The 57,671-nt window shown below is 44.0% G+C and carries 43 protein-coding genes and 1 riboswitch (1 of these 44 running past the window's edge); of the genes, 36 read left to right on the forward strand and 7 right to left on the reverse strand.

Features of this window, described 5'->3' with window-relative positions; translation table 11 throughout:
* Positions 1–534: 534 nt before the first annotated feature.
* A complete protein-coding gene (locus AB4161_RS03010) occupies positions 535–1,815 on the reverse strand; it encodes a sodium:proton antiporter (protein ID WP_017061334.1) in 1,281 nt (426 codons plus the stop codon).
* Positions 1,816–1,984: 169 nt separating this feature from the next.
* Here AB4161_RS03010 and metH point away from each other — a divergent pair, with 169 nt between their 5' ends.
* Positions 1,985–5,662 (forward strand): methionine synthase, encoded by a 3,678-nt coding sequence (gene metH, locus AB4161_RS03015; protein WP_371722098.1) that lies wholly within the window; start codon positions 1,985–1,987, stop codon positions 5,660–5,662.
* Positions 5,663–5,776: 114 nt separating this feature from the next.
* Here the strand turns inward: metH and lysC are convergent, their stop codons facing one another.
* Positions 5,777–7,144 carry a lysine-sensitive aspartokinase 3 gene (lysC, locus tag AB4161_RS03020; protein WP_372082756.1) on the reverse strand — a complete coding sequence of 456 codons (1,368 nt, stop codon included), beginning with the start codon at positions 7,142–7,144 and terminating at the stop codon, positions 5,777–5,779.
* 108 nt (positions 7,145–7,252) lie between these two features.
* Positions 7,253–7,430, reverse strand: a riboswitch (Lysine riboswitch).
* Positions 7,431–7,606: 176 nt separating this feature from the next.
* Here lysC and AB4161_RS03025 point away from each other — a divergent pair.
* Entirely contained in the window at positions 7,607–8,746 is a 1,140-nt protein-coding gene (locus tag AB4161_RS03025; RefSeq protein ID WP_102332733.1) for an alanine--glyoxylate aminotransferase family protein, read from the forward strand.
* Positions 8,747–8,858: 112 nt separating this feature from the next.
* On the opposite strand, the gene AB4161_RS03030 is transcribed toward AB4161_RS03025, so the two are convergent.
* The 4 genes from AB4161_RS03030 to AB4161_RS03045 form a co-directional block, all read right to left on the reverse strand.
* Positions 8,859–10,622 carry a PglL family O-oligosaccharyltransferase gene (locus AB4161_RS03030; RefSeq protein ID WP_372082758.1) on the reverse strand — a complete coding sequence of 588 codons (1,764 nt, stop codon included), beginning with the start codon at positions 10,620–10,622 and terminating at the stop codon, positions 8,859–8,861.
* Positions 10,623–10,718: 96 nt separating this feature from the next.
* Positions 10,719–13,550, reverse strand: a complete 2,832-nt coding sequence (uvrA, locus tag AB4161_RS03035) for an excinuclease ABC subunit UvrA (protein WP_102393518.1) — start codon at positions 13,548–13,550, stop codon at positions 10,719–10,721.
* Between the two features lie 149 nt (positions 13,551–13,699).
* Positions 13,700–14,572 (reverse strand): UTP--glucose-1-phosphate uridylyltransferase GalU, encoded by an 873-nt coding sequence (galU, locus tag AB4161_RS03040; RefSeq protein ID WP_017061340.1) that lies wholly within the window; start codon positions 14,570–14,572, stop codon positions 13,700–13,702.
* Positions 14,573–14,729: 157 nt separating this feature from the next.
* Entirely contained in the window at positions 14,730–15,377 is a 648-nt protein-coding gene (locus tag AB4161_RS03045) for a LuxR C-terminal-related transcriptional regulator (protein ID WP_029235092.1), read from the reverse strand.
* A 278-nt stretch (positions 15,378–15,655) separates the two neighbouring features.
* Between AB4161_RS03045 and AB4161_RS03050 the strand changes: the two genes are divergently transcribed.
* From AB4161_RS03050 to tldD, 34 genes are all read left to right on the forward strand, one after another.
* A complete protein-coding gene (locus AB4161_RS03050) occupies positions 15,656–16,213 on the forward strand; it encodes a single-stranded DNA-binding protein (RefSeq protein ID WP_017061342.1) in 558 nt (185 codons plus the stop codon).
* Between the two features lie 152 nt (positions 16,214–16,365).
* A complete protein-coding gene (locus tag AB4161_RS03055; RefSeq protein WP_372082760.1) occupies positions 16,366–17,847 on the forward strand; it encodes a tyrosine-type recombinase/integrase in 1,482 nt (493 codons plus the stop codon).
* Positions 17,847–19,415 (forward strand): site-specific integrase, encoded by a 1,569-nt coding sequence (locus tag AB4161_RS03060; RefSeq protein ID WP_372082762.1) that lies wholly within the window; start codon positions 17,847–17,849, stop codon positions 19,413–19,415. Before AB4161_RS03055 ends, AB4161_RS03060 begins: the two co-directional genes overlap by 1 nt.
* On the forward strand, positions 19,412–21,580 hold the full coding sequence (locus tag AB4161_RS03065; protein ID WP_372082763.1) for a hypothetical protein: 2,169 nt from the start codon (positions 19,412–19,414) through the stop codon (positions 21,578–21,580). Before AB4161_RS03060 ends, AB4161_RS03065 begins: the two co-directional genes overlap by 4 nt.
* Positions 21,577–22,014, forward strand: a complete 438-nt coding sequence (locus AB4161_RS03070; protein WP_025621024.1) for a hypothetical protein — start codon at positions 21,577–21,579, stop codon at positions 22,012–22,014. Before AB4161_RS03065 ends, AB4161_RS03070 begins: the two co-directional genes overlap by 4 nt.
* Positions 22,015–22,025: 11 nt before the next feature.
* Positions 22,026–22,493, forward strand: a complete 468-nt coding sequence (locus AB4161_RS03075) for a hypothetical protein (protein WP_372082765.1) — start codon at positions 22,026–22,028, stop codon at positions 22,491–22,493.
* Positions 22,484–24,703, forward strand: a complete 2,220-nt coding sequence (locus AB4161_RS03080) for an AAA family ATPase (RefSeq protein WP_372082767.1) — start codon at positions 22,484–22,486, stop codon at positions 24,701–24,703. The genes AB4161_RS03075 and AB4161_RS03080 overlap by 10 nt, the downstream gene beginning before the upstream one ends.
* A 152-nt stretch (positions 24,704–24,855) precedes the next feature.
* Positions 24,856–25,650 (forward strand): toll/interleukin-1 receptor domain-containing protein, encoded by a 795-nt coding sequence (locus AB4161_RS03085; RefSeq protein ID WP_372082769.1) that lies wholly within the window; start codon positions 24,856–24,858, stop codon positions 25,648–25,650.
* Between the two features lie 85 nt (positions 25,651–25,735).
* A complete protein-coding gene (locus AB4161_RS03090) occupies positions 25,736–26,146 on the forward strand; it encodes a hypothetical protein (RefSeq protein ID WP_372082770.1) in 411 nt (136 codons plus the stop codon).
* A gap of 461 nt (positions 26,147–26,607) precedes the next feature.
* The gene (gene csrD / locus AB4161_RS03095) at positions 26,608–28,623 is read left to right on the forward strand and encodes an RNase E specificity factor CsrD (protein ID WP_171732396.1); all 2,016 of its coding nucleotides are present in this window, start codon (positions 26,608–26,610) and stop codon (positions 28,621–28,623) included.
* Between the two features lie 2 nt (positions 28,624–28,625).
* Positions 28,626–30,068 (forward strand): MSHA biogenesis protein MshI, encoded by a 1,443-nt coding sequence (locus AB4161_RS03100; protein ID WP_136979366.1) that lies wholly within the window; start codon positions 28,626–28,628, stop codon positions 30,066–30,068.
* A complete protein-coding gene (gene pilO / locus AB4161_RS03105; protein ID WP_017061345.1) occupies positions 30,068–30,715 on the forward strand; it encodes a type 4a pilus biogenesis protein PilO in 648 nt (215 codons plus the stop codon). The genes AB4161_RS03100 and pilO overlap by 1 nt, the downstream gene beginning before the upstream one ends.
* The gene (locus tag AB4161_RS03110) at positions 30,708–31,040 is read left to right on the forward strand and encodes a hypothetical protein (protein WP_017061346.1); all 333 of its coding nucleotides are present in this window, start codon (positions 30,708–30,710) and stop codon (positions 31,038–31,040) included. The genes pilO and AB4161_RS03110 overlap by 8 nt, the downstream gene beginning before the upstream one ends.
* 15 nt (positions 31,041–31,055) lie before the next feature.
* Positions 31,056–32,693 carry a pilus (MSHA type) biogenesis protein MshL gene (gene mshL / locus AB4161_RS03115; protein WP_102393514.1) on the forward strand — a complete coding sequence of 546 codons (1,638 nt, stop codon included), beginning with the start codon at positions 31,056–31,058 and terminating at the stop codon, positions 32,691–32,693.
* A 53-nt stretch (positions 32,694–32,746) separates the two neighbouring features.
* Positions 32,747–33,586, forward strand: a complete 840-nt coding sequence (locus AB4161_RS03120) for an ExeA family protein (RefSeq protein ID WP_017061348.1) — start codon at positions 32,747–32,749, stop codon at positions 33,584–33,586.
* 2 nt (positions 33,587–33,588) lie between these two features.
* The gene (locus tag AB4161_RS03125; protein WP_372082772.1) at positions 33,589–34,764 is read left to right on the forward strand and encodes a tetratricopeptide repeat protein; all 1,176 of its coding nucleotides are present in this window, start codon (positions 33,589–33,591) and stop codon (positions 34,762–34,764) included.
* On the forward strand, positions 34,754–36,478 hold the full coding sequence (locus AB4161_RS03130) for a GspE/PulE family protein (protein WP_372082773.1): 1,725 nt from the start codon (positions 34,754–34,756) through the stop codon (positions 36,476–36,478). The genes AB4161_RS03125 and AB4161_RS03130 overlap by 11 nt, the downstream gene beginning before the upstream one ends.
* A 12-nt stretch (positions 36,479–36,490) precedes the next feature.
* Entirely contained in the window at positions 36,491–37,714 is a 1,224-nt protein-coding gene (locus tag AB4161_RS03135; RefSeq protein ID WP_017061351.1) for a type II secretion system F family protein, read from the forward strand.
* 3 nt (positions 37,715–37,717) lie between these two features.
* On the forward strand, positions 37,718–38,173 hold the full coding sequence (locus tag AB4161_RS03140) for an MSHA biogenesis protein MshF (RefSeq protein ID WP_372082775.1): 456 nt from the start codon (positions 37,718–37,720) through the stop codon (positions 38,171–38,173).
* Between the two features lie 79 nt (positions 38,174–38,252).
* Positions 38,253–38,828: a prepilin-type N-terminal cleavage/methylation domain-containing protein gene (locus AB4161_RS03145; protein WP_372082777.1), complete on the forward strand. Its 576-nt coding sequence runs from the start codon at positions 38,253–38,255 to the stop codon at positions 38,826–38,828.
* Positions 38,829–38,863: 35 nt separating this feature from the next.
* The gene (locus tag AB4161_RS03150; RefSeq protein ID WP_102393510.1) at positions 38,864–39,316 is read left to right on the forward strand and encodes a type II secretion system protein; all 453 of its coding nucleotides are present in this window, start codon (positions 38,864–38,866) and stop codon (positions 39,314–39,316) included.
* 145 nt (positions 39,317–39,461) lie between these two features.
* Positions 39,462–39,968 carry a prepilin-type N-terminal cleavage/methylation domain-containing protein gene (locus AB4161_RS03155; protein ID WP_372082779.1) on the forward strand — a complete coding sequence of 169 codons (507 nt, stop codon included), beginning with the start codon at positions 39,462–39,464 and terminating at the stop codon, positions 39,966–39,968.
* Entirely contained in the window at positions 39,968–40,357 is a 390-nt protein-coding gene (locus AB4161_RS03160) for a prepilin-type N-terminal cleavage/methylation domain-containing protein (RefSeq protein WP_016790948.1), read from the forward strand. The genes AB4161_RS03155 and AB4161_RS03160 overlap by 1 nt, the downstream gene beginning before the upstream one ends.
* Complete coding sequence (locus tag AB4161_RS03165) at positions 40,357–41,100, forward strand: PilW family protein (protein WP_017066956.1); 744 nt, start codon at positions 40,357–40,359, stop codon at positions 41,098–41,100. The genes AB4161_RS03160 and AB4161_RS03165 overlap by 1 nt, the downstream gene beginning before the upstream one ends.
* On the forward strand, positions 41,090–41,533 hold the full coding sequence (locus AB4161_RS03170) for a hypothetical protein (protein WP_029235849.1): 444 nt from the start codon (positions 41,090–41,092) through the stop codon (positions 41,531–41,533). Before AB4161_RS03165 ends, AB4161_RS03170 begins: the two co-directional genes overlap by 11 nt.
* Positions 41,534–41,536: 3 nt before the next feature.
* Positions 41,537–45,451, forward strand: coding sequence for a DUF6701 domain-containing protein (locus tag AB4161_RS03175; RefSeq protein ID WP_372082781.1), 3,915 nt, complete (start codon positions 41,537–41,539; stop codon positions 45,449–45,451).
* 150 nt (positions 45,452–45,601) lie between these two features.
* The gene (locus AB4161_RS03180) at positions 45,602–46,645 is read left to right on the forward strand and encodes a rod shape-determining protein (protein WP_017062957.1); all 1,044 of its coding nucleotides are present in this window, start codon (positions 45,602–45,604) and stop codon (positions 46,643–46,645) included.
* Between the two features lie 94 nt (positions 46,646–46,739).
* The gene (mreC, locus tag AB4161_RS03185) at positions 46,740–47,627 is read left to right on the forward strand and encodes a rod shape-determining protein MreC (protein ID WP_004735927.1); all 888 of its coding nucleotides are present in this window, start codon (positions 46,740–46,742) and stop codon (positions 47,625–47,627) included.
* Entirely contained in the window at positions 47,617–48,105 is a 489-nt protein-coding gene (gene mreD, locus AB4161_RS03190; RefSeq protein WP_017061361.1) for a rod shape-determining protein MreD, read from the forward strand. The genes mreC and mreD overlap by 11 nt, the downstream gene beginning before the upstream one ends.
* Positions 48,106–48,112: 7 nt before the next feature.
* Positions 48,113–48,736 (forward strand): nucleoside triphosphate pyrophosphatase, encoded by a 624-nt coding sequence (locus tag AB4161_RS03195; RefSeq protein ID WP_372082783.1) that lies wholly within the window; start codon positions 48,113–48,115, stop codon positions 48,734–48,736.
* Positions 48,737–48,756: 20 nt separating this feature from the next.
* Positions 48,757–50,226, forward strand: a complete 1,470-nt coding sequence (gene rng, locus AB4161_RS03200) for a ribonuclease G (protein WP_017061363.1) — start codon at positions 48,757–48,759, stop codon at positions 50,224–50,226.
* A 10-nt stretch (positions 50,227–50,236) separates the two neighbouring features.
* Positions 50,237–54,112 (forward strand): YhdP family protein, encoded by a 3,876-nt coding sequence (locus tag AB4161_RS03205; protein WP_372082784.1) that lies wholly within the window; start codon positions 50,237–50,239, stop codon positions 54,110–54,112.
* A 94-nt stretch (positions 54,113–54,206) separates the two neighbouring features.
* The gene (locus AB4161_RS03210) at positions 54,207–55,019 is read left to right on the forward strand and encodes a carbon-nitrogen hydrolase family protein (RefSeq protein WP_372082785.1); all 813 of its coding nucleotides are present in this window, start codon (positions 54,207–54,209) and stop codon (positions 55,017–55,019) included.
* Between the two features lie 19 nt (positions 55,020–55,038).
* A complete protein-coding gene (gene tldD / locus AB4161_RS03215; protein ID WP_017061366.1) occupies positions 55,039–56,484 on the forward strand; it encodes a metalloprotease TldD in 1,446 nt (481 codons plus the stop codon).
* Between the two features lie 108 nt (positions 56,485–56,592).
* Here tldD and AB4161_RS03220 read toward each other — a convergent pair whose 3' ends face one another.
* A protein-coding gene (locus AB4161_RS03220) for a PhoH family protein (protein WP_017062953.1) crosses the window boundary here: on the reverse strand, positions 56,593–57,671 show its 3' portion. It continues 301 nt past the right edge of the window; only the last 1,079 of its 1,380 coding nucleotides appear in the window; its start codon lies off the right edge, out of view — the gene reads right to left on this strand; it ends in the stop codon at positions 56,593–56,595.

Genomic DNA, 57,671 nt, shown 5'->3' on the forward strand with positions numbered 1-57,671 from the left:
TTCACAATAATTCATCAATCTTAATTAGATCACATTTTTACTTTAATTGGTATTACAAGTATCACTAGAAGTACTAAGTGTTCCTTTAGCTATCTCTATCGAACACCGATTTAGTGCTGCCTTGCGGTATTTAATGACTTAGTTCAAACCGTTCACCACTCATCTAGCTCCACAGTCCTGTTAATAACTAACGCTATTCTAGCGAGACGTTGAGTCCCGTTATTTTTGTTTCCAGGTGAAAGGTGAAGCCTTTCGATTGAAGCTTATATAACTTGAGAGTGGGTTATTGGGTAGACTAGCGAGTGCGCACAAGAACGAGTTCTCTGTATGACTTAAGCTCCTTAAAGAGTTCTGTCCACCCACATTAAGGCTTTCGATTACTCAAATATTAGCGGTATCAAATATCGATATGAGCTCTATGTTCCACGCACCCCTTTCAACGATAACTTCAGTGAGGGAATTGGCGAGTTTGACTTTCATTAGGTATAAAAAAGGCCACCTAAAGTAGGCGGCCTTGGTTGATCTATTTAGATATTAATCTAGCTCTTTCTCTGCTTGTTTTGCTTTCTCTATCATAGGAGTGATAGTTGAGCCTTGAACCAGAATAGAAAACACAACAACGGCGTATGTCATGACAAGGATTATCTCTTTAACATCGATTGCTTTGTCTTCAATTACCCAGATACCTGAAGGGATTGAAAGTGCCATGGCTAGTGCTAAGCCACCGCGTAAACCACCCCAAGTTAGAATCTTAATCGACCACGGGTTGTAAGTTCTAAAGCGTTTAAATCCGATGTAAGACAAGAAAACACTCAAGTAACGTGCACTCAATACTAGAGGGACTGCGAAAGCCATTAAGATCCAATCTTCTTGGTGGAATTTGAATAACAGCATCGACATACCAATTAGTAGGAATAATACGCCGTTTAAGAATTCATCTATCAATTCCCAGAAATGATCTAAGTGATCTTCACTCTCTTTTGAGAATCCGATAAAGCGAGTCCAGTTACCAATCATGATACCTGAGACCACCATCGCTAATGGTCCTGATACATGTAGAACTTCAGCAAACGCATAACCAGCAGTTGGAATGCCGATGGTTAATAGCAACTCCATCGAGTGGTCGTCGGTGTTGCTGATTAGGTAATGGAATACAAGACCTAAAACAAAACCGTAGACGATGCCGCCAATTGCCTCTTGAACGAATAGCATGGTCACACTACCGACGGTTGGCGCTTCTGTGCCGAATGCGATAGTAAATAGGGTTACGAAGATAACTAAGCCAAAACCATCGTTGAATAGAGATTCTCCCTCGATTTGAGTAGAGATTCTTCTGGGAGCGTCGAGTTTCTTTACTATTGCTAGCACGGCGATGGGATCGGTTGGAGAGATTAGCGAGCCAAAGAGTAGGCAGTAAATCAGATCAAATTGAATACCGATGAACTGGCAAAACCCGTACAGCACAAAACCGATAAAGAATGTTGAAAACAGCGTAGCACCTAACGCGAGTACTGTTATTTCCCATTTCTGGTCTTTTAGGTTTGGTAATTTGATTCCCAAACCGCCTGCAAATAGTAAGAATCCTAATATCCCTTTTAGAAGGAAATCTTCAAAATTGATACTGGCAACGGTCTCTGAGGCAATGTCTGCCAATTGGAACCAATTATTTTGTCCCGCAATGATAATCAATAGAGATAACATCATTGAGCCAGCTGTGATGGCGATGGTTGTCTGCATTTTACCAATTTTTGTATTCACGAAAGCAATAAGCATGGCTGCAGCGGACAAGAAGCATAAGGTGTAATAGACCGACATTGGGATTCCAACATGTAACAAAGTATGAATATGAATTTTCGTTGTCTCATGCTCAAATAGCAAACATTTTTTTGTCATGACTCAGTAATCAATTTCCTTTTTTAGACGTCTAGACTCCTTTTTAATGTGTGATAGGATGGAGGGATAATTAAAGGAATGAGGTTGTACCGTGGGAAGTAATGTAAGGCAAAAGATTGACGCTCTGTTGAAGCAACGAATTTTACTGATTGATGGTGGCATGGGCACCATGATTCAGGATTATAAATTGGAAGAGCAAGACTATCGTGGTGAACGCTTTGCTGATTGGCACAGTGACTTGAAGGGCAACAATGACCTTTTAGTTCTTACACAGCCTAAGCTTATCAAAGATATCCATATGGAGTATTTGGAAGCTGGGGCTGACATCCTCGAAACCAATACCTTTAACGCTACAACCATCGCTATGGCCGACTATGATATGGAAAGCCTTAGTGAAGAGATTAACTTTGCTGCTGCCAAGCTTGCTCGTGAAGCAGCTGATGAATGGACTGCAAAGACCCCAGATAAACCTCGCTTCGTCGCGGGTGTATTAGGTCCAACCAACCGAACTTGTTCTATCTCGCCTGATGTAAACGATCCAGGTTACCGTAATGTTAGCTTTGACGAACTGGTTGAAGCCTATTCTGAATCGACTCGCGCGCTCATTAAGGGCGGTTCAGATTTAATTCTTATTGAAACTATCTTTGATACGTTAAACGCGAAAGCGTGTGCCTTTGCCGTTGAATCTGTTTTTGAAGAGGTGGGTATTGCTCTTCCAGTGATGATTTCCGGTACCATCACTGACGCATCAGGTCGTACCCTTTCAGGACAGACGACAGAAGCATTCTACAACGCCCTTCGTCATGTAAAACCAATCTCATTTGGATTGAACTGTGCATTGGGCCCTGATGAACTGCGTGAGTATGTCGGTGAGATGTCTCGTATCTCAGAGTGCAATGTTTCTGCTCACCCTAATGCGGGTTTGCCTAATGCATTTGGCGAGTATGACCTTTCTCCTGAGGATATGGCTGAACATGTTAAAGAGTGGGCTGAAAGTGGCTTCTTGAACCTAATTGGTGGGTGTTGTGGTACTACTCCAGAGCATATCCGTGAAATGGCTGAGGCCGTTGAAGGTGTAACGCCGCGTCAATTGCCAGACTTACCAGTTTCTTGTCGTCTTTCGGGACTAGAGCCACTGACGATAGCTAAAGAATCTTTGTTCGTGAATGTAGGTGAGCGGACCAATGTTACCGGCTCTGCACGCTTTAAGCGCCTTATCAAAGAAGAGCTCTACGACGAAGCCTTGAGTGTAGCTCGAGAGCAAGTCGAGAATGGTGCTCAAATTATCGATATCAACATGGATGAAGGGATGCTAGACGCCGAGGCGTGTATGGTTAAATTCCTGAATCTATGTGCTTCAGAACCTGAAATCTCGAAAGTACCTGTTATGGTCGATTCTTCTAAGTGGGAAGTTATCGAAGCTGGCCTAAAGTGTATTCAAGGCAAAGGCATCGTTAACTCAATCTCTCTAAAAGAAGGCAAAGAGAAGTTTGTTGAGCAAGCCAAATTAGTTCGTCGTTATGGTGCTGCTGTCATCGTGATGGCGTTTGATGAAGTCGGGCAGGCTGATACTCGAGAGCGTAAAGTCGAAATCTGTACCAATGCCTACAACATTCTTGTTGATGAAGTCGGTTTCCCACCAGAAGATATTATTTTTGACCCGAATATTTTCGCAGTGGCTACTGGTATCGATGAGCATAATAACTATGCGGTTGATTTCATTGAAGCAGTAGGAGACATCAAACGCGATCTCCCGCATGCGATGATCTCTGGCGGTGTGTCGAATGTTTCATTCTCATTCCGTGGTAATAACTACGTCCGTGAGGCTATTCACGCGGTATTCCTATATCACTGTTTTAAAAACGGTATGGATATGGGCATTGTAAACGCTGGTCAGTTGGAAATTTACGATAATGTTCCAGAAGATCTGCGTGATGCTGTTGAAGATGTCGTACTAAACCGTCGTGATGATTCGACTGAAAGATTGCTGGATATGGCGACCGAATACCTAGAGCGTGCTGTTGGTAAGGTTGAAGATAAATCTGCATTAGAGTGGCGAACTTGGCCTGTAGAGAAGCGTTTGGAGCACTCTTTGGTAAAAGGTATCACCGACTTTATTGTTGAAGATACCGAAGAAGCTCGTGTTAATGCCTCTCGTCCTATTGAAGTGATTGAAGGTCCTCTAATGGACGGAATGAACGTTGTTGGTGACCTGTTTGGTGAAGGTAAGATGTTCTTACCACAGGTTGTAAAGTCTGCGCGTGTGATGAAACAGGCGGTTGCCCATTTAGAACCATTCATTAATGCATCCAAAGAAGTGGGCGCAACTAACGGTAAGATTTTGTTAGCGACCGTTAAAGGTGACGTTCACGATATCGGTAAAAATATCGTTGGTGTGGTTTTACAGTGTAATAACTACGAAATTATCGACTTAGGTGTGATGGTTTCTTGCGAGAAGATTCTCAAGGTAGCGAAAGAAGAGAATGTCGACATTATTGGCCTGTCTGGGCTGATTACACCGTCTCTTGATGAAATGGTACATGTTGCTAAAGAAATGGAGAGACAGGGTTTCAAGCTGCCTCTTCTGATTGGCGGCGCAACCACATCTAAAGCTCACACAGCAGTTAAGATTGAGCAGAATTATTCAGAACCTGTTGTATACGTAAATAATGCCTCGCGTGCAGTGGGTGTTTGTACTTCACTACTTTCTGATGAATTGAAACCCGCTTTCGTTGAGAAGCTGGATATCGATTACGATCGCGTTCGAGATCAGCACAATCGTAAGAAACCTCGTACCAAGCCTGTCACGCTTGAAAGAGCTCGTGCCAATAAAGTTGCTATCGATTGGGATGCGTATACGCCACCTGCACCCGCTAAGCCGGGAGTTCACATCTTCAATGATTTTGATGTGGCGACTTTGCGTCAGTACATCGATTGGACTCCATTCTTTATGACATGGTCATTGGTTGGTAAATACCCTGCAATCCTTGATCATGAAGAAGTGGGTGAAGAGGCAAAACGTTTATTCAAAGATGCTAATGATTTACTGGATCGCGTAGAGAAAGAGAAATTACTTGAAGCGCGTGGCATGTGTGCCATGTTCCCAGCGAACAGTGTTGGTGATGATATTGAGGTGTATACCGATGAATCTCGTACCGAAGTTCTAAAGGTTCTACACAATCTTCGTCAACAAACAGAGAAACCAAAAGGCTTTAACTACTGTTTGTCTGATTACATTGCGCCAAAAGAAAGCGGTAAAGCGGATTGGATTGGTGGCTTTGCGGTTACGGGTGGTATTGGTGAGCGAGAGCTGGCTGATGAATACAAAGCGAAAGGCGATGACTACAACGCGATTATGATTCAGGCGGTTGCTGACCGATTGGCTGAGGCGTTCGCGGAATATCTGCATAAAGAAGTGAGAAAGGATATTTGGGGTTACTCGCCAGATGAGAATTTGTCTAACGACGATTTGATTCGAGAGAAATACCAAGGTATTCGTCCAGCTCCAGGTTATCCTGCTTGCCCTGAGCATACAGAGAAAGGCACGTTGTGGGAGCTGATGGATGTTGAAAAGGCAATCGATATGTCATTAACGACAAGCTACGCGATGTGGCCTGGTGCCTCAGTGTCTGGTATGTACTTCTCACACCCTGATGCTAGATACTTTGCTATTGCACAGATTCAACAGGATCAAGTGGATAGCTATGCTGACCGCAAAGGTTGGGATATGTTAGAAGCCGAGAAGTGGTTAGGTCCAAACATTAACTAGTTTGAACCTATGAAGAGATTTGATTCGTAAAGTAAAAAGAGAAAGGGTTGCTGAATAGCAACCCTTTTTGTACCTGTGATTTAGTTATTTATCTGTCGATGATAAACGGACTTTCTATTCAAATAACTCTTGGTGAAGTTTTTGAATCGCCAGCTTAGAAACAGATTCATCTAGCAAGAAACACAGGTTGTGTGGGCTTGCTCCGTAACAAATCATGCGCAGGTTGAAATCTTCAAGAGTGCCGAATACCTGCTTCGCATAGCCTTTGCTTTCACTCATGTTGTTACCAATAAGTGCAACAAGGCATAGGTCGTGCTCAATATCAACGGAACACAGCTCTTCAAGCTCAAGGCGAGCGGCTTCAGGTAACTCCGGAGCACCACCTGATGTATCTGTTTGATCCAGAGTAAGTGACACACTGATCTCTGAGGTAGTGATAAGATCGACCGAGATCTTATGCTTAGCAAGGATCTCGAACACCTTTGCCAAGAAGCCATATGCATGGAACATGTTAGCACTGCGTAGCGTAACCATAGTTTGGTTGCAGCGTAGGGCAAGCGCTCTAAATAGAGGAGAGCTCTCAACTTCTTGACGAATCCAAGTACCACCGAGCTCTGGTGCTTTAGAAGAGCCGACAAATACCGGGATTTGGTGGCGTAATGCAGGTACTAGAGTCGATGGATGCAAGATCTTCGCACCAAAGTTTGCCATTTCCGATGCTTCACTAAAGCTGATCTCTGGGATAGGAGAAGCTTTAGGTGCAATACGAGGGTCAGTGGTGTAAATACCCGGAACATCCGTCCAGATTTCTAGACCAATCGCCTTTACAGATTCGGCAATCAATGCTGCTGAGTAATCACTGCCACCGCGGCCTAAAGTCGTGGTGTTGCCTTTGCTATCAGCACCGATAAAACCTTGTGTAACGACAACTTGTTGTTGGCAAAGTGGAATCAGTTTCTGTTGCGCTAGAGCGGCAATATCTTCTAGTTGAGGTTCGGCTTTACCAAAATCATCATTAGTGCGCATCACATCTCTGATATCAAAGCGAACAGCAGGAGTGCCTCGTTCACGGATGATCTGAGCCAAGATGTGTGTCGACATCAACTCGCCACATGCGACAAGGTGATCCGTCAGTTTAGTGCTTGTTTGGAATGATGCAGCCTCGGCAGCGCTCGCAATGTCATCAAGAATGCTGTGAACTTCTTTTTCGATGCTGATTGGATCTGCGAGTTGGTCAAGAATTGCGTTATGAATCTCCGCTAATTGCGCCATTAATTCCTGACGACGTGCTTTATCTTGAACACCATTTGCCAGTTCAACCAGCAAGTTAGTGACACCAGAGCATGCACTACTCACGACCAGTTTCGTGTTTGAGTTGTTTTCAATAATGGCAGCACAACGGCTCATTGCTTCAAAGTTGGCAACACTTGTTCCACCAAACTTAGCGACATTAAAAGAACCAGCTACATTAGATGCACTCACGATATATCTCCCACGACTTCCTAAAATAAAATTACGGTTGGGTAATCCAACGTCCGATGTTTTTCGAAGAGAGTTTTAGAGCAAAAAGAGAGGAATTATTAGAATAGTAACCTCAGAAGCTCTTCACCATATAGAAATGGCGACAGTTGACGGGATTCAGCCCGCTCAACCGATAATAAAGGTCCTGCATCCTTTTATTATCTCGGCACTGCTCCCCATAAATGTTTTGTATTGGAAATGCGGTTCCACAAAACATCTGCCTGGGCAGTGCTCCTCTTCTGCTAGATAGCCGTTTCATTGAACGTTTTTGTGGTAACAATGTCAATCCGTAACTTGAGATAATTGAAAAATAATTTTAACAATGATGTGACAGTGGTTTGACCTCAATACTTATGGCTAATTGCTGAGGTAATCAATTTGCTTTAGGGTGGATTGTTCACAACATTAACGTAAGGGATGTACATGTCTAATTTCACACTCACTACTGCTATCGATAGCTTTTATCCACCACACCGAACGTTAATGGGACCTGGTCCTTCAGATATCTCACCTCAAGTGTTACAGGCTTTGAGCCGTCCAACCATAGGTCACTTAGATCCGCTGTTTATTGCGATGATGGACGAGCTTAAACAGCTTCTTAAATACGCTTTTCAGACTGAAAACGAATTTACGATTGCCGTTTCTGCACCGGGCAGTGCGGGTATGGAGACCTGTTTTGTTAACTTGATTGAGCCTGGTGAAAAGGTGATTGTTTGTCGTAACGGTGTCTTCGGTGAGCGTATGCGAGAAAACGTGGTGCGTTGTGGTGGCGAAGCCATCCTTGTTGATGACGAATGGGGCAAGCCCGTTTCAGTTGAAAAGGTAGAACAAGCATTGGCAGAAAACCCCGATGCCGTTGCTGTTGCATTTGTGCATGCAGAGACATCAACCGGAGCGTTATCTGATGCTCAAGCTATCTCTGCTGTCGCTCGTCAGTTTGATGCGTTAACGATTGTTGATGCAGTGACATCATTAGGTGGTGTGCCATTGCTGGTTGATGAGTGGCAGCTTGATGCGGTTTATTCTGGCAGCCAAAAGTGTCTGTCTTGTGTGCCAGGGCTATCTCCAGTGACTTTCTCTCAGCGTGCGGTTGATAAAATGAAAGCCCGTAAAGCACCAGTGCAAAGCTGGTTTTTGGATCAAAGTTTAGTATTAGGTTACTGGAGTGGAGAAGGTAAGCGTAGCTACCACCATACCGCACCCGTGAACAGCCTTTATGCTCTGCATGAGTCGCTGGTTTTGTTGAAAAATGAAGGCTTAGATAATGCGTGGTCTCGTCATCATGCGATGCACCAAGAGCTTAAAGAAGGCGTAGAAGCTCTAGGGTTAAAGTTTGTGGTTGATGAAGAGAGCCGCCTGCCGCAGCTTAATGCACTTTATTTCCCAGAAGGAATTGATGAGGCTAAGATCAGAACGCAGCTTTTAGAAGAATATAATCTTGAAATCGGTGCTGGGCTTGGCTCTTTGGCTGGTAAGGCATGGCGTATCGGCCTAATGGGTTACGGTGCTCGTAAAGAGAATGTCGCGTTGTGCCTAAAAGCGCTAAAAGATGTTTTGAAGTAGCTGCATGAACTGAAATTAAAAAGAAAAGCGCACGAGAGATCGTGCGCTTTTTTGTATCTACCCCAAGCTCCTACTGCCTACTAAGTGAAGCTTGCGTTGCGAATTCTTAACATTATTCTGCAGACGAAACGTTATCTTCTGCTTGTGACACTTTCTTATACTGAACCTTTGAAAAGTCTCTGTTAGGGAATAAAAAGTTCGCTTCGCTACGAATTTGCTCTGCTTTACTTTCTTCTCCTAGGCCTTGATACGCCAGAATCAGATTGCTGTAGAAAGCCGGTCTTGGTTTGCTCTTAATGATCTCCAGTGACCAATCGATGTAAGGCTGTATAAGGCTCGGGTCGGCTTTGTAGAGGCCGATATTAAGGTAAGTGCTGTATATATCCCAATCGTAGCGATCTTTCCACACCACTGGGTTCGTTACCTGCTTAAGAATGTCCGGATTTTTCGGCTTAGACAGTTCAAACTTAGTCAGTACATAGTTGGTGTGCAGGGCGCTCAACATATAAAAACTGACCAAAATAGGGAGCACTAAGCTCAACACTCTAAATAGGGTCTTGCTGATGATACTGAACGACTGTTGATAATGTCGGGAAGAGCGCTGATCTACCCAGTAAATCAATATAATGAATGTTATCCAGTGAATCGCCGAGTGGTAAAAAGGATACTCAAGTTGAGAGTGCAAAAGGATTGGGATAAATAACGCGAGCAGGGCTAGACGTGTTCCCTTTGCTGAACTTGTTATGCGTGACATCACCAATATTGCAGCAATCAAGATTCCGATGATTGGTACAATCCCCCCTTCAACTCCCCAAAACAGGAACTCATTGTGCGGGTGATCCATTGAAGGAAGACCTGGATGATAGTTCGAGTTGAGTTGATGTTGGCGAGCTGTATATAGCGTGTATTCAGACTCAAATTTCCCGTAACCATAACCTGTAAATGGCTTTTCGATCATCATATCTAAAGCTTGCGGGAACGTATAAGCGCGCGGGCTTTCTAGGTTTGCTCTCTTGCTAGCGATACTATCTGTCGCACTTAGGCTGATCACCGTAAAAGCGACGACGACACCGACGAGCACTGATGCGCACCATCCGTAGAAGCGTTTCTTGGTCGAGAACTTGTATAGATAGGGCAGAATGCAGATAAACCCAATGACAGCGGCCAACCATCCGGTACGTGATGCGATGATGATCAGCAAGGGCACGGTTAAGGTTGGAGTTAAATACAGTAGGAATGATTCGCTGATCTTATGGTTATATTTAGCCGGCTGCCTTGCTAAAAGGTAAGCGGACAGCACAAAACCAGTAGCAAGAAAGCTTGCCATTACATTCGGTTGTTGAAATATCCCATATGGTCGGTTTGCAGCAGTGTTGTAGCCAAATAGGTTGCCAGGTTCTAATAAGAAATATTGCACATAGCCAAATAGTGCTTGTATAACAACAGCAAGTACAATGAACCACAACATACGTTGCTTGTGTTTATTGCTGAACTTAAATTGCTGCAGCACCACAAATAAGGCAAAGCCCGTCCACAATCCAAGCAAGCGTCCTGACGCTCCTTGAGGTGCAGCATTGCTGTATAAAATGGGTAGCGTGAGTATGATGCAGCTAATCAACAAGCCAATTGTTAATTTGGAATACTTGAGTACTCGATTGGTCGCGAGTTGGTAAAAGCCAATCGCTAGCGTGAAGCTTAGCGCTAGCCAAGTGGTAGGGTTAAAGGATAGAGCAAGGCCCGAACCACCAGGATTCGGCATGAAAAAATGCATAGCTAACAAGAATACAACAGCTAAAGAAGCCAGAAATGCTTTGTTGAGTGGTAGCTGAGTGACCTGATTTTCTAGCTGAGTACCGCTAGTGTGTATTGTTGCCATAAATCCCTAACCTTATAAAAACAGAGCTTGTTCCTTCTGAAACAAGCTCTGTTACTTTAACATTTTTCTGTCTGCCCGCAGGGCGCTATTTTACACCTACTTCAAATTTAACATAGGCTTAAGGAAGCGAGCAGTGTGTGAACCTTCGACTAACGCCACATCTTCAGGTGTACCCTCTGCAACAATCTCACCACCACCTTGCCCACCTTCTGGGCCAAGATCTAGGATCCAGTCTGCTGTTTTAACGACATCTAGGTTGTGCTCAATCACGACAACTGTATTACCGTGATCACGCAGTCTATGTAATACCGTCAGTAGCTGCTGGATATCGTGGAAATGAAGGCCTGTTGTTGGCTCATCGAGAATGTATAAGGTTTTTCCCGTGTCTCGTTTAGACAGTTCACGCGCTAATTTAACACGCTGAGCTTCACCACCAGATAAGGTTGTAGCTGCTTGCCCTAAGCGAATGTAAGAGAGGCCAACGTCCATTAAAGTTTGCAGTTTACGAGCGATAACAGGTACCGGGTTGAAGTATTCACGAGCATCTTCCACAGTCATCTCTAGAACTTCGTCAATGGTTTTACCTTTGTAGCGGACCTCTAGAGTCTCACGGTTATAGCGCTTACCTTTACACACATCACAAGGCACATACACATCGGGTAAGAAGTGCATCTCTACCTTGATTACGCCGTCTCCCTGACAAGCCTCACAACGACCACCACGAACGTTAAAGCTGAATCGACCTGGCTTGTAACCACGAGAACGTGATTCCTGAGTGCCCGCGAATAGTTCACGAATAGGGGTGAAAATCCCTGTGTAGGTCGCAGGGTTTGATCTTGGTGTACGACCGATAGGGCTTTGATCTATGTCGATTACCTTATCAAAATGTTCTAACCCTTTAATCTTTTTGTGCTTTGCTGGAACTGCAGTCGTGGCACCGTTTAATTGAGTGTGGGCGACTTTAAAGAAGGTATCGTTGATAAGCGTTGATTTACCCGAACCTGATACGCCCGTAATACAACTGAACAAGCCAACAGGAATTGTCGCGGTCACATTCTTTAGGTTGTTCCCCGTTGCGCCAACGATCTCGACGACCTTCTTCTTGTCGATAGGCGTTCTCTTTTCAGGCACTGCAATTTCTTTAGCACCGCTCAGGTATTGGCCTGTCAAAGAGTTCGGGTTTTCGATGATGTCTTGCATGGTACCTTCTGCCACCACGTGACCACCGTGCACCCCTGCTCCTGGACCGATATCGATAACATGGTCAGCACAACGAATTGCATCTTCGTCATGTTCCACAACAAGTACCGTATTACCTAAGTCTCTCAGGTGAATTAAGGTTTGCAATAGACGTTCATTATCGCGCTGGTGGAGACCAATTGATGGCTCATCAAGTACATACATAACGCCAACTAAACCGGCACCGATTTGGCTCGCCAAACGAATACGTTGCGCCTCACCACCAGACAGCGTTTCAGCACTGCGTGATAGGTTAAGGTAGTTCAAACCAACGTTGACTAAGAAATGCAGACGATCATTGATCTCTTTCATCACTTTATCTGCGATCTGCCCACGTTGACCGTCTAGCTTCAATTCTTGGAAAAATTGTAGTGCGTCAGCAATGCTAAGTTCAACGATTTCCGGAAGTGTTGTATCACCAATGAAAACATTACGAGCTTCTAATCTCAGGCGAGTGCCATCACAGCTAGAGCACGATTTGGTTGAGATGTATTTAGCAAGATCTTCACGCACTGCGCTCGATTCAGTATCACGGTAACGGCGCTCCAAGGTATTTAAAATGCCCTCAAATGGATGACGCTTAACCCGAATATCACCTCGGTCATTGATGTACTTGAATTCCACTTCAGTACGACCTGATCCTTTTAGAATGATCTCTTGAGTCTTTTTCGGTAGAGAATTAAATGGCGCATACAGATCAAAACCATAATGTTCTGACAGCGACGTTAGCATTTGGAAATAGTAGTAGTTCTTTTGATCCCAACCTTTTATCGCACCTTCAGCAATGCTTAGGTTCTCATCTAAAATCACTCGGCTTGGATCAAAATACTGTTGAACACCAAGACCATCACACGTACCACATGCTCCTGCCGGGTTATTAAATGAGAACAGGCGAGGCTCAAGCTCTTGCATGCTGTAACCACATTTAGGACAAGCGAAGTTAGCAGAGAATACGATCTCTTCTTGATCCGTTTCGTCCATCCAGCCGACGACAGCGATACCGCCAGAGAGCTCTAATGTGGTCTCGAATGACTCGGCTAAACGCTGTTGAAGATCAGGACGAACCTTGAATCTGTCTACCACAACTTCAATGGTGTGCTTCTTATGAAGTTCAAGTGCTGGTGGATCGGATAGATCACAGGTTTCACCATCAATTCGGGCTCGGATAAAGCCTTGCGCAGCTAAGTTTTCCAGTGTTTTAACATGCTCACCTTTGCGCTCTTTGATAATCGGTGCCATCAACATCATCTTTGAGCCTTCAGGCAGTTCTAAGACCTTATCCACCATTTGACTGATGGTTTGTGCTGCTAGAGGGATGTTGTGGTCTGGACAGCGAGGTTCGCCTACTCGCGCATACAATAATCTGAGGTAATCATAGACTTCGGTAATGGTACCGACGGTTGAGCGAGGGTTATGTGAAGTCGATTTTTGTTCTATTGAGATAGCTGGAGACAGACCTTCAATATGGTCGACATCAGGCTTTTCCATAAGAGATAGAAATTGACGAGCGTAAGCAGACAGAGATTCAACATAACGACGCTGACCTTCTGCGTAGAGTGTGTCAAACGCAAGTGACGACTTTCCTGAACCCGATAATCCGGTGATGACAGTCAGTTTGTCACGTGGAATGGTTAGGTTGACGTCTTTGAGGTTATGCGTACGAGCGCCTCTAATTTCTATTTTATCCATCTCAATAGACCATGTAATTTTAAGTGGCTAAAGTATTACATAGAGTGAGATTTGTGCAAAGTTTTACTGGATAAAAAAACAGTAAACAAAAAGGGCGACTCAAAGAGTCGCCCTTTCTAAAATCAGTAACGTTAGTGATTAACCAGTCGTTATGCTTCTTTCTTGGTCGAGTGTTTACCTAGCTCGATTTGCTGCTGGTCTTTCTTGTATAGGTTTTCGAAGCAGTAGTTTGTTGCTTCGATATAGCCTTCAACACTACCACAGTCAAAACGTTGGCCTTTAAATTTGTAAGCCAATACACAGCCTGCTTTTGCCTGTTTTAGCAATGCATCAGTGATCTGGATTTCGCCGCCTTTACCTGGTTCTGTCTGCTCGATTAATTCAAAGATATCTGGAGTCAGAATATAACGACCAATGATCGCTAGGTTGCTTGGTGCTGTACCTTGCTCTGGCTTCTCTACCATGTCATCAACTCGGAAAAGGTCATCTTTGATCATTTCGCCAGAGATAACACCGTACTTGTGAGTCTCTTCTTCTGGAACTTCTTGTACAGCAACAATAGAACAGCGGAACTGTTTGTATAGCGCAACCATCTGAGCTAGCACGCCTTGTTGCTCGTTCACACAAAGGTCATCAGCAAGTACTACTGCGAACGGTTCATCGCCTACAAGTTCGCGACCCGTTAAAATAGCATGGCCAAGGCCTTTCATCTCACGTTGACGAATGTAGGTGAAGTTTGCCGCTTCAATCGTTTCACGGATATTAACCAATAGGTCTTCTTTATTGGTGCCGCTAATCTGGTGCTCAAGCTCGTAGTTTTTATCAAAGTGATCCATGATCGAGTGCTTACCACGTCCAGTAACGATGCACATTCCATCCATACCAGCTTCGATAGCTTCCTCTACACCGTATTCAATCAGAGGTTTGTTTACTACAGGCATCATTTCTTTAGGCATTGACTTGGTTGCAGGTAAAAAACGTGTACCGTAGCCAGCTGCCGGGAAAAGGCACTTTTTGATCATGATAAGACCCTTTATCTATAATAATTATTGATTCAACCTGAGTGGTTGATATTTCTGAGGGCAACTCTAGCATAAGTTATGTCGAAAATTCAGCAATAATAGCCATGGTTTACTAGAGCTTCCCTCAAAATTATCGTCAGACTAAGAGGTGGGTCGATTATGCAAGCAGGTTCTGGTTTGCCCATGCTATCGCTTGAACTCTATTTTTTACCGCAAGCTTACGGAATATTTGATAGAGGTGAGATTTAACCGTGAACTCACTAATAAACAAGTCATCGGCGATTTGTGTGTTTGAAGACCCGGATTGAAGACAGCGAATCACCTGGATCTCACGAATGGTTAAATCAACATTGGTTGGTGTGGTGTTGGTATTGACCATATTGCGATAATAAAACAACAGTTGATTGGTTACCTTCCTTGGCAGCCAGTTATCGCCATCAATGACTTCTTGAAGACCACGAGCAATCTTGTCCTTTTGTTCAGTGTTGTAAAAGAGTCCTTTTAGTACCCCATAGGTAAGAAGCTCTGAGGTTGGAAGTTGCTGGGGGACATTGAATAAAATGATTTCGTGATTTTTCCACATAACAGTCAGGTTAGGACAAATAATCAGTAGTTGTGGTACCTCTCTGTAATCGACGAGCAAGATCCGGTTACTCCGCTTTCTATCAACTAGCATTAATTCGTCGGGTGTCATTTTGTAGAGAACAATAGATAAATGCTTTTCTATCTCTTTTACATGTAGATAGGTATCGTTTGGGTCGATGCACAGAAAGTGTAAAGTGCGAGCGTATCTTGATTTTCTCATTGAAACGTCCTGTTTGAGTGGGATTAGATTCCACGTTGTCATGCAGGCTTTAGCTTCTCTAGCGCCTTGATAGTGACTTGCGTTGAATATCAATTATCAAAGTAAATGAGTGGTTTGTAAGTGGAGAAAAAAGCAACATCGCTCTGAATATCATGATTTGTTACGTTTTTATTCTTTGTAGTGAGGAGAGAATAGGAATGCGATTTATCACTGCAGAAAAGCATGCTATTCTTGTGCGCTAAAATTTTCTGAGACTATGAATTTAGACGGAGCAAATCATGGCTAGCCGTGGAGTTAACAAAGTTATATTAGTGGGTAACCTAGGTAATGACCCTGAAATTCGTTACATGCCAAATGGCGGCGCAGTAGCGAACATTACCATTGCAACGTCAGAGTCATGGCGTGATAAAGCAACTGGCGAGCAGCGTGAAAAAACAGAATGGCACCGTGTTGCTCTGTTTGGCAAGCTTGCGGAAGTTGCTGGTGAGTACCTACGTAAAGGTTCTCAAGTTTACATTGAAGGTCAACTTCAAACACGTAAATGGCAAGATCAAAGCGGTCAAGATCGCTACACAACTGAAGTGGTTGTTCAAGGCTTCAATGGTGTAATGCAAATGCTTGGCGGCCGTGCTCAAGGTGGTGCTCCTGCTCAAGGTGGCATGGGTAACAACCAACAGCAAGGTGGTTGGGGTCAGCCACAGCAGCCACAACAACAGCAACAACAATACAGTGCTCCCGCTCAACAGCAGCCAAAAGCACCTCAACAAGCACCTCAGCAGGCTCAACCTCAATATAATGAGCCGCCAATGGATTTTGATGATGACATCCCATTTTGACACCTCCAATAATGGAAAAACTTGATTTATTATTGAGTGAATAGTTTAAAGCCCCGTTTTTACGGGGCTTTTTTGTTTTCTGCTTAAAAAATAAACTTGATTTAAAGTTGCCACCTTACTACAATAAATTAAACTTGATTTATGGTGATGATATGGAACTTCATCGAGAACAACTCATTTTTCAAAACGGAGAGCGTTTCTCCTGTTTATCGGATGCTAATGGTGTGCCTGATTTCTGGACGACTTTGTTCCTTACAACGCACTATAGAGGGTCAACCCAAGAGACAATGAGGAACATTTCGAATGTTCTCGTTCATTTTCTACTTTGGGATGAAATGCAGGAACAACCTTTCTTTGAAAAGGTTATTGGTATTGCGGATGCAGATGAAGCGGCTCCAGCGAGCCAATTTTCACTACCAGAATTCCTTTCAACGCTTGAAGCTAGATCTCTAGCTCACCATTGCAAACTTCAGACGAAAGCTGTACGGCGTAAGCACACGCAGAAAACTGAAAGCAACGTAATTTCTATGAGAGCACAGTTACCTTCATCTGTGGTTCCAGATGAGGTAGTAGGAGTGAAGCTACACCGTCATCGCCTGAAGGTCGTAGCTGAGTTTCTTCACTTTATGGTAGATGTAGGTCTACGCCATTACTCCCATTACGCTTATTACTTAGATGCTGCTGAAAAAGTTAAGCAAGTGATAATTAAACAGCGACCAAAACGACAAGGCGCTCGTGCAAAACGAAATGATCCTGACAAGAAGGCACCACCACCCGAAGTTTTTGAAGAAATTATGCGAATTGCTGAGCCTGAATGTATAGATAACCCCTTTACAGCTTTGGTTCGCGAAAGGAATTATCTAATTATCAGAGTGCTTTATGACACAGGTATGCGTGTAGGGGAACTACTTCAGTTAAAAGTCGCTGATGTAAATTTCGCGGCGCAAACCATTTCAATCGTGCGTCGGCATGATGATCCTGAGGACATCTGGAGGGGGCTTGAACCAAATGCTAAAACACTGGAGCGCGATCTACCAATATCCCTTGAGCTGACAGATGTGTTGCGCGATTACGTGATAGGAGAAAGGAGGCATATAGTACAAGTACTTCCTGCAAGCCAAAGCCATGGTTTCTTGTTTGTTTCCAGTAAGAATACTGTCGGGCAACCGTTGAGTATCAAGCAATGTTCCAAGCTCCTATTGAAGATTGCTCGTGATAAAGGGCTGGCTTCGTTTATTGAAGCGGAAGGTATTAAGGTGGATAAGTTGGCAGGCGCTCACGCATATCGACATAACCGAAACAATTTAATTTCCAGAATTATCGATATAAATAACCGTTTAGCGCGTGAGGAAGGGCGAATGGATGACATTATATCTGAAAAGAAAGAGATACAAATACGCATGTACATCATGGGACATAGTGATGAGAAGTCTGCTGAAGTTTACAACCTTCGCCATACAAAGGAATCGGCTGAAAAAATCAGTATGACACTTATGAAGGAAGAGTCAGAGAAGATGCGCAAATTCAATGGCAAAGTTAATGAGGTTGCAGAAGAAGAGCTTAAGAAGCTTATTCCTAGCGTATTGGGAGTTGCCTATGAGCTTTCTGATAATGCTGAAAAGGAGAATAAATAGTGAATGCAGCAGTTGAATTTAAGCTCCCTAAATGTGAACCACTTCATCGAACCTCCAAGGCTGGTTATAAGTTCGATGTACATTCTGAATTTTGGAAACTTGGTCATGATTATACCCTCAATTGGGGGCTGTTAAACTATCAGAAGGCTGACTCAGAGCTTTGCCAAGGCTTGAGGTTAACCTTGGCGAGAATGGCTGAGGAAGTATCTGAATCTCATATAAAGGGTTGTTATACCTACATTAGGCGTTATTTTCTTGATACTCCCCATTACACGGGGGGAGAAATTACTGATACACAAATTTTAAATTTGAAAGCGAGTCTAGATAAGGAAAATGAGTATAAGCTAGGTACTATTCGTGCGCTTTTACGCAACTGGATTGACTGGGAATATTCAGGCGTCCAAAAAGGCATGACGCCATTCTTAGATAGTCTCAAGCTTCATGGGAATGTTAAAGGGAAGGCTGTCTTACATAGCTGTCCCCACTCTGGGCCTTGGACTGTTACGGAGCAGCAATTACTTATGAGTTGGGCAGCTAATGCATTCTTAACTGAGCAGCTAACTCTACGTGAATATGCATGGTTCATGATTTGCTATCAGACGGCACGACGTCCGATTCAACTTCGCCAGCTACGGATCTGTGATCTTAATGTTGAAGTAGTCAAAGGAAAACAAATCTACTCAGTTTCTGTGCCTAGAGCCAAAAAACGTGGTGAAGATGGTGGCTTTCGTAAGAGTTTTCGCTCACTCAATATTACTGAAGATTTGTTTCTAATTTTGATTAACTTAGCAGAGCAAGTTCAGAAACTGGCGAAGAAAAAATTGCCCAAATTGACGAAAGCAGATCTTACAGAATTGCCTCTTTTTGTTGGTAAAGAAGAGCAATTCGATGAGATTTGTACTGTAGATGAGTTTCGTAGCTCCCTAAAAGATGAGCCTGCGAAACTTCACATGAATGTACAGGGTTCATCAGATTTAACTAGAGTTGTTAGCAGAAAATGCAGTGCAATCTCAGAGCGAACTGGTGAAACTATTCACTTCACACCCACTCGTTGTCGCCGCACGCGTGCAACCAATTTAGTTCGTCATGGTATAAGTGGGGTTCAGCTTGCTTACCTGTTAGATCACGAAGATACCCAGAATATAGGTGTTTATACAGGGTATACCCCAGAACTAGCTCTTCGAATTTTTGCCAAAATGAATGAAGCTATGAGCTTTTTAGCTGCAATGTTTGAAGACCGTCTGATAACTGATGAGTCAGAAGCAGTTCGTTCAGGGGATCCCGCGAGCAGAAGACACATTAGTGGAATGAAGCATGTCGGAAACTGTGCTGGTAGTGCTTGTGATAGTGGCGTCAAAATTTGTGTGTCATGTGCTCGTTTTCAGCCGCTTCTACATGCACCATGGGATGAGCTTTTGGTTGATTTAACTGAGGAAATGGAAGACCGCCGAGAGAATGGTGCTAGTGATTTAGTTCTTCAGTCTTATGACCTAGCGATTGTTCATGTCGCTGCAATTATGAAAGCTTGTGATTATAAAATTCAAGCACTTAATGAGGGGGCTGCATGAGTGTGATTCCTTTTAAATCCAGAAAAGAACTTACCTGTGAACAGAACCTCAAAGCTTTTACAGACCGAGCTAAATTCGAGCTAACACTGTATGAAGATCAAGGTGGTTTCAAGTCAGTTAACTGGAAAACAGCTAAGAACCTTGGCATGCAGTTTACAGAATATGAGTCTTCTGCTGGAAAAGCTGATGGCAAACCATTTGAACAGCCTTTCTTAGATTTTGCTCGTGCTTATGTTCGAGAGCAACAGAGTATAAAGGAAATTGCCCCTAGTCATATGATGCGGGCGCTTAAAGCAACATATTGTGGATTGAAGGAAGTTCATGGCATTGCTGACATATTGTTACTTGATGAACCTACAATTACTAAGGCTAGAGAGTCTGTAGAAGATCGACTGACACCACAGGCTCGTTATGGCACTGGCGGTCATATGAAAAAGCTCTTTAAATGGCTAAAAGATAATAGAATATGTTTGCGTCACACCCCTTGGAAGAAAAGTCCGTGGCCTAGGCAAAAAGATCGCGCTGAAGGAACATCAAAAGATGATCGGGATTGGCAAGAAGAGCGCTTACTCGAAAGTCATGAATTGGCTGCTTTAGCTGATGCGTTTACCAAGGCAAAGAAGCCTTATGAAGTTTATTGGTCGAGCTGTGCTGTTTTACTTATGTTTGCGCCAAACCGCGCTGGTGAGCTGTATTTTCTGACCACGGATTGCCTATTCGAGACCACTGCTATTGAGACTACTCAAAATCCAGATACGGGTGAAGTCGAAGAGAAGGAAACTGTAGTTTTAAATCTACGATGGAAAGCAGCTAAGGGTGGAGGGACAATCCTAAAACCAGTTCATCCTAAGTTAGAGCAGACCGTGAGAGAGGCCGTCGCTCGACTCACAGAGCTTGGTAAGCCAGCGCGAGAGGCGGCAGCTTGGGCAACTGAGCATCCCAATAATTTCTTTCGTCACTCAGAGTGTATTACTAGTTTGAATCATGGAGAAAACGAAGCTCTAACCTATGCCGAAATGTGTGCTGCTATGAGGCTTACTCCAAAGAGTAAAGTTTCTGCTGATACTATGGATGTACAGCAAATGGCTCTTGCATTGAGTAGTCCCAAATGGTTCTTGAACTTGATAAAAGACAAGAACCAGATCTCCTATCGTGATCTAGCTGAATACACAGTGATGAAATACTCTAAGCAGTATCCTAGTTGGCCGAACATAGAAGAAGTTGGAGCGCCTGTTAGTAAAGCTTTATGTCTTGTGAGAGACAATGAATTTCATAAAGATTTCTTGGCTAAAGAGTATAGCTGGGTTACTCCGAGCGTAAATGAGTTCAATACTGCTTTGGGATCTTCAGATAGCCGAACAGAAGTTAAAGATTCAATGTTTGAACAATTGAATATCCGTAATGAAGATGAATCTCCAATCGCTATTTCTACTCACCAAATTCGAACATGGCTATCTACAATGGCTGAGCGCGGAGAAATGGACTCTCTGGATCTCGCGATGTTTGCAGGTCGCACACGAATTCAAGACAACAAAGCATATGATTTGCGTACACCTGAAGAGAGGGAGGCGACAGCTCGTGCTGTTCTCAATATCCCTAAAGCTAGTGTTCTTAGCTTACCCAAAGATAATGGACTTAGAGCCATTGAAGCAGTGAAAGTAGGTGTGCCAATTACTTATGAAATGTTAGGGAATCAGAATCGTGTTGGAGCAGCGCAGCCTACTGGATGGGGAGTATGCGAGCATGATTGGACGATGGCTCCATGTACAAAAGCGGGTGATTGCGTGGCTTGTAAAGATCATGCCTGCATCAAAGGTTTGCCCAAAAGCTTGGAACGACTTCGAAATCTGGAACTGGCTCAAACCAAAGAGTTTGAAATATCGGTAGACGCTTGCCGTCGCGGTGAATATGGAGCTGAAGCTTGGCTGAAATTCAATGGTAGACGATTAGCGATCACACGCACTGTGATCAAAATGTATGAAGACGGAAATATTCCAGAAGGAACAGTAATTCGAATTCCGAAAGAGTTAGATCCCACTGAGACACAAATAGCTCTCATCGAAAACGGTTTGAAAGTCGATATTAATGTTCAGGATTCCGTTAGCCAAAGTGTGATTGATCGTACTCAGAACGAACTACTAGCACTGTTTGGAGGTGAGGCATGAAAAAGAAGATTATTACAGACAAAGAGCTTCCAATCGTAGAGGACGTGCTAGCAAAATGGTCGGGTAAACTCACTTGGCCTGCGTTTGCAGATGCGCTTGCCAAGCGCCTAAATCGCGACTCAATATCGACATTTACTCTTATGGGAGACGATGGGATCAAGCAGGCTTTTAAGCGTCGAAAGCAGACGCTGAAAGATAAACCTCAAGTGATGACTGAGACTGGGGACGTCACCATTGATGCTCTTCTTAAGGAAAATGCTGAACTCAAGGGGCAAATTGAGCACCTAAAAGCAGAGCATTCCGTGAAAGAAAAAATCTGGAAAGAGACATTTATTCGTTGGCAATACAACCTATCTCAAATGCCCAATGTAGATATGTCCAAGCTACAGCAAAAGATTAATGAACCCCTTCCCCAAACAGACAGGGATGCTTGAGGGAGGCCGCTATGAGTCAATTGAAAGCACAAGAAACGATTAACCGCCTTATGAACTGGATTGCTGAACGGGACGAGTTGAATGACTTCGGAGAGTACCGCAATGGAGACAAGGTTAACCGAGCAAATCTTATTGATGAAGGTGTGTTGAAGCGGTCTCAACTAAGTGTCAATGGAAACCCTAAGCTCAGAGAGCTTCTAGTTGAGGCAGAGAGGCGTTGGTATGGAGAGTCTAATGAATCCATTGCTTCTCATAAAGATGCGCGAGAGAGAGCCGAGCGGCGATCTAATCAGAATTCAGCAGAAGTGAGTAGACTGAGGAAAGAGTTGGCTGAAGTTAAAGCTGAATTAAGTCCACTTAAATCTGAACTTGCTTCGCTCAGGTCTGAGAACCAAGAGTTACGTCAAGAGCTGGGTATTCAGAAGTCGCGAGAAGCTGCGGTGGTTCGTAATTATGGGGAGTTGTCTGGATGGGATTGATGACAGTCCAAGTAACGAACATTCGTCAATTTCATCAGGCGACAGCGATAGCTGTTTCGCATGATGGCTCCCAAGTGCCGAGAACTAGAACTTTAGCCATTAGTTTTCCCCAAAACGTTTTTTCTGAGGTGAAAGTTGGCACTCTTTGGGAGGTTCAAGGAGAGTTGACCAGTCAGACGTATGAAATTGAAGGATGGCGTCATACAGAAGATTTGCTAGTAGCTAAAAGTGCTGTGTTTAAAAGGCTTTCTGGAGAAGTGTTGGCTTTCTATTTGGCTAAGAATGTCGAAGGCGTAGGTAGTGTCATAGCAAGTAGAGTCGCTCGTACCGAGAATATTGAGCAAATTATCCTCGACAAAGACATCGAGCGGCTTTGTTTGATAAAAGGCGTGGATAAACAACGTGCCTATTCACTTGTCCACTACTGGCCTGATGGGCAAATGATGGAAGCGATTGAATGGGTGCAGAAGGAAAATATGAATCCGCACCTTGGCCGAAGAATGATTGAAGTGTTTGGGCCTAAAGCTATTCAAACCGTCAAACAAAACCCTTTTCTACTATTGGCGCTGGGCGCAACATGGAAAGAAGCCCTGGCTCTGGCTGAGTCGTTAGATATGAGTCTCGATAGCCCCCAAGTGCTTTGTGCTGTAGCTGAACAGGCTGCTGCAAATTTGACTCTTAAAACGGGTGATATTGTCGTTCACGAAGAAGCCTTGTGTGCTGCTGCTTTTAAGCTCATAAGACGCAAGAAAGCGTTGAAGTCCATGGTTGATGTTGCCATAGCACACAACATATTAGTCAGAGTTGGCGATAAAGGGTTAGTTCCGATAGGAAGCGCACTAATCGAAGACAAAGTTGCTCGAACGATCACTGACAAAATCAATAGAAAACGGGGTGAAGGGTCACTCTTAGCGATATGGGAACGAGCAGTTACTGAAACAAATGTTCGTGCCGCTTTATCTCAATTTGAGAGCACGCTGCCGTTTGAGCTGACAAAAGAGCAACGAGAGGCGGTAATAGGTGCAGTTCTTGCCCCTGTTGCTTGCATTTCAGGTGGCGCAGGCACTGGTAAAACAACCATTCTACAGGCTGTCCTAGCAGTTTATCGAGTGCTCGCTGATGAGTTAACTATAAAGCAGGTTGCTCTCAGTGGGCGAGCTTCTCAGCGTATGTCTGAGAGTACAGGGTATGAAGCTTGCACTATCGCGAAATTGATTTCTGACCACTTGGGAGAAGGCAAGAAACCATTGCCAGAGCATATTCTTCTTATTATCGATGAAGCATCAATGATCGATATCTTCTCAATGTATCGGTTGTGTGGGATTTTGCCTGAAGCTACGCGCATTTTATTTGTCGGTGATGTAGCGCAGCTACCTCCTATTGGGGCTGGGTTAGTGTTTCATAGTTTAACCAAGCCTAATATGCCCTTGCCAACCTTTAACCTTTCGCAAGTGAAGAGACAGGCTTCGGAGTCAGGTATTTATCGCTTTGCCACCGCTATCAGGAATAGTGAAACCTATCAATTGCCATTGACAAACAGGCTGTTATCAGAGAGTGAAGATGCAAGTCTGGAAACAGAGATGACTCTGGATAGGGCTTATGACCTTTGGTGTCAGGCGGGAGGAAGAGATAATACTGTTCTGTTATCGCCTGTGCGTAAAGGAATACTCGGTGTAGACAGCATTAACTCTGATTTCCAGAAACGTGTAGGTGGGAATCGTAAGTTGGTGAAGAATCCGCTTATTCCTCATTTTGAGTGGCGCAATACTAAGGGACAGTGGCTGTTAGAAGGCGATCCTGTGATGGTAAACCAAAATGACTATGCATTGGACGTTCGCAATGGAGACTTGGGCTATATTAGTGAGGTGTTTGACACGGTTTTTGAAGACGGCTCAGTGGGGACTTTGATGTTAGACAGCGGCTCGATTCCACTAACAATCGAACTCTTAGAAAAGCTTGAATTAGCGTATGCTATTACTGTTCATAAAAGCCAAGGATCACAGTGGACAACCACGATTATGACCTTACCTGAAGAAGCCAGTCATATGATCGATCAAACTCTCCTCTACACGGGAGCTACTCGCCCAAAGCAACAACTTGTTATTATGGGTACACAGTCTTCAATCGAGACAGCAGTACGCAAAGGTAATATCGCTCTCAAGCGGAAGGTTTGCTTAGGTGGTTTAGTTTCACAGGCTGCGCAATTTTAATACACTGCTTCGACTTCATTTCAAGGTCAAAAAACAGCTATAGGGATGTTTTCTCTGGTATTATTATGCAACATATAGAGTAAGAGTTAATAGGGTTGCTTTCCTGATGTTATTAGACCTAAGAACCAAGTATATACAAGGAGTTAGTGGTTATGATTCAGTATGATGTAGTGATTTCATTTGCAGGTGAAGATCGGCATGTTGCCGAAGAGATTGCTTCATCTCTCGTCACCAAGGGCATCAATGTATTTTATGATGAGTATGAGCAAGCGAACCTGTGGGGGAAGGATCTCTACGAACATTTAATAAAAATATACAGAGATGAATCAAAATATTGCCTAATGGTTCTTTCCAAAAATTATGTTGAGAAACAGTGGACAAATCACGAGCGTAAAGCTGCTCAAGCTCGTGCATTTAGAGAGCACAGGGAGTACATTCTACCATTACGTTTAGATGATACGGAAGTTGAAGGTATTCTGGATACTACAGGTTACATTGATTATCGAAAAGTAGAACTTGAGCAGCTAATAGACATGCTCGCTTCAAAAGTATTTGAATATAATCAGGATCATGGAATTGAATACGAAATAGTCAAGGTTGAGGACGTATTTCGTCATCAAGGCATTGCTCCTAAGGGGGGCGAAGCGATTAAAGACAAGCATATGACTACGACATGCCCTGCATGCAATAAAAATCAAAAATTAGATGAAGCGAGCCTGTCTTTAGAACAGGATGAAACCATCTATACCTGTAAAAATGGTTGTCAACCGATTGTAGTCGTCGGTAGACCAGGTATTGTCGCTTGGCCTGGAAGAGGATATCGATTAGGAGACCATGTTATACGAAACGTTAAAGATGTCTTGGTCAAAACAAATGATATGGCTGTTCCGATCGTGTTGGATGGTAGACAAGCGGCACTAATGAAAACTAGACCTAAAGCCAGTTAAAACACACTGTGTTACTCGTGGAACCCGCTAGCGGCGTTATATGTTATAAAGTTATAGATAAAAATGCTACCAGTTACATTATCGGATGAGAGCCGTGGAAAGTAAGCTAAAGCACTTAGAGTTTATTCAAAACGTCATTGCGCGAATGAATTCAAATTCATTTTTGACTAAAGGGTGGACTATTACCTTGATTTCAGCACTATTTGCGTTAGCCGCAAAAGACGCAAATATTCAGTATGTACTGGTAACATATCTAGTTACCCCTGTATTTTGGGCGTTAGATGGTTTCTTCATCTCACAAGAGCGGCAATACCGACAGTTGTATGACGAAGTTCGCTCAAAGATGGAAAGTGAGATTGACTTCTCAATGGACGTGTCAAAGTTCAACTGTGGGCGTAACACATGGTTTTCTGGTGTTTGGTCTAACACTCTAATCCCCTTTTACGGTATTACAGTGATGGTTACTGTTATGGTTATGTTTTTCATTGGTGCATAGTAGGGTCGGAATAGAGAGTCTGAGCCATTTTAGGTATGGTGATTAGCTGCTCCTCTATGTCGTACGAAAAGTTCTTGGTTTAAAAATGAGTGCTTACAACACTGATAAAATACTTGATTTACTGAGGTTAACTTTCATTTATTCATTGTAAATAAAGCTTTTTTAGAAAAGTTTGATTTTAAATGAAGGTGATTACAGTTAATGTCTATTGTAAATGTTAGTTTTTTATTGTGTTTTGTGTGTTTTTAGTCACCCACTCACCCATCGTGTCTTCATTTTTGGTCGCGGTTTCCATTTTAGATCCTGTTTTTAATATATTATAAAGACAGTATTAAATTGGAAAAAGCCGCGTTCATCGCGGCTTTTTGTTACCTACAATTCTTAACGCTTTATTTACAACGTCAATTTATAGTATAAGTAGCAATACGGTATAATGTGAGTTGAAAAGGATTTCGTTATTCATGAGATATACCCCGACACTAAAATTGAGCACTCGATTGGTCGCATTTGTCACCGTGATAGTGATCAGCGCGATGTTCATTCTTTTTATTGGTGGCACACTTTCCTTTAAGCGTATTGGACAGGAATATTTAGACCATTATTTGGTTGGCATTGTCGACGTTGTAGATAAAGAGATGGAAGACCCTGACGCCGCGTATTCAATGCAGCGTTGGATGCCTAAGATGTTGCAGGCAAGCAATATTGTTGAGATGAAACTCTCGAACAAGACCGGCATCGTTTATCGTTTCAAAGATACCTCCCCACAAATTGATCCCAATCGTCTTTATGAGAAAAGCTTCATTTTAGAGCGTAATCAAGGCTACCGAATCGAATTTAAAGCACTTCCTCCTTATATTGGCTACAACTACTCAATGGAAGCGATGTGGTCAATTACTTTGGCTGTCGCATTGGTTCTGTTCTGTCTTGCTCGCGGTGTTCGTTGGTTGAAAGAACAACTCATGGGTTCTGAAATCTTGGAAGAGCGAGGAAGAATGATCTTGGCCGGTCAGGTTGAAGCTCATGCAAAGGGAGATGAGCGAGAGTGGCCTTATACCGCAAGCGAAGCCTTAGATGTATTGATTGAAGAGCTACAAGATGCTCGTCAAGAACGAAGTCGCTTTGATACCTTTATTCGTACCCATACTTTCCTAGATAAACTCACGGGAACGGCAAACCGAGTTTTATTCGATAATAAGCTGGAATCGGCACTGCATGAAAGTGGTGCTCGAGGCGGTGTGTTACTGATACGTATCGACGAATGGGAGCAAGTTAGTGATGCTAACGATAAGCAAACCACAGACGGCTTTATTATTGAAGTCGGTGAAGTACTGTCGAATATCGTTCAACGCTATCCCGATGTCATTTTTTCTCGCTATTACGAAGCGGACTTTGCTGTATTTATCCCTCATCAGGGCGCAAAAGATATTGCGACCTTGGCTGCTCAGTGTTTAAGGCAGTTAGATAAGCTAACTCCGCCAGAGCCTTTAGAGTCGGATAACTGGTGTCATATTGGTGTGACCATGTATACCGAAGGTGAGCGTCATAGCCAGATCATGGATGAAACGGAAACGGCACTAAAGAGTGCTCAGTTAGAGCGTATTAATAACTGGAGCCGTTACCCGAAAGAGAATAAGAATGAGCTTGATAGAGGCAGTGTTCGTTGGAGAACATTACTTGATAAAGCGCTGCTTCCTGAAAATTTAGTAATCTTTGCTCAGCGGTGTTATCTTATGCCGGAATCTGGTCAAGTTAATGAATTACATAGAGAAATATTTACTAGAATTCAGGATCCTGACAAAGGTTTATTGAAATCGTCTCGATTTATGCCTGCGGTAGAGCAAGTGGGTTATCAAGCTCAAATGGACCAATCGGTTCTAAAGGTTGTGTTGAAATCGTTGAAAGAATCAACTCAACCTATCAACTATTCAGTGAATCTGAATGTTACCCCGTTTGCTAATAAACAGCACTTTAAGTGGTTTAGGAGTGAGTTGTTACAGCTCTCTGCTCAACACCGCTCTCAGCTTGCGTTTGAGTTTCCAGAAGGGCACTTGATTGCTCATCTTGATTATATGAGACCGGTGGCAAAGATGTTGCGAGGTTTAGGGTGTAAAGTTGTGGTTGGCCAAGCTGGGCGAACCATTGTTAGCACTCACTATATAAAGGATTTGAAGGTTAATTATATTAAGCTTCATCGAAGCCTAATAAAGAAAATCGACCAAAGGCATGAGAACCAACTGTTTGTTCGCAGCTTAATTGGGGCGTGTGGTGATTCTCCAACTCAAGTTATTGCCGTTGGAGTCGAGACAAAACAAGAAAAGAATACCTTGATAGAGTTAGGCATTAACGGCTATCAAGGGAGATATTTCGACGAAGAACAACAAATTATCCCTTTGCCTAATCAAGCAGAAAAAGCCGCGAAAGCGGAATCTGTTGTCAAAGTTGGACGAAGAAATCGATGGCGTAAGAGTAGTAGTTAAGAATGAATTTTAAAGCGATTTTAGACAAAATAAAGCCAACGAATAATAAAGGTAGCTCGCAAGTTGTCTTGCTGGGCAATGACGCCATTTATATTTCATCGACAGAACAAGATCCTCAAGTAGCCAGCATTCCCGTGGTTAATGGGGACTGGGAGAGTGCGCTAAAAAAATCGCTTAGCAGTGAGGCGTTTACCAGTAATAGCGTCCAACTGATTGTCTGTGCTAACTACTACCAAACCTACCAAATTGATAAACCGGACATTCCAGAGAGTGAATGGTCGGTAGCACTGCCTTTTTTACTCAAAGATCTTGTTTCAGAAAGAGTCACGGAAATTACTGCGAGTGCGGTCGCGTTACCAACGTCGAACAAGCTGCAAGTATATGTCCTGCCTAAAAAGCTGTTGGACAAGCTTTTGAATATCACTAATTCGGCTCAGATTGAATTAATAGGTGTTGCTCCTGAAGATGAAATCTGGGGTTACAGTGCAGGCGAACTGTCTAATTTCATTCTTTTACAACGTAGCGTCAATTCACACTTTAAATTGGGTGCGTTTGTCGAAAATACCGTTTGTTTTCAAAGAACCATCCGCAGTGTTGTGCCACCTTTAACGGGTGTTGCGTCAAGTGCTCTGCAGTTAGATGGCCTCGCTTTAGAGCTTCAACGCTCGATTGATTACCTTTCTTCTCAAATTAAAGGCACCCAGCTTCACCAGCTTAAAATCTGTTGTGACGAAGAAGATGAAGCAGAGTTACAAAGTGCCTTAAACAGTACATTGAGCTCGACAGTTTCACTGTTGGTTGAAGGTGAGCGTGATAATTCAGAGAGTTTGTTGCTTAAACTTGCAGCTGAAAAAGAGACGTTTAAGGTCAATCTTTACCCTGAACACCTTAAGCCTAAAAAAGAATATTTTACGCTGACCAATGTTGTTGCGAGCTGGGGAGTAATTTGTGTTTTGATGCTTGGTGGTTACTTCGCAATGCAGTATCAAGTTTCTAATCTAGATAAAGAGCTAACAGCCCTGCAACAAGACTCGAATCAACTTAACAAGCAAGTTAACCAATTGAATAGTAAGTTAACTCAGCATAAACCGTCTCCAGAGAAAGTCGCGGCGGTTGCGCGTCTCAAACGTGAGACTGAGGCTAAAAAAGAGGCTTTGAAGGCTGTTGGACAATACGACGAATCCCAACAAGTCGGGTATTCTGGCGTCATGAATTCCTTAGCTAAATTAGGCCGAAATGACATTTCTCTTTCGCACATCTACATGACCCACGATACTTTAGATCTTAGTGGCTTGGCTCGTAACGCAAATGTCGTTCCGAACTGGATTGGTCAGTTTAAAAGTGAGCTTAATTTAGTCGGACGCACTTTTGAAAAACTAAAAATTGGCCGTAATGATCAGGATGTGGTGACGTTTGAGCTAAGTACTCGTCGGGAGAGTAAATAATGCAGCAGTGGAACCAGCTGAGCGATAAGTTTCTTGCATTAAGTCAAAGAGAAAAATGGCTACTTTTTGTGTGTGGTTTTGTTGGCCTATCGATGTTGTTGTTCACCTTATTGGTTGAGCCTGCGTATCTCGATCTACAAGCTAAAAATGCCAAGGCGAGCAGCCTGACTCAATCGAATCAAAGGCAGCAAGGTGAGTTACTTGTTCTGCAAGCTCAGTTAAACAAAGACCCAGACAAAGAAATTAATCGAGAGTACAAAAAGCTGCTGGTGGAGAGCCAAGATCTCTCTCTTCAGCTTTCTCAGATTGTTGATGGATTAATCACACCTTCTCAAATGTCGCAGTTACTGGAGAGCGTTCTTAACGCCGGTAATGGACTAAAGCTTGAATCGCTAGAGTCATTAAAACCAGAAGCGATTTCGAACAATAAAGAGACCAGCGAATATTCAGGCTACTTTCTTCACCCTGTAAGAATGGAGCTAACCGGCAGTTACTTTGATATTTCCGCTTATCTTCAAGCACTTGAGTCTCTACCTGTGAGTTACTACTGGCGCACATTTGAATACTCAGTAGAAGAATATCCTAAAGCTCGACTGGTGTTCGAGGTTTACACATTAGGTACTAGACAGGAGTTTATCGGTGGTTAGAACTCTTTTGTTGTCCTTGCTATTTAGTAGCTCTTTTGTGTGGGCTGAGCAAGATCCCACGGCGCCATTAGGCTGGCTTTCACCTCAACAGAAAACGGCGCCTGCTAAGAAAGCACCAACTCGTTATCGCTTGCCTTCTTTAGAAAGCATCGTGTGTAAGGGAGATACGCCTTGCTATGCGATTATGAATGGTCAGATTCTCGGACAAGGGGAAACGATCAGAGGGTACCGAGTTAAGAACATAGATCCAGAATACGTCACTCTGCAGAGAAGCTCTAAGCAGTGGAAATTAGAGATGTTCTCTTTAGATGTTAAGAATAATTAAGGTTAGAGTGAAGACATGCGTAAACTTGTAGTAGCAATCCTAGTGTCATCTTTAGTCGGCTGTTCGATGGGGCATAGAGATCCTGTTGAGATTAAAGAGTCTTTAAACGAATCAATTAATGAAGCCAATAGCAGAGCGCTTCATGAGCTGCCTTCGTCGGTTCAAGATGACCTTATGCCTCAGCTTAATTCTGACTCGATGTCTCCGGGGATGGAAACGGTTAAGCGTTTTCGTATTCAGGCAAAAGGTGTTGAAGCGAGAACTTTTTTTGCCAGCTTAGTGAAAGGTACGGAATATAGTGCGGCTATTCACCCAAGTGTGTCTGGAAACCTTACGCTTAATCTAACGGACGTGACGTTAGATGAGGTACTGGCTGTTGCTCAAGATATGTATGGCTACGATATTGAAAAGCGTGGCAAAGTGATTCAAGTTTATCCTGCCGGTCTTCGCACCGTAACGATCCCTGTCGATTACTTACAAGTTAAGCGTTCTGGTCGCTCACTAACGACGATCACCACCGGCACGATCTCTAACTCAGATTCGAATTCATCGAGCTCTTCAAACTCGAACTCAAACTCGTCAAATTCATCTAACTCTTCTAATTCATCAAACTCGACATCGAATGGTGGTACAGAGATTGAAACGACCTCTGAAAGTGATTTTTGGCCACAGCTTGAAGCGGCGGTTGCTCACTTAATTGGCTCGGGCGATGGGCAAAGCGTTGTCGTGACCCCGCAAGCGAGTGTGATTACAGTGCGTGCTTACCCTGACGAAATTCGTGAGGTTCGAGAGTTCTTAGGTATTTCTCAAAAACGCCTGCAGCGTCAAGTTATCCTAGAAGCCAAAATCATGGAAGTGACCTTGAGTGACGGCTACCAACAGGGAATTAGCTGGTCGAATTTGTCTAAGTCGATTGGCAGCGGTGGCGTTGTAATTGATCGTCCGGCAAGTACTTTACCGCCGTTAGATGCAATCAGCTCTTTGTTAGGCGGACAAACTAACGTAACGATTTCAGATGGCAGCTTTGAAGCAGTTTTGAGCTTTATGGACACTCAAGGTGACCTTAATGTTCTATCGAGCCCGCGAGTCACGGCGGCAAATAACCAGAAAGCGGTTATCAAAGTGGGTACCGACGAATACTACGTAACAGATTTATCAAGTTCGGTCGGTAGTGGTGATGACGCGAATGTCGCACCTGAAGTTGAATTAACTCCGTTCTTCTCTGGTATCTCTTTAGATGTTACCCCTCAGATAGACGATAAAGGTAGCGTGTTCTTACATGTACACCCAGCCGTTATTGAGGTAGAGGAAGAAGTGAAAGAGCTCAACCTAGGTTCCACGACGGGCTTGGTGCAGCTTCCTTTGGCGAAAAGCTCTATTCGTGAGTCTGATTCAGTGATTCGCGCCAAAGATGGAGATGTTGTGGTTATTGGTGGGTTAATGAAATCAAATACCAGTGATGTGACCTCTAAAGTTCCATTCCTCGGTGATATTCCAGCCTTAGGTCATTTGTTCCGTAACACCAATCAGTTAACGCAAAAAACTGAACTCGTGATCTTGCTTAAGCCAACGATCGTGGGTGTGAATACTTGGCAAAATGAGTTGGAGCGTTCACGTGATCTTCTTCAGCAGTGGTTCCCTGATGAAGAGTAATTGCTTACTTTCTCAATATAGAGTGGCAGTGTCTCACTAAGCTAGGTCGTCGTATGTATCAAGCTCACTTTGGTTTTGAACAACTGCCATTTACCTTAACGCCGAATACCGATTTCTTCTATGGTTTAGCGCCTCATTTCGAAGCGATTCAGACGGTAATCTCGGCGTTGGAAATGGGCGAGGGCGTGATTAAGGTGACCGGAGAGGTAGGCACTGGAAAAACCATGGTTTGCCGGATGTTGGTCAATCACCTACATGACTGTACAGCTCTGATCTACTTACCAAACCCTGTGTTATCAGGGGCAGACTTGCGCCAGGCGGTTGCAACAGAGCTTGGTTTAGCTGTCGATAATGAAGCAACCTTGGTTGATAACATTCAGCATAAGCTCATTGAATTGCACAATTCTGGTTTAAGAGTGGTGGCTATTCTTGATGAAGCTCAGGCTCTATCGGATGAAGCGCTCGAAACATTAAGGTTGTTTGGTAACCTTGAAACGGAAGATAAAAAACTGCTGCAGATTGTCTTATTAGGTCAGCCAGAATTGGATGCTCGATTAGAGGCGTACCACCTAAGGCAGTTTCGCCAAAGAATCACATTTAGTTCGACACTGAGACCGCTGAATCTCGATGAAACGGTGGCTTATATTGATAATCGAATCGCTAAATCTGGTGGTAGCCCTGAGTTATTCAGCTTGAATCAAAAAAAGGCGATCTGTCGTTCGTCGTTAGGTATCCCTAGATTGATAAACCAACTTTGCCATAAGGCTCTATTGCTTTCGTTCAGTGAAGATAAGAAAAGTATCGACAACCAACATCTTTTTTCAGCTATGCATGAAACGTACGATGTGTGTAAGCCTAAATTTAAAACGCCAATACTGTGGGGTTGGAATTAATTATGAGCGTCATTAACAACGCCTTGTCTGAATTGGCAAAGAAAAAGTCAGCGACTTCGATTGAAGCGGCAGTCGTACCTAAAGTAAAAACGCGTTCCCCCCTAGTTTGGGTTGTTGCAGGTTTTACGTTGAGCTTAGCGATGGGCGGTTGGGCGATATCGCAAGGCCCTGTGATTGATCAGTCTATTGTTGAGCAGTCAATCTCAACTCGAGATTTACAGGTTCAAGTCTCTGTCGTTGATGATTCAAATGGCATCCAGGAAGCCGCTCAACCTATCTCATCGCCAACTAAGAAATTGGTGACACTAGACTCTGCGATCCTTTCAACAGAAAACACTGCGATGGCAAAAAGCGCTCAATCTAAGCCTAGTGTTTCCGAATCAGTTGTTATGTCTGCCCCAAAAGCGACAAAACAACAAACACCGGCTAAAGCTCTAAGCGTGCCTGAAACGACTAAGACTGAAATTCCCCAACCGATTTACGTTGCTAGTGTGGCAAAAAAAGCCCCTGCGTCTATCTCTAATGAGCCTGTAGCCTCTGGTGATTCAGAAAATAGCGGAATGTTGATCGAACAGGTTGAGTTAACTCCGGAACAGCTATCTGTGAATGCACAAGGTCGAGCTCAGAAAGCGCTTGATGCGAACGATCTTACTGGTGCGTTGAAGGGCTACACTGAAGCTCTACGCTACACGCCACGAAATGAAGATGTCCGTCAGAAACTTGCGATTCTCTATTTTGGTAAAGGCGATACTCGCAAAGCCTATGAGCTTTATCAGTCTGGAATTAAGCTCAACATCAACAGTGAAAAATTGCGATTAGGGTTATCTAAACTGCTGGTTAAAGCGAATCAATCAGAAGCGGCGCTGAGCCCTTTAGTACACATGCCTCCGCATCCAACTCAAGAGTATCTAGCAATGCGTGCGGCGTTGAGCCAAAAATCACAGCAAGAAGAAATCGCACTCGAGAGTTATCAAAAGTTGGTTGAGGTCGATTCAGATAACGCTCGCTGGTGGTTGGGCTTAGCGATTCAGCAAGAACGCCAACTCGACTTCACGGCTGCTAAAGCGTCATACCAAGGTGCGTTAACCAGAGTCGGTATCTCATCTCAATCACAAAGCTTTGTGCGTGACCGGTTAAAAATACTCAATGCTTTAGAGGAGAGCGGCGATGCAAATTAGATTAAGAAAAAGACTTGGTGATTTGCTTGTCGAAGAAGGTATTATCACCGAGGCTCAAGTTGAACAAGCACTGGCCGCTCAGAAAAGTACTGGGCGTAAGCTGGGTGATGCGCTAATTGAGCTTGGCTTCTTGTCAGAACAGCAAATGCTGAGCTTTTTGTCGCAGCAGTTAGCGATTCCTCTTATTGATTTAAGCCGAGCCGTTGTCGATGTTGAAGCAGTACAGCTTTTACCCGAAGTACATGCTCGTCGCCTTCGTGCATTGGTTATTGGACGCCAAGGTGACACTTTGCGTGTTGCAATGAGTGACCCAGCCGATCTGTTTGCCCAAGAGTCTTTGCTTGGTCAGCTCGGCGATTACGCGCTTGAATTCGTTGTTGCTCAAGAAAGGCAATTGGTTGATGGCTTCGATCGCTATTATCGAAGAACCAAAGAGATTGCCTCGTTTGCTGAGCAACTTCACGCTGAACACCAAGTTAATGATGCCTTTGATTTCGATATCGCTGAAGAAGACAGTGATGAAGTTACCGTCGTTAAGCTGATCAACTCGCTATTTGAAGATGCTATTCAGGTTGGCGCTTCGGATATTCATATCGAGCCAGATTCAAACGTATTGCGTCTTCGTCAGCGTATTGATGGTGTGCTGCATGAAACATTGCTGAATGAGGTGAATATTGCTTCGGCACTTGTACTGCGCTTGAAGCTGATGGCAAACCTCGATATCTCAGAGAAACGTCTTCCTCAAGATGGTCGCTTTAATATCCGAGCTAAAGGTCAGTCGGTTGATATTCGTATGTCGACCATGCCAGTACAGCACGGTGAATCAGTGGTTATGCGTCTTCTTAACCAGTCAGCAGGCCTACGTAAACTAGAAGAGTCGGGCATACCGAGTGATCTGTTGGTTCGTCTGCGTCAACAATTGCGCCGTCCACATGGCATGATTTTGGTTACCGGACCAACCGGCTCAGGTAAAACAACAACCTTATACGGCGCGTTAAGTGAATTAAACGAACCGGGTAAAAAGATCATTACTGCGGAAGACCCGGTGGAATACCGCCTACCTCGTGTGAATCAAGTTCAGGTAAACCCTAAGATCAATCTCGATTTCTCTACTATCTTGAGAACCTTTCTACGTCAGGATCCCGATATTATTCTTATCGGTGAGATGCGTGACCACGAAACCGTTGAGATAGGCTTGAGAGCTGCACTGACCGGCCACTTAGTATTAAGTACGTTACATACCAATGATGCGGTAGACAGCGCGTTGCGTATGATGGATATGGGTGCTCCGGGTTACTTGGTCGCGAGCGCTGTTCGAGCAGTAGTCGCACAGCGATTAGTTCGTAAAGTGTGTACAGATTGTAAGGTTGAGGATGAGTTAGATGAACCTCGCAAGCAATGGCTGAGCGTCCGTTTCCCTAACCAAGTAGGTGTGCCGTTTATGAAAGGCCGTGGTTGCCAGAACTGTAACGTAACGGGTTACCGCGGGCGAATTGGTGTATTTGAAATGTTGGAGCTAGAGCAAAACATGATGGATGCACTGAGAGCTAATGATGCGGTAGGTTTTGCTCAAAAGGCGAGACAGTCTGAAAACTATAAACCGTTATTGGCTTCTGCGATGGAATTGGCTCTGCAAGGTGTCGTGAGTCTTGATGAGATAATGCATCTTGGCGAAGGTGATGCGTCCGGTGCCACTGACCCAATTTATCTGTAGGGGTAGAATGATATGCCAACGTATCGTTATGTAGGTCGCAGCTCTGATGGTAGTCAAGTAAGTGGGCAATTAGACGCGAATAACGAAGATCTTGCTGCTGAAAGCTTGATGAGTAAAGGGATCATTCCAACCTCTATCAAACTGGGCAAAAGTGGTGGTTCAGTCTTAGATATGGATGTATCGAGTCTGTTCTTTCCGAGTGTACCGTTAGAGGTGTTGGTTCTGTTTTGTCGACAGTTATACAGCCTAACCAAAGCGGGTGTACCACTATTAAGATCGATGAAAGGCCTCACTCAAAACTGCGAAAATAAGCAGCTGAAAGCCGCCTTGGAAGAGGTGGTTGCTGAGCTAACCAATGGTCGCGGCTTAGCGGCGTCAATGCAGATGCACCCAAAGGTATTCAGTCCGTTGTTTGTCTCGATGATTGGCGTTGGTGAAAACACAGGCCGTCTAGATCAGGCTTTACTGCAATTAGCTGGATATTACGAACAAGAAGTTGAGACTCGCAAACGAATTAAGACTGCGATGCGTTACCCAACATTCGTGATCAGTTTTATCTTGATTGCAATGTTCATTCTTAACATCAAGGTTATTCCACAGTTCTCAAGCATGTTTGCGCGCTTTGGTGTCGACTTGCCGCTGCCTACTCGTATCTTGATTGGTATGTCTGAGTTCTTTGTGAATTACTGGGGCTTAATGCTTGGAGTGATCTTTGGTCTTATCTTCGCTTTTAAAGCTTGGGTGAAGACAGACAAAGGTTTGGAAAAGTGGGATCGATTACGCTTAAAAATGCCGGTCATTGGCGGGGTAGTGAATCGAGCACTGTTGTCACGCTTCTCGCGTACTTTTGCTTTGATGCTTAAAGCGGGTGTTCCACTGAACCAGTCGCTAGCGCTTTCGGCGGAAGCTTTAGATAACCGTTTTCTAGAGTTGCGAGTTCAAGCCATGAAATCGGCCATTGAAGCCGGTAGTACGGTTTCGTCGACCGCGATTAACAGCGAAATTTTCACACCGCTCGTGATACAAATGATCTCCGTCGGTGAAGAGACGGGTCGTATTGATGAGCTATTACTTGAAGTGGCTGATTTTTATGACCGCGAAGTCGATTACGATCTGAAAACCTTAACCGCCAGAATTGAACCCATTTTGTTAACCATCGTTGCAGGCATGGTGCTGATTTTGGCGCTAGGTATCTTCTTGCCGATGTGGGGAATGTTGGATGCGATCAAAGGCTAGGGAATGCTAAATAACCTACAACGCTCACGTTTTGTTATTTGGACAGTGGTTATTCTTTTTCTTATTGTCGGTGTGCTTTCGGCATTCAAAACGGTAGAAGAAGAAGCGACTAACACGGCATTTATCGTCGCGAGCAAGCGGATTTTAGAGCAAGCCAATTTGTTCAAACAGCAGTATTTGTTATCGGGTGCTGGGCAAGAAGAAGGCTCGGAACCCCCAAAGATCTACAGCAGAACTGGGTGGGTAATGCCTATCCAAGGTACGGAGCGAGACTGTAATTATTGGCTGGATCAATTATATCCTCAAGGGAGCATTTTAGGGCTAAGCTCTCCAAGAGTTGAAGATAAAAGTGATAACAGACACTTTCACTGTAGTTATTATTATACTGATAAATATCAGGTAGATATATTACTTGAAAGAGAAAGGTTTAGTGTAAAAGCCAATATTTTGGCTTTGTGAAAATATTGACAGTTTTAGTATGGTTTTATACGTGCGCGAATGTATAATGCGCGTTAATAATTAGATGAGTAGGTAGAAAATGCTTAAGAATCAAAAGGGTTTCTCCCTTGTCGAATTAGTCATAGTGATCGTGGTCGTTGGTTTATTGGCGGTGGCTGCTTTACCTCGCTTTCTCGATGTGACAGATGAAGCCAAGAAATCAAGTATTGAAGGTGTTGCTGGTGGCTTTGCAACCGCAGTACTATCGGCAAGAGCACAGTGGGAAGCAGAAGCTAGGCCATCAGAGAAGATAGGTGTTGAAACATACAATACTGTAAATTATGATGGTGTTGATTTTTGGTTAACGAGATCAAAAAACAGTAACAATGTCGATACCGATTTTAGAGATGGCTATCCGTGGACTCTGAACAATAATTCGAGCACTGCTCCACAAGATATTTCAGATGAAACATGTTCTGAGTTGATGGAAAACTTGCTGCAAAATCCACCTAAAGTTGGTGAGGTTTCAGTTGTTGCTAGTGATTCAAATTACAAATATTCAGCGCAAGCGAATTCAGGTGATGCAACGTGTACTTACGTTCAATTAGAAGGCAGTACTGAGCATGAGTTTGTTTACGAAATTAAAACTGGTCGTGTGACCGTAACTTTGCAGTAAGTCTGCGTAAAATTAAACATAGAGAGAGCTTAACTATGAAAAGACAAGGCGGTTTCACCCTAATCGAACTAGTGGTTGTAATTGTTATTCTAGGTATTCTTGCTGTCACTGCGGCACCACGTTTCTTGAATCTGCAAGATGATGCTAAACGAGCTTCAGCAGAGGGCCTTAAGGGGGCTATGGCTGGAGCTGCGGGTATTACTTATGGTAAGGCAGCTATTGCTGGGCAAGAAGGAACTGAAGCGCCTACTGCAATTTCAGTTGGTCAAAGTACTATTAATGTGGTTTGGGGTTACCCTGAAGGTACATCTGCAGCATTAACTGCAATTGTATCTGGCTTGACTGATGATTGGACAGAAGTAACAGGTCAATCTGCTGGTACCGTTGCCTACGGTTTTGCAAATGATGCTGCTACTTGTCACGTTACTTATCAACAAGCTCAGTCAGAGGGAGATGAACCTTCAATTGACTTGGTAGCTTGTGAGTAATTATTTGAAATGATTATGGAAGGCCAGCAGATGCTGGCCTTTTTTCTATCCAAAGCACATAAATATCAAAACTATTCATATACATAAGATCACTACATTCGTTATCTTGTATAATTAGTATTCGCTTGGCAGTTAGAGGCTCATTATGGATAACAGCCCCATCCCCAATGGCTTTACTCTGGTAGAGCTGATCATCGTTATCATTATTCTTGCTATCGTATCTATTACCGCTGTATCACGTATGTCCGGTCGAAGTAGCTTTGAACTTTATGCCTTACAAGATCAAGTCATTTCAGTTGTTAGGCAGGTTCAAGTCAACCGCATGCAATCCAACCTTGGTTCGTCATCTCCTTTAGACCAAGATAATTTTCAACTCGTGGCTGATGGAAATTGTCTTGGTTCATCTAATGCGTGCTCATCCGACGAAGAGTCAGTTTCGCGAAGTGATCGTGTGTTGGAACATGGGTACTTATTTCGCTACCAACCTGATCTTACAGATAACACCCTGGAATTTGACCTTTTAGGAAATCCTACCCTAGCAGCTTCGGCTGGAGTAGGTATAGAGATCAGTGAACAAGCAAACTCAGAAAACCGAGTTTGGGTTTGTATTAATGAGCAAGGCTTTGTTTCTGCTGAAGTGGGAAGGTGTTGATGGTGAAAAACAATGTAAAAGGATTCACTTTAATAGAATCAGTGATTGTAATCGTCTTACTGGGTTTTGCGGCGCTTACATTATCCTCTTTTTTAGCTCCACAATCTGCCCAATCTAGCGATGCAAACTACTACAATCGAGCTTCAGCATTAGGTAGTAGTGTTATGTCTAGGTTACTTGCTCAAAGCTATACGGATATTGATACGTTTGATGGTGAAACGGATCTAAGCAACTTGATTAAAGATGCATCTACCTACATAAACTTTCAAGTTGAGGTTTCTATAGACCCAGTATCAGGCGCGAGTAGTAATCTTAAATCTGTCATTGTCGAAGTTACTTCAAGCTCGCAGCCAACAGTGTCCTTTAATGCTTTTAAGGGGAACTATTGATGCGAATGAAAGGCTTTACATTGATCGAGTTGATTCTAGCCATCGTTGTATCTAGCATTCTGTTGCTCGGTTTAGCTAATTTCACGGAAGTGGGTGTAAAAGGTTATTTTAGTACGGTAGAACGTTATCGCTTACAAACTGAAGCCAATTTTGTTATTGAAAAAATATCACGTGAGATGAGGCATGCAGTACCAAACCTATTCCCCTCAGCAGTATCTAGCGGTTGTGTCTCTTTTTACCCAATCGTAGACTCTGGTTTCTATGTGGTATCAGGGGCAGATATTAATTTTTTAGTAGGCGATTCAGATAGTGATATTCAATCACTGAAAAACTTATCAATGGTTATTAACCCAACGCGCCCTTACGAAGAAATTAATAATATCGATAATGTATTCTCATTAACTAATATCAGCCAAGTTACAGGAACAAATGTCTCAGGAGCTGCATTTACTTTGGTCGATCAGGCTAGTGATTTGGTCGGAGGGTCTGTGAGTAATCGGCATTATATTTTTGACGATGATAATCCTGTTGAATACTGTCTTTCTGGCGATGATTTTTTAACAAGAGCCAATGGTGGAGCGCCAGTTACCATTAGTGATAAATTAAATGTTGCTAAAAGCTCCCTTTTATATTCTCCGGCTACGGTTCAGCAAAATGGAATTGTAGATCTAACCTTTACATTTACTGTTAATGGTGAAACCACGACCTTTGAACAAGAAGTGCAGGTGCTCAATGTCCCGTAGTTATCAACAGCGTGGTAGCGCACTTATAATAGTTATTTTTGTCATCGTTATTGTTGGGTTTCTCGCGACAAGTTTAACGCGTACCAGTTGGTCAACTCACGATACCAATACCCGCTCAGTATTGGGCACTCAGGCATGGCTATTAAGCCATTCTGTTAATGAGTATGTAATGACTCAGTTTTATCCGAGCCTTGACCCACTTGCCTCTTCTGCTGTTTCCGCCGCGTGTACTAACCTAGAGCCACTTGGTGTAGTTTCTGAAGCTAAATCTTTGATATCCAGAGTACCAATGAACTGCTCTCTTAATAGTTTAGAGTGCTCAAGTCGTGGTGAATTAGGTGGTTTTGTTTTTTATGTTTTAGAGTCTTCGGTTGTTTGTGGTTCAGGTATCAATCAAGTACAGCGTATTCAAGAAGTTTGGGTGAGGGAATAAACGATGATAAAGCATTTCTCTGTATTATTAGTTGCGCTTTTTTTATCTCCATTAGTTCAAGCTAATGTTAATACTAACCCTCAGTTTGAGTTCGGTACGATTCCCGCCGATAAATGTACTATTTCCGGATCAAAAGTAGAGTGTGTAATTGAGTTTGAAAAAACCTATGATTCAGCGCCTTTGGTGTTTGTTATGTCAACGGTTAATGCGACCCGCTCAAACTTTAATAGTAAAACGACAGAATACCCTTCTGATCTCCGTGTTTGGTCTATTTCATCGAGTCAGGCAACGATAAAGCAGCTACTTCCGCCCCATGATGCGGCGTGTGTTCGCTTGAAGCAGAATGATAAAGGGCAGTGGCGATGTAGCACCAATGCCAGCGATCCTTTAGTGGAGTACGTTGATGCTCCAATGGAAAATATCGATTATTTGGTCATTGAACCTGGCGTACTGGAGTTTGATAGTGGGGCGAAGTTAGTCGCAGGAACAGTTGATTATAACCGTACTTATTCAAATGTTGGTGGTGGGTCTAATAATAGTAAGTTGGTGCAATTCAGTGATTTTGGCTTGTCATCCAACTTTAGCTCTTCTCCGGGCGTTTTAGTACAGATTCAAAGCTTGAGCAATATGCAAGGCAGCGCTCCTGTTTGGTTAACCCCAATAGCTCTAAACCCGACAACAAATGCATTTAATCTAGTCCTTGATCGTTCAGAAGTTTCATCTAATGCTCAGCTTACTAGTAATGAACAAGTTGCTTTTGTCGCAGGGCTAGGAGAAGGGTTTATAAATGGGCAGAAATTTTGGCTTGGCCAAGGGTCAACATCAAATACGCTGAATATCGATGATAGGGTTATCAAACCAATCACAGAAGGTTGTCAGCTTGTACAAGATTTTTCAGCTTCTGGTTTTTCGGGTATCCCTACATTACTCGCGTCAAAGCGTACACGTAATGGTAACAATGGCGGCTGGTTGAGGCGCTGTTCAGTATCGAAAACTGGTGTTGCTTTAATCAACGAAGAAGACATGACTCAAGATTATGAACGTGCGCATGTTGTAGAGCCCTATTCGTACTTTTTATTTGATAAGCCGCCAACGAGTGAAATTTGTCAGTTATTCCCTTCACCAGCTCAAACATGGAAAAATAACGAGAATACTTATATTTTGTTGGATACATCGGAGGGGATAGAAGGAGCGTTAGTATCAAATGGAAAGAGGTATATAGGGTTTCCTCAAAATACGATAACAGGAAATAAGAAGGAGAGCGCTTGTGATAGTACGGAGTGTTATGGTGAAGAAGGATTGTTGGTTAATAAGCAAGAACTAGAAAGCTTCCAATCTCCTGATAATGGACTGGAGACTGTAAATGTATGGCAGGATGATGCAGAATTTTCTAATAATGAATCAATAGGAAGTTTGAGTGTTGGAAAAGGCTCTGTAACATTTTATAGCGGCACATACTGGGTCGGTAGTTTGGATATTAATAACGCAGGGAGAGTCATTATCCCTGACGGAGAAAAAGTTATTATTCACATAGGAAAAGTGAATTTAAGTAATAATGATTCATTTTTCGGTGAAGAAGGTGATGGGCAACTAGTAGTTTTTATCCACGCATTGCAAAACTCTACTGTTAACTTTGCCAACCGGAGTGAGTTTAGAGGTCTTTTATATAGCGAAGTCGATGTCATTATGAGAAACCAGTCAACGGTCTATGGTGCAGTTACTGCTAAGGCTATTAGCCTGAGGAATACTTCTAAGATTATTGCGACTGACAATCATTGTTTTCAACCTTCGGATGACTATGAAATTGATATTTCCCCAGCAACCGATTTAGCTTTGATGTGTGGCGACGACTCCCCTCAATTTACCATTAATACCTCTAATAATGGTGTGGCGGGAAGCCTAGGTGTTACGGTGAGTATTACGCCAGACGCTGATGAATTCGACGTTTCTGTACTGCAAGGACAAGGTTCAGGTACTTACCCTAATTATGTTTCAAATGACGATGGTGAATTAACTTTAAAAGTTGTCGCTAAAGATACTGCCAATATTGATTTTGATACAGGTTATAAGCTAACGGCGACATTAATCGATGATTCTGGTAAAGAGGTTGAAAGCCAGTTTAAGTTCGTACCATTTAAATTCTCTTTAGTGGATGGCAATACTCCAACCAATCGTCTTGACGTTATTGCAGGGCAGGCCACACCGACAGTAACTAAAGTTTTAGCGTGTGATTCTGGTGACTCAATTGTTGTTGCTGAGAACTATATAGGTGAAGCCGGGGATGAAGTTATCATTGCTCATGAGCTTGATAGTTCTTGGAGTGGCTCCGATGGCTCGCTGACCTACTTACCTGAGTTCAAAAAAGGTAGCGCCTCAACTGACTTAACTATCTCTGAGTCAGGGCTTTTCAACGTCACTTTAAAAGACAATAGTTTTGATTGTACTGGTTTCGCTGGTTGTCCCGAAGATGGGAATTATGATGTAGAGGGAAGTTTCTCGGTCTACTCTCGCCCTTGGAAATTTGCGATTTGCACCAACAAGAGCTCCGATGGAAACAGCAACGAGAAAGACTCAGATAGTTTTGCTGCTGCCGGATCTCCATTTGATGTTTATGCCCGCCCGATAAAGCATACCGACTCATCTTCGGTTTGTACTGATGATAATTTGTTGACGAATAATTACTTTGAGTCGGCAGCAAGCGTGAAAGTTACAACAACTTTAGATACCCCTTCAATTACGGATTATCCTGACGCTAATTTAGGTGATTTAACCCCTGAAACTCAGCTAATTAAACAAATTTCATCGAATGATCAGTCTAACAAAGGCTATAAATTTGAAAGTTTAAAATACTCAGAGGTGGGTAGTTTTAACTTTGTTGCAACTGAAACTGGCAGCTTCTACGGGAGTATCCTTGGCGGCTTCTCTGGTAGTAAGTCTATTGGCCGCTTTTACCCCAAATACTTCATGCAAGGTGACCCTGAGTGGAATGTTACAAATCAAAATAATATTGCGTACCTAAGTCAACCTTATGACTCTACAGTTCACCAAGTATATCCAATGGCATCAGGTGAGAGTGATACGGATGATGCGCTCAATAACTACCGATTCTTCAGTTCAGACCTGCAAGCTAGTTTTGGTATTCTGGATGACACCAGTATAGATAATGATTTCTTGCTAGATACGGACGCTGGGTCTTGGTCTGTTGATCGTAAACATTGGTTACTGAATGACAATGCAGCTGAGCTGCAAAGAGTTACGGATTCAGATGACGTTAGCCGCAGAGATGGTCCTTTCAATACCAGTGATGCTAGCTCAATAGCCACTAATTTTGGTTTAACAGTGACAGGAGTTGATCCTGTGTCATTTACGGATTCAGACCCTGTTACCGATTCAGCTGCATTCCCAGTTCAACCTCCTGCCCGATATGGTCGAATGGCGCTCGATGATATTGGTGGTAATTCTGATACTACTCTAACTATTCCATTGCGCGCTGAGTTCTGGGATGGCAGCGAGTTTATTGTTAACGAGGATGATGACCGCAGTACCTTCAATGGGGCTAATACTTGTAAACAAGTTATTTGGCACAGTGAAGGGGCGGCAACCACTTTAGTTTCACTTAACGGTAGCGGAAATGTGGATGATGGAGAAGAAGAGGTCACAGCAAATCAAAATACGCCAGCAGGAACAGACGCGCCACGTGAGCAAGTTCGTCTGTGGTTAAGAATGGATGACTCTGAGCCTGATAGCGATGGCGGAAATAACATCTCATGTAGTGGCAGTGATCAAGATCAACCATGGCTACGTTACAACTGGCGCCAACTGGGTGATGAAGATCCATCCACCGTCGTCACATTTGGTATCTACCGTGGTAACGATCGTGTGATCTACCGAGGTGAAAGTGGCTTAACAGGTCAGTAATAATATAATTTTTGCCCCTTAAGTTAGGAATCTGTAAGAAATTGCGGGTTTCAGTCCATGTTTGCACTTCAATGCCTTGCCGTAACAGCAAGGCATTGGTACATTTAGTGCAATTTTTGTCTTCTAATTCTTGCAGGATGAGCGAAGAATATGTTTAAAAAACTTCGTGGCATGTTTTCAAACGACCTATCGATTGATTTAGGTACAGCCAATACCCTTATTTATGTAAAAGGCCAAGGCATTGTTCTTGATGAGCCTTCAGTTGTCGCTATTCGCCAAGATCGTGCGGGTTCTGCAAAGAGTGTCGCTGCTGTTGGCCACGCTGCTAAGCAAATGCTTGGTCGTACGCCTGGTAACATCTCAGCGATCCGTCCAATGAAAGACGGTGTAATTGCCGACTTTTACGTAACGGAAAAAATGCTTCAGCACTTCATCAAACAAGTGCATGACAACAGTGTGCTTAAACCAAGTCCTCGTGTTTTGGTTTGTGTACCTTGTGGTTCAACACAGGTTGAGCGTCGTGCTATCCGTGAATCAGCGTTAGGTGCTGGTGCTCGTGAGGTTTACCTAATCGATGAGCCTATGGCTGCTGCGATTGGTGCTGGCCTACGTGTCTCTGAGCCAACAGGTTCAATGGTTGTTGATATCGGTGGTGGTACTACTGAAGTTGCGGTTATCTCACTGAACGGTGTGGTTTACTCGTCTTCTGTTCGCATTGGTGGTGACCGTTTTGATGAAGCGATCATCAACTACGTTCGTCGTAACTACGGCAGTTTGATCGGTGAAGCGACAGCAGAGAAGATCAAACACGAAATCGGTTCAGCTTACCCTGGCGATGAAGTCGAAGAGATCGAAGTACGTGGTCGTAACCTTGCTGAAGGTGTGCCTCGTAGCTTTAGCCTAAACTCAAACGAAATCCTTGAAGCACTTCAAGAGCCTCTATCTGGCATCGTATCTGCAGTGATGGTTGCACTTGAACAGTGTCCACCAGAGCTGGCTTCTGATATCTCAGAAAACGGTATGGTACTAACGGGTGGTGGTGCACTGCTTAAAGACCTTGATCGTCTGTTAACAGAAGAAACAGGTATCCCTGTTGTTGTTGCAGAAGAGCCATTAACGTGTGTTGCTCTAGGTGGCGGTAAAGCTCTAGAGATGATCGACATGCACGGCGGCGATCTGTTCAGCGAAGAATAATATCTAGTGTTAGGCTCTTTTCTTATCTAGTTTTATGTAAAGAGCCTAGGACCTTGTCTATAGGATCAAATGTAGCTCTAGGACCAAATATAGAATGAAGCCAATTTTTGGTAGAGGTCCCTCTCTACAATTGCGCCTGTTTTTTGCTGTAATTTTATCAGCCAGCCTTATGCTGGCTGATAGTCGTTTAGATGCTTTCTCAAATGTTCGCTATCTATTAAACAGCATGGTTGCGCCTATTCAATATGCAGCCAACTTGCCTCGCACTATGTTCGATGGTGTTTACGACCGTTTTAGCACTCGCAAAGGGTTAATTGAATCTAACCATAATATTAAACGAGAAGTCTTGCGTCTGAAGAGCGAGCTGATTCTGCTTGAGCAATATCAAGAAGAAAACAAGCGCCTTCGTAAGCTGTTAGGCTCGCCGTTTATCCGTGATGAGAAGAAAGTCGTCACAGAAGTTATGGCGGTAGACACTTCACCATATCGCCATCAAGTCGTGATCGACAAAGGTCAGATTGATGGGGTGTATGAAGGTCAGCCGGTGATCAACGAAAAAGGCATTGTCGGCCAAGTCACTTTCGTTGCTGCTCATAATAGTCGTGTATTACTACTCACTGATGCAAACAATGCGATTCCTGTTCAGGTTATTCGTAATGACATCCGTGTGATTGCTTCGGGCAATGGCATGATTGATGAGATCCAGCTAGAGCACATTCCAACCAGTACCGATATACAAGAAGAAGATCTGTTGGTGACATCAGGTCTTGGTGGGGTATATCCAGAAGGTTATCCAGTCGCCTATGTTACGGCCGTTGATTACGACCCGAAACGTGAGTTCGCTGTGATTAAAGCAGAGCCTGTGGTTGAGTTCGATAAGCTCAGATACCTGCTGCTTGTATGGCCTGATGAAAATAAACAGATGCAAGCGGATCAATCGAGCATAGAACAAGCATTGTTAGAGGGCGAAGATGGCCAATAGCGTTTTGAGAAGCAAGGTAGTAATTTTCTGCTCATTTTTAATAGCACTGATTCTGCAGACGATCCCTTGGCCTGGTAGCTTAGATTTATTTAGACCATCTTGGTTACTGCTGGTTACGTGTTACTGGGTTTTGGCTCTACCGCATCGTGTTAACGTGGGTAGTGCTTTGATTTTAGGCTTATTGTGGGACCTTTTGATCGGCTCTACTCTGGGTATTCGAGGCATGATGATGGCAATAGTGATGTACATTATTGCGATGAACTTCCTCGTCATTCGTAACATGGCGTTATGGCAGCAAGCGATGATCATTGCCGCGTTAACGGTCTTGTTTGAGGTGTTGATCTTCTTTGGTGAATATTTGATCCAAGATGTTGTTTTCAATCCGTTATCGTTATGGAGCGCATTGATAAACTGTATACTTTGGCCTTGGATGTTTTTATTAATGAGACGCGTGCGTCGCCATTGGCATGTGAGGTAGCGTGACGATGGAAAAGAAACATTTAGTTTTGGCATCCGGCTCTCCACGCCGCAAAGAATTGCTATCTCAACTCGGTTATGAGTTTTCTGTCCTCGTAACCGATGTTGAAGAGTGTAAACACGCTCAAGAAACCGCCGAAGAATATGTTAAGCGACTATCTTTAGATAAAGCTTTAGCTGCGTTGTCTTTATTAAAAGATAACCCTTCTGAAAGGCAGCATGTCGTTCCTAGTTCTGATACTGTAGATAATGGCTCTGATATAGTCGTTCTTGGTTCTGATACCGTCGTTGTTAGTCAAGGGCAAGTACTTGAGAAGCCCTGCGATTTTGCTGACTCTAAGCGTATGCTTACTCAGTTAGCGAATGAACGTCACCAAGTGATGACGGCGGTTTCTGTGGTTTCAGAAGAAAAACAAAGAACAGAAATCATTATTACCGACGTATGGTTTAAACCCCTCAGTGAAAAAGAAATAGAACAATACTGGCAAACAGGGGAGCCATGCGATAAAGCCGGTAGCTATGGGATCCAAGGTTTGGGCGGACGCTTTGTCACCCGAATCGAAGGTAGTTATTACGCCGTTGTCGGCTTACCTTTATTTGAAACGGACCAGCTACTGCAAGAATTCTTATAATTACTAACCTGAGGTGCACCATGAGTGCTGAATTGTTGCTGAACGTGACCCCGAGTGAAACTCGTGTGGCCATGATTGAAGGGGGGGCTCTTCAAGAGATCCATGTCGAACGAGATGCTCGACGCGGTATCGTAGGAAATATCTATAAAGGACGTGTAAGCCGTGTTCTTCCGGGAATGCAGGCGGCTTTTGTGGATATAGGCCTTGAGAAAGCAGCTTTTTTACACGCCTCTGATATTGTCCCACACACTGAATGTGTCGCTGAAAACGAAAAGAAACAATTTCAGGTTCGTGATATTTCAGAGCTTGTCCGTCAAGGGCAAGACATTGTGGTGCAAGTGGTCAAAGACCCTCTTGGTACTAAAGGTGCTCGCTTAACCACTGATATCACTCTACCGTCTCGTTATCTGGTATTTATGCCGGGCGCAAGTCATGTTGGTGTATCTCAACGTATCGACAGCGAGTCTGAACGTAACCGTCTTAAAAAAGTCGTGTCTCGTTACTGTGACGAACACGGTGGCTTCATCATCCGCACAGCAGCAGAAGGTGCAGATTCAAATGAGTTGGCACAAGATGCCGCATTCTTGAAGCGATTATGGCTAAAAGTATTAGAGCGTCGTGGTAAGCACAAGGCGCGTACTCGTTTGTATGGTGAGCTTTGCTTAAGCCAACGTATCTTACGTGACTTCGTCGGTACTGAGCTGAGCAAGATTCAGGTCGATTCTCGTCTAGAATATGAAAACCTAAAAGAGTTTACCTCTGAATACGTGCCTGAGCTGACAGACAAGCTTGAGCTGTATGAAGGTGATAAGCCTATCTTTGATATGTACGATACCGAGAACGAAATTCAGCGTTCATTGGATCGTAAAGTCGAATTAAAGTCTGGTGGATATCTGATTATCGACCAAACTGAAGCGATGACCACGGTTGATATCAACACTGGCGCGTTTGTTGGTCGTCGTAATCTAGAAGAGACGATTTTCAACACCAATGTAGAAGCGACTCAAGCGATTGCTCGTCAGCTGCGTCTACGTAACTTAGGTGGCATCATCATTATCGACTTTATTGATATGTTGTCTGAGGAACATCGTAAGCGAGTACTAACTTCTTTAGAGGCTGCGCTCGACAAAGACCGTGTGAAAACCAATATTAATGGCTTCACGCAGCTTGGGTTGGTTGAGATGACTCGTAAACGTACTCGTGAAAGTATTGAGCATATCCTATGTTCGAGCTGTCCTGCTTGTGAAGGCCGCGGCAGTGTGAAGACAGTTGAAACCGTTTGTTATGAAATTCTTCGAGAGATCACGCGAGTGAATCGTGCGTACGACGCCGATAAATTTGTGGTCTATGCGGCAGCTGCCGTAGCTGAGGCGTTAGAGGGCGATGAATCTCATGCGCTTGCGGAGCTTGAAGTCTTTATTGGTAAGCAAGTTAAAATCCAGGCTGAGCCTCTGTACATACAAGAGCAGTTTGATGTTGTTATGATGTAATGGAAATTTTGTGAGCTCAAGCGTTACTCTGATTCTACGTGCATGTTTATGGTTAGTGGTTACTCTCTTAGTAACGCTAGCCATTGCCGTTACTACACTGCGTGTAGCCTTGCCCAATTTAAACAAGTATCAATCTGAAATTGAGCTTTGGGTAAACCAACACTCCGGTTTTGATTTTTCGATTCAAGACGTGGGCGGTTTTTGGCGTAACACTCACCCCTCTATTGCTCTGCAAGGCGTTAAAGCCAGCCTTCCCAATGCGGAAGATGTGAGCTTTTCTGTCGAGCGTGTTGAAGTCGAGTTTGACTTGATTCAATCGGTCGTACAGATGCGCCCGGTTGTGGCCGAGTTGGTCATGAATCAAATGTATCTTGATATCCGCTCAATTGAGCTGTTTGCTGGGCAAAATGGCAAAGATGAGCCTAAAGATTCTGGCTCTTCCCAGCGAGCGATGCAAGAGCTCGATAATTTACTGCTAAAAACACTCGTCGATGTAACTGCAAAAGATTCTTCTATTCTTTATCACTCTGTTTCGGGTGAAGAACGTCAGCTCGATATAGAAACCTTAAAATGGCAAAACTCAGACAAACATCACCTTGCTGAAGGTGTGGTGAGTATCAAAGGTGCCAATCTAAACTCTCTGTCAGTGAGTGCTAACTTTATTGATGGTGGGTCACTGACTGATGTGACTGGTGAGTTTTATGTCAGTGCCGACAGCATTTCTGTTAAGCCATGGCTTACGCATTATATGCAGGCGGAATCCGGCATTGAAACGGGTACTGTGAGCTTGAATAGCTGGCTTACGCTGCGAAATAGCAAGCCAGTGAGCGCTTATGTTGAGGTTTTACCCTCAGAACTGGCGTGGAACGAAGATGGCGAGCATGACCTCATGCTTGAGTCCGGTGTCTTTAAGTTGTCGCCGACTGATGATGGTTGGCAAGTAAATGGTCACTCACTAAACCTTAGAACGGATGACACACCTTGGCCGGAACTCGACGTAGCGTTCAAGTGGAATCAAGGTCCATGGCAACTCAACATTTCTGAGCTGGATATTGCGACTATTACTCCGTTGATTAAGCTGCTGCCTGACTCTGAACAATCAACCAAAATGATTAACGTATTGGCGCCGGGCGGCTCTGTTTCTGATATCCGTGTTTCCATGGGTTCGGGAATTGACCGTTTACGTTATTCAGCCAGTTTTTCTGATCTTGCTATCGAGCAGTGGGAACTAGTCCCAGGCTTTAGCCAAGTGTCTGGTAGTGTGTTTGGTTCGGCCTCGGAAGCGAAAGCTAGCCTGCATGTTATTGACGATGTGTTCCCTTATGGTGACGTATTCCAAGCGCCTTTGAATATCAAACAAGGTCAGGTTGATATTGTTTGGCAGCAAGATGAAAACGGCTGGAAGCTGTGGTCAGACAAAATCACAGCTGCCACCCCCGATTTACAAGTACTAGGCGCATTCCGCTTAGACTTCCCAAAAGATGCGAGCCCGTTTTTATCCTTCTACGGCGAAGCGGACGCTTACAATGTCGGTGAAACATGGCGCTACTTACCTACACTGGCTCTTGGGCAAGATCTAACAGACTACCTTTCAACTGCGATTCAAGCCGGTAAAGCGGATACCGTAAAACTGTTGTGGCATGGTGATTTGTCTCAATATCCATACACTAACCACGATGGTATTTTCCAGGTTTGGGTTGGCTTAGAAGATGCGAAATTCAGCTTTGATACCGCGTGGCCACTGATTACTGATCTTCAGCTTGATCTGTTGTTTGAAAATGATGCGATGCATCTGGATTCTCGCTCAGCTCAACTGATGGATGTGACGGCAGATCGAATCACAGGACGCATTCCTTATTTAGGGGAAGGCGGCCATATTGAAATTGAAGCTAAAGCGACGGCGTCTGGCAACGCAGTACGCGATTACATGACGTCTTCGCCACTGGTGGGCTCGGTAGGCGCAGCCTTAACCGCACTTCAAGTGAGTGGTGATGTCTCTTCTGAGTTCCAGCTGAATATTCCGTTTGATTCTGAAAAAGAAGCAAGAGCATGGGGTTACGCCGACTTAAGTGGCAACCATGTTGAGATTGAAGCGCCGCCAATGGTGCTCGAGAACACCACGGGTCGAATTGAATTTGATAATGACGTAGTGACGGCAAATGGCCTCGCTGCGGATCTGCTTAACCAAGGTATCTCGCTTGATTTTAAGGGCCTTAATGATGGTCCTGGCTATGCAGTTGATATTGATGTGTTAGGTGATTGGGACGTCAAGCCTCTAGAACCTTACATCGGTGAGCAATGGTTAAGCCGCTTATCAGGTCATGCGCAATGGCAAAGCCAGATTGATATCCAGCTGAATGATATCGGCTTTACCTACCAACTAGACTTACAGTCAGACCTAAAATACTTGGCGAGTGATTACCCATATCCATTGGCGAAAAAATCACTAGAAAGTGGCTCTGCAAGGCTACAGGCATCGGGTAACCAAGAGACGATTACCGCGCGCCTGCAATTGCCAAACACCAAGTACCAAGCTGAGATTGATATCACAGGCGACGTGCCTGAGTTAACGGCGACCAACTTAGTGCTTGGTCGCGGTGGCTACAAAATTAGCCCGGTGGTGGGCCATCACGCCCTGATTCGTACAGACAAATTCAATGCCGATGATTGGTTATCGGTTGTAATGGAACCGGTAAAGCCTTCAACGGCTGTACTTAGTCAAATGAACACGCCAACCATACCTGCGCCAAGCCGTATTACCTTTGAGAGTAAAGAGCTGATCTTGGGTGGTATCTCTTGGAATGACGTCGATTTTAGTGCTAGTAAGAACAAACAGGCGTGGCAAATGGAAGTGTCTAGCCAAGAGCTAGAAGGGGATATTAACTACCTGCCTCCTTATGATTTGACAGTTTCACTGGATCGTCTGCATCTGTTTGTTCCTGAGTGGAGTGATAAGAACAACCAAGATCAGCAACTGCTGCAACGTAAAGAACAAGCTGCGCCATTGATATCCAAATTGGATAGAGAGATCCACGATGCGATGCCAAACCTGACCCTGACGCTGAACGACTTTTGGCTGCAAGGCTACAAGGTGGGTAAGGTCGATGTTGAAATGACGAGGAACGAAGATCGTATCGAGTGGAACAAAATCCAGGTGCGAAGCGGCGGTAACAAAGCGGATGTGAGTGGCTGGTGGGAACTGCAAGGTGACAAGAGTCATTCATCGTTAACCGTTGATGTTGAAGGTGAAAACAACAGCGAGCTCATGGAGCGCTTTGGTATTACTTCCGGGATTCAAAAAGCGCCATTCGCGTTGGAAGGTCAACTAAATTGGGATGGTTCGCCTTGGGGAATCAAAATGGATACCCTTGATGGCAACGTTAAAACCAAGTTTGGTAAAGGCATTATCTCGGATGTGAGCGGCGCAGCTCGATTACTTGGCCTGTTTAGCCTAGATTCGATCATCCGTAAGATGCAGCTCGATTTCTCAGATGTGTTTGATAAAGGTATGGCCTTCAACAGCATCACCGGAACGGGCGAGATTCAAAATGGTATCTTCCTGACCAATGATCTGAACATGGATGCGGTCGCAGGTGAGATGAAAATCAAAGGTATCGCTAACCTCAACACGCGTCAGGTTGATGCTGAGGTGAACTTTACCCCAGATATTACCTCGGGTATTCCCGTATTAACGGCCTTTGCGGTAACCCCTCAAACGGCGCTGTACGTATTGGCGGTGACCACGGTTATCTCGCCAGTTGTGGAAGTCTTTACCCAAGTAAATTATTCGGTGAAAGGACCATTGGATTCACCAACGGTGAGCGAACTTTCTCGTAGCTCTGGCGAGTTTCAGCTGCCAGAGAAGCTGAGAAAATTAGCCGAATAGGCCTTAAATTAGCCGAAAAGACCTTATGCCCGAGTCAGCGAATATACGGTGAAATGCTGATTTCTGAATCATAATGAATGGAGGAGCGATACACATGGATTGTGTTGGGTTGATTCAAATGACATCTGGCCCCAGCCCTGAATTGAACTTTGAGTACCTTGCTCAAGAAGTTGCAAAGTGCAAAGAGTTGGGGGCTAAGTGGGTTGTTTGCCCTGAAAACGCGTTAGTTTTTGGCAGTCAAGCCGACTATCACCAGTGTGCTGAGCCTTTTAATGATGGCCCACTGCAAAAGAAAATCTCTGAGCTAGCAAAGCTTCACAGAATTTGGATCGTCATTGGCAGTATGCCGATAAGCACAACTAACGGAGTGACGACCACCACCTTGGTGATTGATGATTTTGGTTGCCTCGTTGCTCATTACGACAAGCTACACATGTTTGATGTGGATGTCGCTGACGCCCATAAGTGCTATCGAGAGTCGGATATTTTCACTCCGGGCAACCAAGTTGTGACAGCGGAAACGCCTTTTGGTCGCTTAGGTTTGAGTATTTGTTATGATGTGCGCTTTCCACACTTGTATTCAGAGTTACGTAAGCAAGGGGCACAAATCATTGTGGTGCCTGCGGCTTTTACAGCGGTAACGGGTCAAGCGCACTGGGAAGTACTATTAAGATGCCGCGCGGTTGAAACACAGTCGTGGATTGTCGCGGTAGGTCAAGGCGGAAAACACCCTTGCCAAAGAGAAACATGGGGACACTCAATGGTGGTTGATCCATGGGGACGAGTGGTCGCACAGTTAGACCAAGATCCTAAAAGTATGGTGGTTGAGATAGACACATCCAGTTGCGAGTCCATTAGGCAAAATATGCCCATCGCGCAACACTCTCGATTTACCAATCAATTTTAATTACAAACAAGAGCCATCTATGAGCATTAATCAAATTGAAGAAGCGCTACTGAACCCGACAGGGCTTACGGAGCAAAATATCGCAGATACATTGGCGAGTATTGCTACCCGCCAAATTGATTATGCTGATATCTACTTTCAGTCAAGCTGGCACGAATCTTTAGTGCTAGAAGACAGCATTATTAAAGACGGCTCTTTCAATATCGATTGCGGTGTTGGCGTTCGTGCAGTATCTGGTGAAAAGACTGGTTTTGCTTACTCTGACCAAATCCAATTGGATGGTCTTAAGCAGAGCGCAATTGCGGCTCGTGGTATTGCTAAACAAGGTCAAAACGGCAAGGTTCAAGCGTTCAAACGCAACTCTAATCAAGCTTACTATGATGCAGTTAACCCGCTTGCGAGTTGGGAAAAACAGCAGAAAACAGAATTACTAAAATCATTAGATGCTTACATTCGCACTAAAGAGCCGATGGTGACTGAAGTATCGGTGAGTTTAAGTGGTGTGCATGAGCAGATGCTGGTTGCTGCGACTGATGGCACTTACGCTGGTGATATTCGTCCGCTGGTTCGCTTGTCTATTAGCGTACTTGCACAGAAGGGTGATCGTCGTGAGCGTGGTAGCGCTGGTGGTGGTGGCCGTTTTGGTTACGACTTCTTCTTAAGTGATGACAAAGGCACTCAAGTTGCTTACCAATTTGCGGATGAAGCGATTCGCCAAGCATTAGTTAACCTTGAAGCGGTTGCAGCGCCTGCTGGTGCCATGCCTGTGGTTCTTGGTTCTGGTTGGCCGGGCGTTCTGCTGCATGAAGCGGTAGGCCACGGTTTAGAAGGCGACTTCAACCGTAAAGAGTCGTCAGTATTCTCTGGCAAAGTTGGTGAGCAAGTAACTTCAAGCCTATGTACGATTGTCGATGACGGTACATTAACGGATCTACGCGGTTCATTGAACGTCGATGATGAAGGTGTTAACGGTCAGTACAATACGTTAATCGAAAACGGCATCCTAAAAGGTTACATGCAAGATAAGCTGAACGCTCGTCTAATGGGTGTAGCACCGACAGGTAATGGTCGTCGTGAGTCATACGCGCATCTTCCAATGCCACGTATGACGAATACATACATGCTACCGGGCGAACACACACCGGAAGAGATCATCGCGACGGTTGAGAAAGGTATCTACGCACCGAACTTCGGTGGCGGTCAGGTCGATATCACATCAGGTAAGTTCGTATTCTCAGCGTCTGAAGCGTACATGATTGAAAACGGTAAGATCACTCACCCAGTGAAAGGCGCGACGCTAATCGGTTCTGGTATCGAAGCGATGCAGCAGGTGTCTATGGTGGGTAACGACCTAAGCATCGACCGTGGTGTGGGTGTGTGTGGTAAGGCTGGTCAAAGTGTGCCAGTGGGTGTTGGTCAACCAACATTGAAACTAGACTCGCTAACCGTTGGTGGTACTGAGTAATTCAGACTAACCTCTGCCGACTTACTTCAAAATATTAAATTGAAAAGCGCCTCCAATGTGAGGCGCTTTTTGTTTTTAGATTACTGATTCAGTGAGCGTATAGAGTCACTACATGTTCTCTTCCGCAAACTCAGCTAGTCGGCTACGCACCACACCATTGAGGTGGATGTTGGCACTGCCTTCGAAGTTTTTAAAACGCTCAACCATGTAGGTTAAGCCTGAAGTCACAGGGGTTAGGTAAGAAGAATCTATCTGCGCTAAGTTACCTGAGCAGACGATCTTAGTACCTTCACCACAACGGGTGATGATGGTTTTTATCTGTGAAGCGGTGAGGTTCTGACACTCATCCAAAAGCACAAAGGCATTTTGAATCGAGCGGCCACGCATGAAGTTGATTGATTTGAACTGGATATTGGCTTTGTCACAGATGTACTTCATCGAGCCTTCTGTGCAGTGGTCGTTCTTGTGCAGCGCTTCCAGTGTATCGGTCACTGCGGCTAACCAAGGCAACATTTTCTCTTCCTCTGTACCCGGAAGGAAACCTATCGATTCACCAATATCAGGGGTGTTGCGGGTTACGATGATCTTATCGAATTGCTTACGTTCAATGGTTTGTTCAAGTGCAGCAGCCATAGCAAGCAGTGTCTTACCACTACCTGCGGCGCCAGTGAGAATCACAAGATCAATATCAGGGTCGAGCAGCGCATCAATCGCCATGCCTTGATAGACGTTCTTTGGTGTGATGTCCCATGCTCTGCGATTCATCAATCTTTCGCGGCTGAGGTCTCTCAGGGTAATGCTTTCCGGCTCAATCTCCTCGACTCGAGCGGCAAAGTCACTTTCTTCGTCAATCACATATTGGTTGAGGAAGGTTGGCTCGAACGGCGCTCTTGCTAAGGTGTGCAGCGTCTTGCCGCCTAAACTTCTGCTCTCGACATTATCGATACCATCCCAAAATGAGCCTTCCAGTTGTTGGAAGCCTTTGGTGAGGTATTGGATATCATCAATCAGTTGGTCAGTTTGATAGTCTTCAACAAAACGTACACCGGCGCCTTTTGCTCGTAAACGCATATTGATGTCTTTGGTGATGAGAACCACTTCGCGTGGTGCGCGTTTATTTTGAAGATAGAGGACAGCGTTGAGGATTCGGTTATCGCCCGCCTTGTCATCGGCAAAGGCTTTGATGC

Source organism: Vibrio sp. 10N.286.51.E5 (assembly GCF_041469125.1).
GTDB classification, from domain to species: Bacteria; Pseudomonadota; Gammaproteobacteria; order Enterobacterales; family Vibrionaceae; genus Vibrio; species Vibrio crassostreae_C.

Coding starts and splice junctions, on each gene's coding strand:
- AB4161_RS03175 (WP_372082781.1), top strand. CDS start 41,537: ATGATAAAGCATTTCTCTGTATTATTAGTTGCGCTTTTTTTATCTCCA.
- rng (WP_017061363.1), top strand. CDS start 48,757: ATGAGTGCTGAATTGTTGCTGAACGTGACCCCGAGTGAAACTCGTGTG.
- AB4161_RS03150 (WP_102393510.1), top strand. CDS start 38,864: ATGAAAAGACAAGGCGGTTTCACCCTAATCGAACTAGTGGTTGTAATT.
- AB4161_RS03085 (WP_372082769.1), top strand. CDS start 24,856: ATGATTCAGTATGATGTAGTGATTTCATTTGCAGGTGAAGATCGGCAT.
- csrD (WP_171732396.1), top strand. CDS start 26,608: ATGAGATATACCCCGACACTAAAATTGAGCACTCGATTGGTCGCATTT.
- AB4161_RS03160 (WP_016790948.1), top strand. CDS start 39,968: ATGGTGAAAAACAATGTAAAAGGATTCACTTTAATAGAATCAGTGATT.
- AB4161_RS03140 (WP_372082775.1), top strand. CDS start 37,718: ATGCTAAATAACCTACAACGCTCACGTTTTGTTATTTGGACAGTGGTT.
- AB4161_RS03055 (WP_372082760.1), top strand. CDS start 16,366: ATGGAACTTCATCGAGAACAACTCATTTTTCAAAACGGAGAGCGTTTC.
- AB4161_RS03195 (WP_372082783.1), top strand. CDS start 48,113: ATGGAAAAGAAACATTTAGTTTTGGCATCCGGCTCTCCACGCCGCAAA.
- uvrA (WP_102393518.1), bottom strand. CDS start 13,550: ATGGATAAAATAGAAATTAGAGGCGCTCGTACGCATAACCTCAAAGAC.
- mreD (WP_017061361.1), top strand. CDS start 47,617: ATGGCCAATAGCGTTTTGAGAAGCAAGGTAGTAATTTTCTGCTCATTT.
- AB4161_RS03075 (WP_372082765.1), top strand. CDS start 22,026: ATGAGTCAATTGAAAGCACAAGAAACGATTAACCGCCTTATGAACTGG.
- AB4161_RS03065 (WP_372082763.1), top strand. CDS start 19,412: ATGAGTGTGATTCCTTTTAAATCCAGAAAAGAACTTACCTGTGAACAG.
- AB4161_RS03170 (WP_029235849.1), top strand. CDS start 41,090: ATGTCCCGTAGTTATCAACAGCGTGGTAGCGCACTTATAATAGTTATT.
- AB4161_RS03030 (WP_372082758.1), bottom strand. CDS start 10,622: ATGGCAACAATACACACTAGCGGTACTCAGCTAGAAAATCAGGTCACT.
- AB4161_RS03070 (WP_025621024.1), top strand. CDS start 21,577: ATGAAAAAGAAGATTATTACAGACAAAGAGCTTCCAATCGTAGAGGAC.
- AB4161_RS03165 (WP_017066956.1), top strand. CDS start 40,357: ATGCGAATGAAAGGCTTTACATTGATCGAGTTGATTCTAGCCATCGTT.
- AB4161_RS03120 (WP_017061348.1), top strand. CDS start 32,747: ATGTATCAAGCTCACTTTGGTTTTGAACAACTGCCATTTACCTTAACG.
- AB4161_RS03155 (WP_372082779.1), top strand. CDS start 39,462: ATGGATAACAGCCCCATCCCCAATGGCTTTACTCTGGTAGAGCTGATC.
- AB4161_RS03090 (WP_372082770.1), top strand. CDS start 25,736: ATGAGAGCCGTGGAAAGTAAGCTAAAGCACTTAGAGTTTATTCAAAAC.
- galU (WP_017061340.1), bottom strand. CDS start 14,572: ATGATCAAAAAGTGCCTTTTCCCGGCAGCTGGCTACGGTACACGTTTT.
- AB4161_RS03010 (WP_017061334.1), bottom strand. CDS start 1,815: ATGTCGGTCTATTACACCTTATGCTTCTTGTCCGCTGCAGCCATGCTT.
- AB4161_RS03130 (WP_372082773.1), top strand. CDS start 34,754: ATGCAAATTAGATTAAGAAAAAGACTTGGTGATTTGCTTGTCGAAGAA.
- mreC (WP_004735927.1), top strand. CDS start 46,740: ATGAAGCCAATTTTTGGTAGAGGTCCCTCTCTACAATTGCGCCTGTTT.
- AB4161_RS03125 (WP_372082772.1), top strand. CDS start 33,589: ATGAGCGTCATTAACAACGCCTTGTCTGAATTGGCAAAGAAAAAGTCA.
- AB4161_RS03080 (WP_372082767.1), top strand. CDS start 22,484: ATGGGATTGATGACAGTCCAAGTAACGAACATTCGTCAATTTCATCAG.
- AB4161_RS03050 (WP_017061342.1), top strand. CDS start 15,656: ATGGCTAGCCGTGGAGTTAACAAAGTTATATTAGTGGGTAACCTAGGT.
- AB4161_RS03135 (WP_017061351.1), top strand. CDS start 36,491: ATGCCAACGTATCGTTATGTAGGTCGCAGCTCTGATGGTAGTCAAGTA.
- AB4161_RS03100 (WP_136979366.1), top strand. CDS start 28,626: ATGAATTTTAAAGCGATTTTAGACAAAATAAAGCCAACGAATAATAAA.
- AB4161_RS03045 (WP_029235092.1), bottom strand. CDS start 15,377: ATGAGAAAATCAAGATACGCTCGCACTTTACACTTTCTGTGCATCGAC.
- mshL (WP_102393514.1), top strand. CDS start 31,056: ATGCGTAAACTTGTAGTAGCAATCCTAGTGTCATCTTTAGTCGGCTGT.
- AB4161_RS03210 (WP_372082785.1), top strand. CDS start 54,207: ATGGATTGTGTTGGGTTGATTCAAATGACATCTGGCCCCAGCCCTGAA.
- AB4161_RS03145 (WP_372082777.1), top strand. CDS start 38,253: ATGCTTAAGAATCAAAAGGGTTTCTCCCTTGTCGAATTAGTCATAGTG.
- AB4161_RS03180 (WP_017062957.1), top strand. CDS start 45,602: ATGTTTAAAAAACTTCGTGGCATGTTTTCAAACGACCTATCGATTGAT.
- pilO (WP_017061345.1), top strand. CDS start 30,068: ATGCAGCAGTGGAACCAGCTGAGCGATAAGTTTCTTGCATTAAGTCAA.
- AB4161_RS03025 (WP_102332733.1), top strand. CDS start 7,607: ATGTCTAATTTCACACTCACTACTGCTATCGATAGCTTTTATCCACCA.
- tldD (WP_017061366.1), top strand. CDS start 55,039: ATGAGCATTAATCAAATTGAAGAAGCGCTACTGAACCCGACAGGGCTT.